This is a genomic window from Pseudomonas sp. 24 E 13 (assembly GCF_900004715.1).
Classification (GTDB): Bacteria; Pseudomonadota; Gammaproteobacteria; order Pseudomonadales; family Pseudomonadaceae; genus Aquipseudomonas; species Aquipseudomonas orientalis_A.
The window spans coordinates 1-57,671 of sequence record NZ_CVTO01000052.1; the positions used below are offsets into that span (position 1 = coordinate 1).

52 protein-coding genes and 1 pseudogene (1 of these 53 running past the window's edge) are annotated in these 57,671 nt (G+C 60.3%); 11 read left to right on the top strand and 42 right to left on the bottom strand.

The genetic code is table 11. The features are described from left to right. Together BFP90_RS01860 and nagE are read left to right on the top strand one after the other, a co-directional pair. A partial coding sequence (locus BFP90_RS01860) for a hypothetical protein (RefSeq protein WP_141688901.1) occupies positions 1-196 on the top strand: 196 nt, incomplete at its 5' end. Positions 197-222: 26 nt separating this feature from the next. Beyond that, positions 223-1,920, top strand: coding sequence for an N-acetylglucosamine-specific PTS transporter subunit IIBC (nagE, locus tag BFP90_RS01865; protein ID WP_065895818.1), 1,698 nt, complete (start codon positions 223-225; stop codon positions 1,918-1,920). A gap of 114 nt (positions 1,921-2,034) precedes the next feature. Here the strand turns inward: nagE and BFP90_RS01870 are convergent, their stop codons facing one another. The 4 genes from BFP90_RS01870 to purL all read right to left on the bottom strand — a co-directional run bounded on the left by BFP90_RS01870 (position 2,035) and on the right by purL (position 8,520). Continuing rightward, positions 2,035-2,304 (bottom strand): DUF6124 family protein, encoded by a 270-nt coding sequence (locus BFP90_RS01870; protein WP_065895819.1) that lies wholly within the window; start codon positions 2,302-2,304, stop codon positions 2,035-2,037. 485 nt (positions 2,305-2,789) lie between these two features. Beyond that, on the bottom strand, positions 2,790-3,728 hold the full coding sequence (locus tag BFP90_RS01875; RefSeq protein WP_065895820.1) for a pectate lyase family protein: 939 nt from the start codon (positions 3,726-3,728) through the stop codon (positions 2,790-2,792). A 579-nt stretch (positions 3,729-4,307) separates the two neighbouring features. Next, on the bottom strand, positions 4,308-4,619 hold the full coding sequence (locus BFP90_RS01880; protein WP_065891529.1) for an NGG1p interacting factor NIF3: 312 nt from the start codon (positions 4,617-4,619) through the stop codon (positions 4,308-4,310). A gap of 4 nt (positions 4,620-4,623) precedes the next feature. Continuing rightward, complete coding sequence (purL, locus tag BFP90_RS01885; RefSeq protein WP_065895821.1) at positions 4,624-8,520, bottom strand: phosphoribosylformylglycinamidine synthase; 3,897 nt, start codon at positions 8,518-8,520, stop codon at positions 4,624-4,626. A gap of 286 nt (positions 8,521-8,806) precedes the next feature. Between purL and mltF the strand changes: the two genes are divergently transcribed. Further along, a complete protein-coding gene (mltF, locus tag BFP90_RS01890; RefSeq protein WP_065891527.1) occupies positions 8,807-10,267 on the top strand; it encodes a membrane-bound lytic murein transglycosylase MltF in 1,461 nt (486 codons plus the stop codon). Positions 10,268-10,385: 118 nt separating this feature from the next. Here the strand turns inward: mltF and BFP90_RS01895 are convergent, their stop codons facing one another. The 5 genes from BFP90_RS01895 to treP form a co-directional block, all read right to left on the bottom strand. Further along, the gene (locus BFP90_RS01895) at positions 10,386-10,679 is read right to left on the bottom strand and encodes a PTS transporter subunit EIIB (protein ID WP_065895822.1); all 294 of its coding nucleotides are present in this window, start codon (positions 10,677-10,679) and stop codon (positions 10,386-10,388) included. Positions 10,680-10,681: 2 nt separating this feature from the next. Then, positions 10,682-13,213: a phosphoenolpyruvate--protein phosphotransferase gene (gene ptsP / locus BFP90_RS01900; RefSeq protein WP_065895823.1), complete on the bottom strand. Its 2,532-nt coding sequence runs from the start codon at positions 13,211-13,213 to the stop codon at positions 10,682-10,684. Positions 13,214-13,384: 171 nt separating this feature from the next. After that, positions 13,385-14,605 (bottom strand): maltoporin, encoded by a 1,221-nt coding sequence (locus BFP90_RS01905; RefSeq protein ID WP_065887501.1) that lies wholly within the window; start codon positions 14,603-14,605, stop codon positions 13,385-13,387. Between the two features lie 164 nt (positions 14,606-14,769). Beyond that, entirely contained in the window at positions 14,770-16,416 is a 1,647-nt protein-coding gene (treC, locus tag BFP90_RS01910; RefSeq protein ID WP_065895824.1) for an alpha,alpha-phosphotrehalase, read from the bottom strand. 118 nt (positions 16,417-16,534) lie between these two features. Next, on the bottom strand, positions 16,535-17,977 hold the full coding sequence (gene treP, locus BFP90_RS01915; RefSeq protein WP_065895825.1) for a PTS system trehalose-specific EIIBC component: 1,443 nt from the start codon (positions 17,975-17,977) through the stop codon (positions 16,535-16,537). 255 nt (positions 17,978-18,232) lie between these two features. Between treP and treR the strand changes: the two genes are divergently transcribed. Together treR and BFP90_RS01925 are read left to right on the top strand one after the other, a co-directional pair. After that, on the top strand, positions 18,233-18,937 hold the full coding sequence (treR, locus tag BFP90_RS01920; RefSeq protein ID WP_065887498.1) for a trehalose operon repressor: 705 nt from the start codon (positions 18,233-18,235) through the stop codon (positions 18,935-18,937). A gap of 176 nt (positions 18,938-19,113) precedes the next feature. Further along, positions 19,114-20,418 carry a hypothetical protein gene (locus tag BFP90_RS01925; RefSeq protein ID WP_065895826.1) on the top strand — a complete coding sequence of 435 codons (1,305 nt, stop codon included), beginning with the start codon at positions 19,114-19,116 and terminating at the stop codon, positions 20,416-20,418. 140 nt (positions 20,419-20,558) lie between these two features. Here BFP90_RS01925 and BFP90_RS01930 read toward each other — a convergent pair whose 3' ends face one another. From BFP90_RS01930 to BFP90_RS29465, 4 genes and pseudogenes are all read right to left on the bottom strand, one after another. Further along, entirely contained in the window at positions 20,559-21,191 is a 633-nt protein-coding gene (locus BFP90_RS01930; protein WP_065895827.1) for an NAD(P)H-dependent oxidoreductase, read from the bottom strand. Between the two features lie 80 nt (positions 21,192-21,271). Then, positions 21,272-22,252: a sterol desaturase family protein gene (locus BFP90_RS01935; protein WP_141688902.1), complete on the bottom strand. Its 981-nt coding sequence runs from the start codon at positions 22,250-22,252 to the stop codon at positions 21,272-21,274. A gap of 463 nt (positions 22,253-22,715) precedes the next feature. Next, complete coding sequence (locus BFP90_RS29460) at positions 22,716-23,483, bottom strand: methyl-accepting chemotaxis protein (RefSeq protein ID WP_370671680.1); 768 nt, start codon at positions 23,481-23,483, stop codon at positions 22,716-22,718. Between the two features lie 87 nt (positions 23,484-23,570). After that, positions 23,571-24,542, bottom strand: a pseudogene (locus tag BFP90_RS29465) (cache domain-containing protein); the annotation flags it as partial. Between BFP90_RS29465 and BFP90_RS28975 the strand changes: the two are divergent. Then, positions 24,471-24,680 (top strand): hypothetical protein, encoded by a 210-nt coding sequence (locus BFP90_RS28975; RefSeq protein WP_242522224.1) that lies wholly within the window; start codon positions 24,471-24,473, stop codon positions 24,678-24,680. The pseudogene BFP90_RS29465 and the gene BFP90_RS28975 sit on opposite strands and share 72 nt — an antisense overlap. A 298-nt stretch (positions 24,681-24,978) precedes the next feature. Then, the gene (locus tag BFP90_RS01945) at positions 24,979-25,290 is read left to right on the top strand and encodes a hypothetical protein (RefSeq protein ID WP_065891518.1); all 312 of its coding nucleotides are present in this window, start codon (positions 24,979-24,981) and stop codon (positions 25,288-25,290) included. Between the two features lie 142 nt (positions 25,291-25,432). Here BFP90_RS01945 and guaA read toward each other — a convergent pair whose 3' ends face one another. The 4 genes from guaA to BFP90_RS01965 form a co-directional block, all read right to left on the bottom strand. Continuing rightward, positions 25,433-27,010 (bottom strand): glutamine-hydrolyzing GMP synthase, encoded by a 1,578-nt coding sequence (guaA, locus tag BFP90_RS01950; protein WP_065887494.1) that lies wholly within the window; start codon positions 27,008-27,010, stop codon positions 25,433-25,435. Positions 27,011-27,091: 81 nt separating this feature from the next. After that, on the bottom strand, positions 27,092-28,561 hold the full coding sequence (guaB, locus tag BFP90_RS01955; RefSeq protein ID WP_015885726.1) for an IMP dehydrogenase: 1,470 nt from the start codon (positions 28,559-28,561) through the stop codon (positions 27,092-27,094). 161 nt (positions 28,562-28,722) lie between these two features. Further along, a complete protein-coding gene (locus BFP90_RS01960; RefSeq protein WP_065887493.1) occupies positions 28,723-29,271 on the bottom strand; it encodes a sugar ABC transporter ATPase in 549 nt (182 codons plus the stop codon). Positions 29,272-29,415: 144 nt separating this feature from the next. Then, positions 29,416-30,183, bottom strand: coding sequence for a sulfite exporter TauE/SafE family protein (locus BFP90_RS01965; protein ID WP_065895829.1), 768 nt, complete (start codon positions 30,181-30,183; stop codon positions 29,416-29,418). 123 nt (positions 30,184-30,306) lie between these two features. On the opposite strand from BFP90_RS01965, the gene xseA reads away from it, so the two are divergent. The 3 genes from xseA to leuA all read left to right on the top strand — a co-directional run bounded on the left by xseA (position 30,307) and on the right by leuA (position 34,511). After that, positions 30,307-31,686: an exodeoxyribonuclease VII large subunit gene (gene xseA / locus BFP90_RS01970; RefSeq protein ID WP_065891542.1), complete on the top strand. Its 1,380-nt coding sequence runs from the start codon at positions 30,307-30,309 to the stop codon at positions 31,684-31,686. Between the two features lie 3 nt (positions 31,687-31,689). Continuing rightward, complete coding sequence (locus tag BFP90_RS01975) at positions 31,690-32,511, top strand: M23 family metallopeptidase (RefSeq protein WP_065895830.1); 822 nt, start codon at positions 31,690-31,692, stop codon at positions 32,509-32,511. A 320-nt stretch (positions 32,512-32,831) separates the two neighbouring features. Then, a complete protein-coding gene (gene leuA / locus BFP90_RS01980) occupies positions 32,832-34,511 on the top strand; it encodes a 2-isopropylmalate synthase (protein WP_065891513.1) in 1,680 nt (559 codons plus the stop codon). A 167-nt stretch (positions 34,512-34,678) separates the two neighbouring features. Here the strand turns inward: leuA and BFP90_RS01985 are convergent, their stop codons facing one another. From BFP90_RS01985 to trmJ, 22 genes are all read right to left on the bottom strand, one after another. Continuing rightward, on the bottom strand, positions 34,679-35,470 hold the full coding sequence (locus tag BFP90_RS01985) for an amidohydrolase (RefSeq protein ID WP_065895831.1): 792 nt from the start codon (positions 35,468-35,470) through the stop codon (positions 34,679-34,681). Continuing rightward, positions 35,458-36,606, bottom strand: a complete 1,149-nt coding sequence (locus BFP90_RS01990) for a pyridoxal phosphate-dependent aminotransferase (protein ID WP_065895832.1) — start codon at positions 36,604-36,606, stop codon at positions 35,458-35,460. Before BFP90_RS01990 ends, BFP90_RS01985 begins: the two co-directional genes overlap by 13 nt. Before the next feature lie 135 nt (positions 36,607-36,741). Further along, entirely contained in the window at positions 36,742-38,211 is a 1,470-nt protein-coding gene (der, locus tag BFP90_RS01995; protein WP_057723953.1) for a ribosome biogenesis GTPase Der, read from the bottom strand. After that, complete coding sequence (locus tag BFP90_RS29470) at positions 38,199-38,405, bottom strand: hypothetical protein (protein ID WP_158254504.1); 207 nt, start codon at positions 38,403-38,405, stop codon at positions 38,199-38,201. Before BFP90_RS29470 ends, der begins: the two co-directional genes overlap by 13 nt. A 60-nt stretch (positions 38,406-38,465) precedes the next feature. Further along, positions 38,466-39,617 (bottom strand): outer membrane protein assembly factor BamB, encoded by a 1,152-nt coding sequence (bamB, locus tag BFP90_RS02005; RefSeq protein WP_065887486.1) that lies wholly within the window; start codon positions 39,615-39,617, stop codon positions 38,466-38,468. After that, on the bottom strand, positions 39,610-40,251 hold the full coding sequence (locus BFP90_RS02010; protein WP_065887485.1) for a YfgM family protein: 642 nt from the start codon (positions 40,249-40,251) through the stop codon (positions 39,610-39,612). The genes bamB and BFP90_RS02010 overlap by 8 nt, the downstream gene beginning before the upstream one ends. A 41-nt stretch (positions 40,252-40,292) precedes the next feature. Then, positions 40,293-41,582, bottom strand: coding sequence for a histidine--tRNA ligase (hisS, locus tag BFP90_RS02015; RefSeq protein WP_065895833.1), 1,290 nt, complete (start codon positions 41,580-41,582; stop codon positions 40,293-40,295). A gap of 23 nt (positions 41,583-41,605) precedes the next feature. Then, positions 41,606-42,715 carry a flavodoxin-dependent (E)-4-hydroxy-3-methylbut-2-enyl-diphosphate synthase gene (gene ispG, locus BFP90_RS02020; RefSeq protein ID WP_003175952.1) on the bottom strand — a complete coding sequence of 370 codons (1,110 nt, stop codon included), beginning with the start codon at positions 42,713-42,715 and terminating at the stop codon, positions 41,606-41,608. Between the two features lie 2 nt (positions 42,716-42,717). After that, entirely contained in the window at positions 42,718-43,698 is a 981-nt protein-coding gene (locus BFP90_RS02025; RefSeq protein WP_065895834.1) for a RodZ domain-containing protein, read from the bottom strand. Beyond that, positions 43,698-44,456 (bottom strand): type IV pilus biogenesis/stability protein PilW, encoded by a 759-nt coding sequence (gene pilW, locus BFP90_RS02030; protein ID WP_065892370.1) that lies wholly within the window; start codon positions 44,454-44,456, stop codon positions 43,698-43,700. Before pilW ends, BFP90_RS02025 begins: the two co-directional genes overlap by 1 nt. A 12-nt stretch (positions 44,457-44,468) precedes the next feature. Next, entirely contained in the window at positions 44,469-45,617 is a 1,149-nt protein-coding gene (gene rlmN / locus BFP90_RS02035) for a 23S rRNA (adenine(2503)-C(2))-methyltransferase RlmN (protein ID WP_065887481.1), read from the bottom strand. A 29-nt stretch (positions 45,618-45,646) separates the two neighbouring features. Beyond that, on the bottom strand, positions 45,647-46,072 hold the full coding sequence (gene ndk / locus BFP90_RS02040; protein WP_003175956.1) for a nucleoside-diphosphate kinase: 426 nt from the start codon (positions 46,070-46,072) through the stop codon (positions 45,647-45,649). A 92-nt stretch (positions 46,073-46,164) separates the two neighbouring features. Continuing rightward, positions 46,165-46,365, bottom strand: coding sequence for a Fe-S cluster assembly protein IscX (iscX, locus tag BFP90_RS02045; protein WP_003238461.1), 201 nt, complete (start codon positions 46,363-46,365; stop codon positions 46,165-46,167). A 14-nt stretch (positions 46,366-46,379) separates the two neighbouring features. Continuing rightward, positions 46,380-46,721, bottom strand: a complete 342-nt coding sequence (gene fdx / locus BFP90_RS02050) for an ISC system 2Fe-2S type ferredoxin (RefSeq protein ID WP_015885743.1) — start codon at positions 46,719-46,721, stop codon at positions 46,380-46,382. 3 nt (positions 46,722-46,724) lie between these two features. After that, positions 46,725-48,587, bottom strand: coding sequence for a Fe-S protein assembly chaperone HscA (gene hscA, locus BFP90_RS02055; protein ID WP_065895835.1), 1,863 nt, complete (start codon positions 48,585-48,587; stop codon positions 46,725-46,727). Between the two features lie 53 nt (positions 48,588-48,640). After that, complete coding sequence (hscB, locus tag BFP90_RS02060; RefSeq protein ID WP_065895836.1) at positions 48,641-49,162, bottom strand: co-chaperone HscB; 522 nt, start codon at positions 49,160-49,162, stop codon at positions 48,641-48,643. 8 nt (positions 49,163-49,170) lie between these two features. Next, positions 49,171-49,494 (bottom strand): iron-sulfur cluster assembly protein IscA, encoded by a 324-nt coding sequence (gene iscA / locus BFP90_RS02065; protein ID WP_003175963.1) that lies wholly within the window; start codon positions 49,492-49,494, stop codon positions 49,171-49,173. Between the two features lie 28 nt (positions 49,495-49,522). Continuing rightward, a complete protein-coding gene (iscU, locus tag BFP90_RS02070) occupies positions 49,523-49,909 on the bottom strand; it encodes a Fe-S cluster assembly scaffold IscU (protein WP_003175965.1) in 387 nt (128 codons plus the stop codon). A gap of 99 nt (positions 49,910-50,008) precedes the next feature. Continuing rightward, a complete protein-coding gene (locus BFP90_RS02075) occupies positions 50,009-51,223 on the bottom strand; it encodes an IscS subfamily cysteine desulfurase (protein WP_065887478.1) in 1,215 nt (404 codons plus the stop codon). A gap of 50 nt (positions 51,224-51,273) precedes the next feature. Continuing rightward, positions 51,274-51,765, bottom strand: coding sequence for a Fe-S cluster assembly transcriptional regulator IscR (gene iscR / locus BFP90_RS02080; protein ID WP_003194020.1), 492 nt, complete (start codon positions 51,763-51,765; stop codon positions 51,274-51,276). A gap of 300 nt (positions 51,766-52,065) precedes the next feature. Then, positions 52,066-52,848: a serine O-acetyltransferase gene (gene cysE, locus BFP90_RS02085; RefSeq protein WP_065895837.1), complete on the bottom strand. Its 783-nt coding sequence runs from the start codon at positions 52,846-52,848 to the stop codon at positions 52,066-52,068. Between the two features lie 2 nt (positions 52,849-52,850). Further along, a complete protein-coding gene (trmJ, locus tag BFP90_RS02090; protein WP_065887476.1) occupies positions 52,851-53,621 on the bottom strand; it encodes a tRNA (cytosine(32)/uridine(32)-2'-O)-methyltransferase TrmJ in 771 nt (256 codons plus the stop codon). A gap of 145 nt (positions 53,622-53,766) precedes the next feature. Between trmJ and suhB the strand changes: the two genes are divergently transcribed. Further along, on the top strand, positions 53,767-54,582 hold the full coding sequence (gene suhB, locus BFP90_RS02095) for a type III secretion system regulator SuhB (protein ID WP_003175971.1): 816 nt from the start codon (positions 53,767-53,769) through the stop codon (positions 54,580-54,582). Between the two features lie 222 nt (positions 54,583-54,804). On the opposite strand, the gene BFP90_RS02100 is transcribed toward suhB, so the two are convergent. The 3 genes from BFP90_RS02100 to secD all read right to left on the bottom strand — a co-directional run. Next, positions 54,805-55,347 (bottom strand): glycine zipper 2TM domain-containing protein, encoded by a 543-nt coding sequence (locus tag BFP90_RS02100; RefSeq protein ID WP_005791197.1) that lies wholly within the window; start codon positions 55,345-55,347, stop codon positions 54,805-54,807. A 123-nt stretch (positions 55,348-55,470) separates the two neighbouring features. Continuing rightward, positions 55,471-56,385, bottom strand: a complete 915-nt coding sequence (gene secF, locus BFP90_RS02105) for a protein translocase subunit SecF (protein ID WP_065892375.1) — start codon at positions 56,383-56,385, stop codon at positions 55,471-55,473. A 9-nt stretch (positions 56,386-56,394) separates the two neighbouring features. Then, positions 56,395-57,671, bottom strand: partial view of a protein translocase subunit SecD gene (gene secD, locus BFP90_RS02110; protein ID WP_065892376.1) — the 3' portion only. Its footprint extends 592 nt past the window's final position; 1,277 of the gene's 1,869 nt are visible here — the last part of the coding sequence; its start codon lies off the right edge, out of view; its stop codon occupies positions 56,395-56,397.

Below are 57,671 nucleotides of genomic sequence, written 5' to 3' on the forward strand. Positions count from 1 at the left end.
CCCGCTGGCCACGCCGGTGCTGGTCGGCCTGGGGGTCAGCGAGCTGTCGGTAAGCCCGCCGCAGATCGGAGAAATCAAGGACCGCGTCCGCCACCTGGACGCGGCGCAATGCCGGCAACTGAGCCTTGAGCTGCTCGACCTGAGCAGTGCCAAGGCCGTTCGCCACGCCTGTCAACACCACTGGCCGCTGAGCTGAAAACAACAAGAATAGGGAGACACGCCATGTACCAACACTTTATCGAAGGCCTGCAACGCCTGGGCCGCGCCCTGATGCTGCCGATTGCGATCCTGCCAATCGCCGGCCTGCTGCTGCGCCTGGGCGACACGGACTTGCTCAACATCGCGGTGATGCATGATGCCGGGCAGGCGATCTTCGCCAACCTGGCGCTGATCTTCGCCATCGGCATCGCCGTCGGTTTTGCCCGCGACAACAACGGCACGGCCGGCCTGGCGGGGGCGATCGGCTATCTGGTGATGATCTCCACGCTCAAGGTGATGGACACCTCCATCAACATGGGCATGCTCGCCGGTATTGCCAGTGGCCTGATGGCGGGCGCGTTGTACAACCGCTTCAAGGACATCAAGTTGCCGGAGTACCTGGCGTTCTTTGGCGGGCGACGGTTTGTGCCGATTGTCACCGGCTTTTCGGCGGTGGGCCTGGGCGTGATCTTCGGCCTGATCTGGCCGCCGATCCAGCACGGCATCAACAGCTTCGGCGTATTGCTGATGGAAAGCGGCAGCCTGGGTGCGTTCGTGTTTGGCGTGTTCAACCGCCTGCTGATCGTCACCGGCCTGCACCACATCCTCAACAATATGGCGTGGTTCGTGTTCGGCACCTTCACCGACCCGGCAACCGGCGCGGTGGTGACCGGCGACCTGACCCGCTACTTCGCCGGCGACCCCAAAGGCGGCCAATTCATGACCGGCATGTTCCCGGTGATGCTGTTCGGCCTGCCCGCCGCGTGCCTGGCGATGTACCGCAACGCGCTGCCGGAGCGCCGTAAAGTGATGGGCGGGATTTTCCTGTCGATGGCGCTGACCTCGTTCCTGACCGGGGTGACCGAGCCGATTGAATTTGCCTTCATGTTCCTGGCGCCGTTCCTCTACTTGCTGCATGCACTGCTCACCGGCCTGTCGATGGCCGTGACCAACCTGCTCAATATCCACCTCGGCTTTACCTTCTCCGGTGGCTTTATCGACATGGTGCTGGGCTGGGGCAAGTCCACCAACGGCTGGCTGGTGGTACCGGTAGGCCTGGCCTACTCGGTGATCTACTACACGGTGTTCAACTACTGCATTCGCCGCTTCAACCTCAAGACACCGGGCCGGGAAGATATCCAGGTGGTGCAGGCCGAAGCGATGAGTGATAACCAGCGTGCGACGGCTTATATCCAGGCGCTGGGTGGTGCAGAGAATTTGCTGAGTGTGGGTGCATGCACCACGCGGCTGCGGTTGGACATGGTTGATCGCAACAAGGCGGTGGATGCTGAACTGAAAGCACTGGGCGCCATGGCTGTAGTGCGGCCGGGGAATGGGGGAAGTTTGCAGGTGGTGGTTGGGCCGATGGCCGATAGCATTGCTGATGAAATTCGCTTGGCGATGCCGGGGTTTGTTGCCGCAGCGCCTGTAGCGGTTGCGCCTGTGGATAAGCCGGTTGCAGTGAATGTGCAAGAAGCCGAGCAATGGCTGAATGCGCTGGGTGGCCGGGGGAATGTGCGCCAGCTGGAAGCGGTAGCGATGACCCGGCTGCGGGTGGAACTGAGGGATGATTCGGGCTTGTCTGAAGCAGATCTCACTGCACTGGGTTGCCAGGGTATGAGCCAGTTGGAAAGCGGTGTCTGGCATCTGCTGATGGGTGACAAGGCCACCGGGTTGGGTGAGGCGCTGGAGCGGTTGGTTGCCCGCCCAATCAACGCCTGATCGATCGTTCCCACGCTCCGCGTGGGAATGCCGCCCCGGACGCTCCGCGTCCCGCCGTGCGCAAGGGTGACGCAGAGCGTCACAGGATGCATTCCCACGCGGAGCGTGGAACGATCAGTTGGCGGTGGCTGTTGACACTTCGTGAAGATCCAGCACTCGATCCACCATCAGCTGGATCCCTTCCACCATACGATGAATCCCCAGCACTGCATCACGCTGGGGGCCGTCAACATCAAAAGCCAGATTACCCGCCAGTGCCTGCACGGATGCCAGGTCTTGAGAGGCGTTGGCGAGCAGGGTTTCGCTGTTCAGGTGGGTCAGGACGGTGAAGATTTGGTCGGTGGGCGGAGAATCAGATGGGGGGTTTGGGCTGTCTTTGATCATGGTAAACCTCCTGAAAAATAGGAGCTGCCAGCATCACTTGCAGATGATGGGTGGCAGCTGTGCGCGGGCCTGCAAGACCGAGTCAGAAGCACCTCGGCAGACCCAAAGGTCTCCCGCGCACAGCCACCAGAAAACGATGACCATGAAAAGCGCCACGATTATAGCGGCGCTTCCGAGCTTCTAATATTATTTCGGCGGGCTTGCAGTCCCGGTCACTGAATTGGCAGCGACTCGAGAAGGTTAGTTGTGCGAGTTCCGACAGACAACCTGAAAGGCTTGTCGGAAATGTCTGAGGCGCCTGGGCGGACGCCATCGGGGGCAAGCCCCCTCCCACAGTGGACCGAGTTTCATCGTTGGAATGCAGTTGAATGTGGGAGGGGGCTTGCCCCCGATGAGGCCCTTGCAGCCAACAAAAAACCCGCCGGCCAAACTGGCCCGGCGGATTTCTTGTTTATGCAGTCAGCCGATCAAGAATCCGCCAGGCTTTAGCCACCGAACACCAGGCTTACCGACTGGGCCCCCGCATTCTTGACGGTGAAATCCTTTGCCTGCGCGGCGGTCCTCAACGTGTAGGTGTAATTGGACGAAGCGGTCCACTGTGCTTTGGGCGACTTCTGATTCGTGATAGCAGGCACGCTGCCAATATCGGTAAACGTACCGTTGCCTTTATCATCCAACATGCCGTTGCTTGCGCTGCCTTCGCCAAAGTTGTTGCTCTCGGAAAGAATGTTGGCGTTTTGCGCCAGTGTAAAACCGAGATGAAACTTGTTGATGTAGTTGTTATAGACATGGAAGTAGCCATAACGCATCAACCCCGGTGCGCGCACTTCCATATTCTCGAAACGATTATGGCAAATAGTCAGCCGTGGGAAGCCATTGAAGGCTGTGTTGTTGTCATCGCTCGGATGGCCCAGGATCAGGCCATACTTGTGATTGCCGAAAAAACAGTTACTGATGGTCGCGTAGTCGGCCTTGTCGCCGATGTATAACAGCTTGTCGAGGCTGCCATCGTTGGCGGACCAGTCATGGCCGACAAAGGAGCAGTGATCGATCCAGTACTTGCTGCCGTAGTTGAGGTACAGCTGGATATCATCATTGGCCTTGATACCCGCCGAGTGCTGGAAAACGATGTTCTGAAAAATGATGTTTTGCGACTCAGGTGTCGCACGCAAGTGAATGTTGTTGAGCGTGCGGTTCTGGAACGAGCCGACCAGGGTTTTATTTGAACCCATGGAGACCTTGGTCAAACTGGACGCCGAGATATTGCTGTTGATCACCAGCACGCGGGGTGTGGCATCGGCAATATTGGTTTTGAGCTGATCCAGGTTGGTAATGCTGACAACCGGACCGGACCAGCCGCCAGTGACCTTAGCGGCTTTGGCGAAGCCGGTCATGCCGGTGAGTTTACTTTCTGGATAAGACATAGGAGTTCCCTCTCTTTCAACATGGGACCCGATGATCGGGTCAAGAATGAAACATGACCGTCCTGGTCATGTGCACAGTGGGATGAGCGGCGGCGCAACCTACCGAACGTGGCAAGTTACCGCGGCCCCACAAACTGTACATTTATACAGTGTCATGTGAAAGAAATGGCGTCAAGCGTGGATTGATCGTTGCCATGTTCCGCGCGGGAATGATCAGTTGGCGGGGGCTGCTGACACTTCGTGAAGATCCGGCACTCGATCCCCCATCAACTGAATGCCCTCCACCATCCGATGAATCCCCAGCACTGCATCACGCTGGGGGCCGTCGACAATCGAGATAGTCGCAGGGAGGCTATTGAGACAGGTTCCGACGGGCAACCTGAAAGGCTTGTCGGAAAGGTCTGAGGCGCCTGGGCAGACGCCATCGGGGGCAAGCCCCCTCCCACAGTGGAGCGAGTTTCATCGTTGGAATGCAGTTGAATGTGGGAGGGGGCTTGCCCCCGATGAGGCCTTGAAAGGCAACAAAAAACCCGCTGACCAAACTGGCCCAGCGGGTTTCTTGTTTATGCAGCGTGCGAATCAAAACTCCGCCAACTGCCACACCTCATACGCCGGTGTCTCATACGGATGGCTCAGTTTCAACGCAGCCACAACCGCCACGATCAACGCATCCGCCACCACCAGCTCAACCTTCCACTCCTCAACCACTTCAACCTGGCCCACTTGCCCGATGAACGGCTGACTGCCGTCCAACGCGCGGAATTGGCCCTGGCCCAGCACTTGCCAGGCGCAGCTGTCGTAGTCGCCGATGCGCCCGCCGCCGGCTGCGAAGACGGCGGTTTTCACCGTCTCCACGTGGCTGTCGGGTACGAAGAAGGCGAGCTTGTACACCGCCTTAGTTCACCCACACACGGGCGTTGCGGAACATGCGCATCCAGGCGCCGTCTTCGTTCCACTCTTCCGGGCGCCACGAGTTTTGCACGGCGCGGAATACGCGCTCCGGGTGCGGCATCATGATGGTGACGCGACCGTCGCGGCTGGTGAGGCCGGTGATGCCGCGCGGCGAGCCGTTCGGGTTGGCCGGGTAGCTTTCGGTGACCTTGCCGTGGTTGTCGACGAAACGCAGGGCCACGGTGCCGGACAGGTCGGCTTCGAGCAGGGCTTCTTCGCTGGCGAACTCGGCATGGCCTTCACCGTGGGCGATGGCGATCGGCATACGCGAACCGGCCATGCCCTGCAGGAAGATCGAGTTGGATTCCTGCACCTGCACCATGGCGACACGGGCTTCGAACTGCTCGGAACGGTTACGCACAAAGTGCGGCCAGAACTCGCTGCCCGGGATCAGTTCGCTGAGGTTGGACATCATCTGGCAACCGTTGCACACGCCCAGGGTGAAGCTGTCGTTACGCTCGAAGAACCCCTGGAACGCGTCGCGGGCGCGGCTGTTGAACAGCGCCGACTTGGCCCAGCCTTCACCGGCACCCAGCACGTCGCCGTAGGAGAAACCACCGCAAGCTACGAGACCTTTGAACTCATTGAGGTCAACGCGACCGGCGAGGATGTCGCTCATGTGCACGTCGATCGCATTGAACCCGGCACGGTCGAACGCCGCCGCCATTTCCACCTGGCCGTTGACGCCCTGCTCACGCAGCACGGCAACCTGTGGGCGAATACCCTTCCTGATGTAGGGCGCGGCGATGTCCTGGTTGACGTCGAAGCTGAGCATGGTGCTCAGGCCCGGGTTGTCTTCTTCCAGGATCGCGTCGAATTCCTGCTCGGCGCAGTCGACGTTGTCGCGCAGGCGCTGGACCTGGTAGCTGGTCTCGGCCCACTGGCGCTGCAGCAAGCGGCGCTGACCGGTAAAGACCGTGTCACCGTTGAACGAGATAGTGACTTCGCCGTTGTTGATCGGCTGGCCAATCACCGCCACGCACTCGGCAAGACCGGCAGCGCTGAACTGTGCGAGCACGTCCGGGGTAGCGTCCTGGCGCACTTGAATCACCGCACCCAACTCTTCGTTGAACAGGATGCCGTTGATCTCGGCGGCATCCTCGGCAACGCTGTCGAGCACGATGTTCAGGCCGCAGTGACCGGCGAAGGCCATTTCTACGACGCTGGTCAGCAAACCACCGTCGGAACGGTCGTGGTAAGCCAGCAGGTGACCGTCGGCATTCAGGCCCTGGATCACGGCGAAGAAGGCCTTGAGGTCTTCGGCGTCGTCGACATCCGGGGCGTGTTTGCCGAGCTTGCCGTGAGTCTGCGCCAGGATCGAGGCGCCCATGCGGTTCTGGCCACGGCCCAGGTCGATCAGGATCAGATCGGTGGTGCCCTTGTCCATGCGCAGTTGCGGGGTCAGGGTCTGGCGGATGTCGGTGACCGGCGCAAAACCGGTCACGATCAACGACAGTGGCGAGGTGACGCTCTTGTCGGTGCCGTCTTCGTTCCAGCGGGTGGCCATGGACATGGAGTCCTTGCCCACCGGAATGGTAATACCCAGCTCAGGGCACAGCTCCATGCCGACCGCTTTAACCGTGTCGTACAGGCGTGCATCTTCACCCGGGTGACCGGCAGCGGACATCCAGTTGGCCGACAGTTTGATGTCGGACAGCTTGCCGATACGCGAGGCCGCGATGTTGGTGAGGGTTTCACCAATGGCCATGCGGCCCGACGCCGGAGCGTCCAGCAGGGCCAGCGGCGTGCGCTCGCCCATGGCCATGGCTTCACCGGTGTACACGTCGAAGCTGGTGGCGGTGACGGCAACGTCAGCCACCGGAACCTGCCACGGGCCGACCATTTGGTCACGGGCCACGAGGCCGGTGATGGTGCGGTCGCCGATGGTGATCAAAAAGCTTTTGCTCGCCACGGCGGGGTGGTGCAGCACGCGCTCGATACTGTCGGCCAGTTCCAGCGTGCTTGGGTCGAAGTCATCGCCCAGCTCGGCTTCACGCACGGCGGAGCGGTGCATACGCGGGGCTTTGCCCAGCAGTACTTCCAGCGGCATGTCCACCGGGCTGTTGCCGAAGTGGCTATCTGTAACAGTAAGCTGCGGCTCGGCCGTGGCTTCGCCGACCACGGCAAACGGGCAGCGCTCACGTTCGCAGATGGCCTGGAAGCGCGCAAAATCTTCAGGGCCGACGGCCAGCACGTAGCGTTCCTGGGATTCATTGCTCCAGATTTCGTGCGGGGCCATGCCCGGCTCGTCGTTTGGAATATTGCGCAGTTCGAAACGGCCACCACGCTCGCCATCGTTGACCAGTTCCGGGAAGGCGTTGGACAAACCGCCAGCACCGACGTCGTGGATGAAGCTGATCGGGTTCTTGTCGCCCAACTGCCAGCAACGGTCGATGACTTCCTGGCAGCGGCGTTCCATCTCGGGGTTTTCGCGCTGGACGGAAGCGAAGTCGAGGTCCGCCGAGCTGGTACCAGTGGCCATGGAGGACGCTGCGCCGCCGCCCAGGCCGATCAGCATGGCCGGGCCGCCGAGTACGATCAGCTTGGAACCGACCAGAATCTCGCCCTTCTTGACGTGTTCTTCACGGATGTTGCCCATGCCGCCGGCCAACATGATCGGCTTGTGGTAGCCGCGCACTTCATCGCCACGGGGGGTGGTGATGGATTGTTCGAAGGTACGGAAATAACCGGTCAGCGCCGGGCGCCCGAATTCGTTGTTGAACGCGGCGCCGCCCAGCGGGCCTTCGATCATGATGTCCAGCGCGGTGACGATGCGCTCAGGCTTGCCGTACGGCACTTCCCACGGCTGTTCGAAGCCCGGGATCTGCAGGTTCGATACGGTGAAACCGGTGAGGCCCGCCTTGGGCTTGGCGCCACGGCCGGTGGCGCCTTCATCGCGAATTTCGCCGCCCGAACCGGTGGCTGCGCCAGGGAACGGGGCAATCGCGGTCGGGTGGTTGTGGGTTTCAACCTTCATCAGGATGTGCACCGGCTCCTGCACCGCGCCGTATTGGCGGGTTTCCGGGTCCGGGAAGAAGCGCCCGGCGACGGAGCCGACGATCACCGAGGCGTTGTCCTTATAGGCCGACAGAACACCTTCGCTGTGCATCACGTAGGTGTTCTTGATCATGCCGAACAGGCTTTTTTCCTGGCTCTGGCCGTCGATGTCCCAACTGGCGTTGAAGATCTTGTGACGGCAGTGCTCGGAGTTGGCCTGGGCGAACATCATCAGTTCGATGTCGTGGGGGTTGCGCTTCAAGCCGTTGAAGGCGTTGACCAGGTAGTCGATCTCGTCTTCGGCCAGGGCCAGGCCCAGTTCGGTGTTGGCCTTCTCGAGTGCGGCGCGGCCACCGCCAAGCACGTCAATCGCAGTGAGCGGCTTGGGCTCGGCGTGGCTGAACAGGCCGGCAGCCTGTTCCAGCTGGCTGACGATGATCTGGGTCATGCGGTCGTGCAGGCTGCTGGCGATCAGCTCGGCGTCGGCGTCGCTGAACTGGCCGGCCACGTAGAACGCGATACCACGCTCCAGGCGCTGGATTTTATCCAGGCCGCAGTTGCGGGCGATGTCGCTGGCCTTGCTCGACCACGGCGAGATGGTGCCGAACCGCGGCAGAACCAGAAACAAGCGGCCGGTCGGCTCTTGGACGGGAACGCTTGGGCCGTACTTCAGAAGGCGTGCGAGCACTTGCTGTTCGTCGGCGGTCAAGACGCCGGTTACGTCGGCGAAGTGAGCAAATTCAGCATACAGGCCTGTAACAGCTGGAACCTTCTGGCTCAGTTGCTCAAGGAGTTTGCTGTGGCGAAAGGCAGAAAGGGCAGGAGCGCCGCGCAGGATCAACATCTTCGGGACAGCCTCGGGAAGGGGTGTGCTTTGAGGCCGTGCATTCTAGCGTAAACCTTCGCCCACGGCACCCGAAACGCTACCGCTGGCCGCTGCCGAACGTCAGTTGGCACGGTTTGCGCGGTGCCCAGGGACAATCCATGGCCTCGGGCGCAGATATTTTAACCGTCACAATTACGCGCCAGGCCACGTTTCTGCGGGATACAGCACAGTTTTGCAGCGACTAGCAGACAAGTGTGCCGCTGTCGAGATATGGCGCCGTGGGCCGTTTGCGTATACTGCGCAGATGTTCTCCCCAACTGCTTTGCGCCCGCGATGCGCCAAATGGCTCATTGCAACCGGACTCTTCCTGATGCTCAGCGCCTGTGTTGATAAACCCAGCACGCTCGAGCGAATCAAGGAGGATGGCGTATTGCGGGTGGTTACCCGGAACAGTCCTGCCACGTATTTCCAGGATCGCAACGGTGAAACCGGTTTCGAATACGAACTGGTCAAGCGCTTTGCCGATGACCTGGGCGTCAAGCTGGAAATCGAAACCGCCGATAACCTCGATGACCTGTTCGGCCAGTTGGGCAAGCCCAACGGCCCGGTGCTCGCCGCTGCCGGCCTGGTCAGCAGCGAACAGCGCCAGCAGCAGGTGCGTTTTTCCCACCCGTACCTCGAAGTGACGCCGCAGATCATCTACCGCAACGGCCAGTCACGGCCGACGAATGCGGCGGACCTGGTCGGCAAGAAGATCATGGTGCTCAAGGGCAGCACCCACGCCGAGCAGTTGGCGGCGCTTAAAAAGCAGAATCCTGCCATCGAATACGAAGAGTCCGACGCCGTTGAAGTAGTCGACTTGCTACGCATGGTGGACGAAGGGCAAATCGACCTGACCCTGGTGGACTCCAATGAAGTCGCCATGAACCAGGTGTACTTCCCCAACGTGCGGGTCGCATTCGACCTCGGCAATGCCAGCAACCAAAGCTGGGCCGTGGCCGCCGGCGTTGACAACAGCCTGCTCAACGAGATCAACAGCTACCTGGACAAGGTCGAGAAGAACGGCACCCTCCAGCGTCTGAAAGATCGCTATTACGGGCACGTCGATGTACTGGGCTATGTCGGCGCCTATACTTTCGCCCAGCATTTGCAACAGCGCCTGCCCAAGTACGAAAAGCACTTTCGCGCCTACGCCAAGGAAGAAAAGGTCGACTGGCGACTGTTGGCGGCCATCGGCTACCAGGAATCGCTGTGGCAGCCGGCGGTGACGTCCAAGACCGGCGTGCGCGGCCTGATGATGCTGACCCAGAACACCGCCCAGGCGATGGGCGTGTCCAATCGCCTGGACGCCAAACAAAGCATCATGGGCGGCGCCAAGTACCTGGCCAAGATCAAGGACGAGCTGGACGACAAGATCGCCGAGCCCGACCGTACCTGGTTTGCCCTCGCCGCCTACAACGTCGGCACCGGTCACCTGGACGACGCGCGCCTTCTGGCCAAGAAGGAAGGCCTGAACCCGAATAAATGGCTGGATGTGAAGAAAATGCTGCCGCGCCTGTCGCAGAAGCAGTGGTACAGCAAGACCCGCTACGGTTATGCCCGGGGCGGCGAGCCGGTGCATTTTGTGGCGAACATCCGACGCTACTACGACATTCTGACCTGGGTGACCCAGCCGCAGCTGGAAGGTAACCAGGTGGTGGAAGGCAACCTGCATGTGCCGGGTGTGGACAAGACCAAGCCGCCGGAAGAGACCCCGCAGTTATAAGAACGCCGTGAATCAATGTGGGAGGGGGCTTGCCCCCGATGGCGGTGGATCAGTCACCTTATGTAGTGACTGACACTCTGCTATCGGGGGCAAGCCCCCTCCCACATTTGGATCTGCGCTAGGATTCGGCTTGGAGACCGGTCAGCAGATGGACCACCCCACCCGTCAATACCATCACCGCAGGTACACCGGCTGCCTTCAACGCCTGTTCATCCAACCGCCCCGCCTCTTTCAACTGCACCCGCACCCGCGTCAACGCCACGCGTTGTTGCGACGTGAGGTTGGCCTCGCCGCCCAATGCACTCAACACATCGACCGGTAACAGGTTCTCCCCCGCCGGCGCCGCGACCGTTTCCGCAATCAGATCCGGCGTCAGGGCTTTCCAGAACGCCTGCTGCAATTTCTCGAACATGCTCAATGCTCCACGACAGATGAGGTTTCAACGGTGGCGGCGTGGTACAGGCGCAAGGCCTCACGCACCTGGCCGGCTTCTTCCAGGCCCAGCACCTGACGGGCGATGATCTGGCAGTCGGCCAGGTCCAGTTCACGCACGGTGGCCTTGATGCTCGGGATCAACGGCACGCTGACCGACAGTTCATCCACACCCAGCCCGATCAGCACCGGCACCGCCAGGGTTTCGGAGGCCAGTGCACCGCAGACGCCCACCCACTTGCCATGGGCATGGGCGGCCTTGACCGTGGCCGCGATCAGGCGCAGCACCGCCGGGTGAAAACTGTCGGCCTGGCTCGCCAGGCGGGGGTGGTCGCGGTCCATGGCCAGGGTGTATTGGGTCAGGTCATTGGTACCGATGGAAAAGAAATCCACATGGGGCGCGAACACATCCGCCATCAACGCGGCGGACGGCACTTCAATCATGATGCCCAGCTTTGGCAACTCGCTGAGCCCGAGTGCCCGCGCTTCCTCCTCGAGCACCTTGCGCGCCAGGTGCAGTTCCGAGAGCAGGCTGACCATCGGCAACATGATGTGCAGCCGCGCCAGCCCGGCGCAGGCAAGGATTGCGCGAAACTGTTCGCGCAACAGTTCCGGCCGCTCCAGGCACAGGCGAATGCCGCGCAAGCCCAGGAACGGGTTGGTTTCGGCTTCCATCGGTACATAGGCCAGCGGTTTGTCGCCGCCGACATCCAGGGTGCGCACCACCAGATTGCGCTCGGTGCCCAGGGCACGGGCAATCGCACGATAGGTGCCGGCCTGCTCGGCGGGGCTGGGCGCGCGGTTGCGGTCCAGGTAGAGGAATTCCGAACGCAGCAGACCGACGCCCTCGCCGCCCAGGGCCAGGGACTGCTCCACTTCCTGCAACGAGGCGACGTTGGCCGTGACGTCGACGTGACGGCCGTCGCGGGTGACGGCAGCCTGGGCGGCCTCGGCCACTTCGCGCTGACGTCGCAACCCCTGCCGCGCACGGGCCGCCTGCAAGTGGTCAATGTCGACCTGATCCGGCGCCAGGTGCAGTTCGCCCTTGTCGGCGTCAAGCAGCACGTGCGTACCCTCGGCCAACGTCAATATGTCAGCAGGCGCACCGCAGAGGGCGGGTATGCCCAGCGCACGGGCGAGGATTGCGACGTGACTGGTAGCCCCGCCGCCCACCGTGACAAATCCCATCACCTTGCGGGTATCGAGATTCGCCGTTTGCGAGGGGGTCAGTTGCTCGGCGATCAGGATCGCCTGCTCCGGCAGCGCCCAGGCACGATCCTCGACACCCAGGATCAGTTTAAGCACGCGCCGGCCGACGTCGGACAGGTCTGCCGCTCGCTCGGCGAGCAACGTATTGCCCAGGCCCTGGAACAATTTAGCCGTGGCGGCGGTGGCGCTGTTCCAGGCGAATGCTGCGCTCTTGCCCTTGGCCAGCAACAGGTGGGCCTGCTCAAGCAGCGTCGGGTCTTCAAGCAGCTCCTGATGGGCGCGGAAGATATCCGCCTGGGCACTGCCGGCGGCGCCGGCCTGCAAGCGTTGCAACGCCTCATTGGCCGCCAGCAGGCCACGCGTCAATGCATCGCGCTCGGTGGCTTCGCCTGCGCCGACTTCATTGACTACCAACTCAGGTTCAGCCACTTGGACCACCTGGCCGAACGCCGAGCCCGGTGATGCACATACGCCGCGCAGCAGCGTGGCCGACGACACCGGCGCGACAGGCTCGACCGGCTCGGTCGTAGCCACCACCGTTTCGCCACACCCCTCGGCCAACAACGCCGTCAACGCCCGGATCGCGGCCTGCGCGTCCTCCCCCGCCGCGCTCACCTGCAAGGTGTCGCCCTGCACGGTTTGCAGCGCCATGATCGCCACCAACGACTTGGCGTTGGCGCTCTGGGTCTGCTTGTGCAGGTAGAGGCTCGAACTGAAGCCTTTGGCCGCCTGGGCCAGCACCGCCGCAGGGCGAGCGTGCAAGCCGTGGGCATTGAGCAAGGTCAGCGGTTTGGAGAACAGCGCCGAGCCCTGCTGCTCATTCGCGTCTGCCGCTGCCTCGCCGGGCGACAGTCGCAGCACCGGTCGGCCCTCTTCAACCATGTCGGCCTGCGCCGCCAGCACCACAAACGGCTCGCCACTGACCACCAGCATCAAGGTCAACAGACTGCGCGCATTGAGCGCCACATAGTCGGCGTCGAACTCGATCAACGGCTGGCCGGCCGTCACCCGCTGGCCCTCTTCGACCAGGCGGGTAAAGCCCTTGCCTGCCAGGCTCACGGTGTCCAGGCCGATATGCATCAGCACCTGTACGCCGTTGTCGTCGGTGACGCTGACCGCATGGCCGCTGTCCTGGATATTGCTGATCACTCCGGCGAGCGGTGCACAGAGGGTCTGCGAGGTGGGATCGATGCACACACCATCACCGATCATGCGGCTGGAAAATACCGGGTCCGGCACCTGATCCAGCGCCAGCAGCATTCCGGACAGGGGTGCCAGCAGTTCCAGGGGTTGAGAGGGGTTCATGGCTTCACCTGTAGTGTTGTCTTTAACATTCATTGAGTGGATACGAATCCTGGGATTGCGCAGATCAAATGTGGGAGGGGGCTTGCCCCCGATGACGGCGGACCAGTCAATGCATGCGTTGACGGTGACACCGCATCACGGGCAAGCCTGCTTCCACATTAAAGTCGCGGGTCATTTCCACCAGTATTCAACTTGCACCCCCATGTTCGACCCATGCCGCGCCGTGCCGTAGGCACCGGTGTCGGACAACGCCGAACCTGCCGCCAGCTCATTCGCCGCGCGCTTGGCCGCCTGGTTCCAAGTGGCATAGGTGTAGTACAAGCGCACTTCCGGCCGTGCCCAGAATTCCGGGCCCTTGGGCGACCAGGTCGGCGCGAAGGTGAATTTGCTCAGCTTGCGCGTACCGCCCGTGGCCTCGACCTGATCGTGCCCCAGCTCGGTGACCAGTTTGAATTGCTCGCTGATGGCATACGCCGGGCGCACGCCGAGCGACAGCCAGTTCAGGTCCTGACGCCCGGGCCGCACATCCTTCTGGTACACCGCCTGCACCTGCCCGCCAAAACGCGGGGTCAGTTGCCAGTCGAAAAACTCCACGGCACGGTAGCTTTTGCTGCTGTTGTCCAACCGCGTATTGCCGGTGTAGCCCAGGCCGGTGCCAGGACCTTCGCCATACTGCAACGCGAATTTGTTCTTGCCGCCCAGGAACGCGCTTTGCACATGCTGCGCGGTCAACGCCCAGCCGCTGTTGGTGTCACGCCCGCCAGCCTTTTGGATGTAGCTCAAACCAAGCTCCAGTTCGCCGCCAGGGTTGGTGTTGAAACCGGCCACGTTGAAGTCATGCCGGGTGGCGTATTCCTTCTGGTAGAGGTTGTCTTTGCGTGACAGCGCGTAGCTGTATTTCAAGCCGCCGATCAACACATCCTCGATCCCGCCACCGGTGGCGCTCTGGTTCCAGTAGTAGAAGTCGGAGATATGGATGTCGTTACGCTTGTAGTAACGCCGCCCGGCCCACAGCGAACCGCCATTGAGGCTGGGCAGGTTGGACCATTGCGCATACATCTGCGGCATACGCGCAGAGCCGTTGTCCTCGCCCTGGAATTTGAGGGCGCGGTCGTACTTGTTATAGAGCGACGCCATGGCATCGACGCTGAGCACCGAGCCATCGTCGAAGGTCAGCAGGTCCTGGCGCAACTCAAGTTCGCCGTACTGCTCGCATTCGTTGCCCAGGCGGTATTTGGTTTGCGCGCCCGGCAATTGGAAGCACTGCTGCTTGCCGCTGCCGGTAGAGGTGCCGGCGCCGCTGCGCAGGTAACCGCCAAACTCCAGGGCTTGAGCACCAAAGGGCAGGCTCAGGCAGGATGCAACGAGGCCCAGCTTTATTGTTGTTTTCATAAAGCACTCCGATATTTTTATTGTTTTTCTTACTGTCTTGCGTGACGCGATCGCCTGTAGGAGCGGGCTTGCTTGCGAAGCACTTCCAGGCTCCGCGCTGCACCTGGAAGGGCGCGTTATCGTTGACGATCTTCGCGAGCAAGCTCGCTCCTACAGGCGGCATTTCAACCAGTCAGGTGCAGCACAAACGATTCGTAAGGGCGCAGCGCCACCGCGCGGGTGCGCACCGGGCAGTCGGGGTAGTTGCTGATCAGCAGGCGTTGCTCGCTCGCGGCGTTGATGAGCTGATCGGGCAACTGGATTTCACATGGCGTGCCGTAGAAGTTGTTGACCACCAGCAAGCGCTCGCCCCGGCCTTCGCGCAGGTACGCCCAGACCTGGGGATGGCCTTGCAGCAGTTCGCGGTAAATGCCTTCCTGGATCAGGGGTTCACGGCGACGCAAGGCGATCAGCGCGCGGTAGTGATGCAGCACCGAGTCAGGATCATCCCGTTGGCGCTCGACGTTGATCTGCGCCGCATTGGCCGGGATGCCGATCCACGGCTCGCCGCTGCTGAAACCGGCGCCGGGCTGACTGTTCCACTGCATCGGCGTGCGGCCGTTGTCGCGAGACTTCTGCATGATCGCGGCCATGCTCGAAGCCTCGGATTCACCGGCATTGCGCTTGAGGCGAAAGATATTCAGGGTCTCCACATCACGGTATTGGTCGATCCTGTCGAAGCCCGGATTGGTCATGCCCAGTTCCTCACCCTGGTACACATAAGGCGTGCCCTGGAGCAAGTGCAGTGCGGTGGCGAGCATCTTGGCCGACACCACGCGATGGACGCCGTCATCACCAAACCGCGAGACCACCCGGGGCTGGTCGTGGTTACACCAGAACAGCGCGTTCCAGCCGCCACCGGCCTGCATGCCCGACTGCCAGTCGGAGAAGATCTGCTTGAGTTGCAGGAAATCGAACTCGGCCTCCACCCACTTCTGCAGGTTCGGGTAATCGACTTTCAGGTGATGAAAGTTGAAGGTCATCGACAGCTCTTTCGACGCCGGATTGGAGTAGCGAATGCAGTGCTCCAGGCTGGTGGAGGACATTTCGCCGACATTGATCAGGTCATGGCCCTCGAAGACTTCGCGGTGCATTTGCTGCAGGTAGTCGTGCACGTTGGGGCCGTCGGTGTAGAAGCGCCGGCCATCGGTGTGGTCGTCGGGGAAATCCGCGGGTTTGGAGATCAGGTTGATCACATCCAGGCGAAAGCCGCCCACGCCCTTGTCACGCCAGAAGCGCATCATCTTGAAGACTTCGGCGCGCACCTTGGGGTTGTCCCAGTTGAGGTCGGCCTGGGTGTGGTCGAACAGGTGCAGGTAGTACTGGCCGGTTTGCGCCTCGTATTCCCAGGCCGAGCCGCCGAACTTGGATTCCCAGCTGTTGGGCTGGTCGCGCCAGATGTAGAAGTCGCGGTAGGGATTGTCGAGGCTGCTGCGCGCCTGCCGAAACCACTCATGCTCGACGGAGGTGTGGTTGACCACGATATCGAGCATCAACCTGATACCGCGCTTGGCCGCTTCGCTGATCAACAGGTCGCAATCGGCCATGGTCCCGTAGCTGGGATCGATGGCGTAGTAGTCGCTGATGTCGTAGCCGTTGTCGCGCTGCGGTGAGCGCAGGAACGGGGTGACCCACAGGCAATCGATGCCCAGCCATTGCAGGTAGTCGAGCTTGTCGACGATGCCCAGCAGGTCACCGGTGGCGTTACCCGCGTGGCTGTGGAAGCTTTTGGGGTAGATCTGGTAGATCACCGAGTGTTGCCAGGTTTGCATGGTGGGTTCCTTCAGTAGAATTGGGTGCTGGCCGTGCGGGCCTCATCGGGGGCAAGCCCCCTCCCACAGTGGAATGTATTTCAAATGTGGGAGGGGGCTTGCCCCCGATGGCGATTGATCAGGCGACCCTGTATCCAGGCCGAACAATCTTCATGCTCAACACACAGGTCACAACAAAGGGCACGACAATCGCCACGACCATGCCGATCACAAACATCGCAATGGCGCTCGGCACGATCGAGATAAATCCAGGCAGGCCACCGACGCCGATGGCCGACGCCTGCACCTTGTTCAGCGACAGGAAAATGCTGCCCAGCGCCGAGCCCAGCAGCGCGGCATAGAATGGAAACTTGAAACGCAGGTTCACGCCGAACATCGCCGGCTCAGTGATACCGAAGTAGGCGGAAATCGCCGACGTCGACGCCATGCTCTTGTCCCGCGCATTGCGGCTCATGTAGAACACAGCCAGTGCGGCGCTGCCCTGGGCCAGGTTGGACATGACGATCATCGGCCAGATAAAGGTGCCGCCCTGGGTCGAGATCAACTGCAGGTCCACGGCGAGGAACATGTGGTGCATGCCGGTGATGACCAGTGGGGCATAGAGCAGGCCGAAAATCGCGCCGCCGACCATCGGTGCCAGGTCGAACAATGTCACCACACCCTCGGTAATCAGGATGCCCAGGTGCCGGGTGACCGGGCCAATAATGGCCAAGGCCAGCACGCCGGTCACAACGATGGTGGTGATAGGCACCACGAGCAGCTGGATGGCGTTGGGCACCCGTGCCCGCAGCCATTTTTCGATCACGCTCATGACGTAGGCCGCCATCAGGATTGGCAGGATCTGCCCCTGGTAGCCCACTTTCTCGATCTGGAACCAGCCAAGAATATCGAAGTACGGCAGGCTCTGGCCGTCGAGGCCGGCGACTGCCTTGCCGTAGTTCCAGGCGTTGAGCAGGTCCGGGTGAACCAGCATCAGGCCCAGCACGATGCCGAGGATTTCACTGCCGCCAAAACGCTTGGCCGCCGACCAACCCACCAGTGCCGGCAGGAACACAAACGAGGTGTTGGCCATCAGGTTGATCAGGCTCCACAGGCCATCCAGGTTCGGATACGCCTCCAGCAGCGTCTGGCCCTCGATGAACATGCCCTTGGCGCCCATCAGGTTGTTGATGCCCATGAGCAGGCCGGCAATGATCAGCGCCGGCAGGATCGGCATGAACACATCGGAGAACACCCGCACCAGGCGCTGCATCGGGTTGGTCTTGTCGGCGCCCTTGCGCTTCACATCGGCGATGGTCGATGCCGCCAGCCCCGTGACGTCGCGCAAGGCGGCGTAGACCTTTTCCACTTCGCCGGGGCCGATCACCACCTGGAACAAACCGCCGGTGAAGAACGATCCCTTGACCAGGTCGACCTGGTTCAACGCACTGCTGTTGACCAGGCTGGGGTCCTTGAGCGCCAGGCGCAGGCGCGTCACGCAGTGGGCAGCTTGCTCAAGGTTGTCGCGCCCCCCGAGGTTCTCGAGAATCTCGCGGGCAATCATCGAATAGTCGTGGCTCATGCTCGTTTTCCACTGTGATTGTTTTTATGGGTGGCAGTCATTGGCAGCACGCCGAGAGGGCAAATTACTCGTCTGTACGAGTGAAATCAACAACTCGTCTATACGAGTTACAATTTTGTTTAACTTTTGCAAATGGTCCGTCAGACATTTCCACCCCCTGCGCCAGTGGCGAATGGACAAACCCCACAGGTGCCACTAAGGTTCCTGCCTTGAAAGCGCCGTTCACCTTCATAGAGCCGGGCATCGAGCCATCCCATGAGCAAATACAACCAGATCTATACCGATCTGCTTGCCAGCATCACCACCGAACGCCTGCAGCGCGGCACGCGCCTTCCCTCCGAAACCGAACTGATGGACAGCTACCAGGCCAGCCGGGGCACGGTGCGTCGAGCGATCGAGCAGTTGCAGGAGCGCGGTTTCGCGCAGAAGATCCACGGCAAAGGCACCTTTGTGTTGTCGCCGAACCCGATCGAGTTTCAACTGGGTGGCATCGTGAGCTTCCATGAAACCCACGCCGACCTGGGCGATGACATACGCACCGAAGTGGTCGAGTTCACCCAAGTGCCGCTGGAAGGCTCATTGCAACAGCACATCGAGGCTGAACCCGGCACACTGATCACCCGGATCAAGCGGGTACGGCGCATTGGCGGCAAACGGGTGATCCTGGACATCAACCACTTCGTCGCCGACCTGATCCCCGGCCTGGACCGCTCGATTGCCGAGCAGTCGATCTACGCGTTTATCGAGCAGACGCTGCAGCTGCAGATCAGCTATGCCCAACGCACCATCGAAGCCCTGCCGCGCAGCAAGGACGACCAGGCGCACCTGGACCTTGACGGGCAAAGCCATGTGATCGTGGTGAGTAACCAGACGTTTTTGCAGGACGGGCGGCAGTTCGAGTACACCGAGTCGCGGCATACGCTGGACAAGTTCTACTTTTCGGATATTGCGCGGCGGTAAGCGCAAGCCGGGAAACCCGCTGACCCAGTGTGCGCCGACCTCTTTTTCGCAACGCCAATGGTTGTGCGCTTGGCTAAGTGCCAATTTGGGATACGGATGCGGACGACCTGCCGCCTATGCTTAGGTCGAGCTCATCGCCTTATCCTCAATGGCGACGAGCGCAGTCAGGGTGTGAAATGGACAAGTCGCAGGAAGTTGACCAGGTAGATCGGCTCACAGCGCACGCGCACAGACTCTTGAAGAGTGGTGCGCTCGGTAAATCGCAACAGATCATTCGTCTTTTCGAGTTTCTCCTCGAACGATCGCTGACGGCGACCGCAACCAAAGAAATCGAGATTGCACTCGTCGTGTTTGGTCGATCCGCCAGCGTGGATCTCGCGGCTGATGCAACGGTTCGCGTGCATATTCATCGGTTGCGAAAAAAACTCGATGCGGCGCCCGTCGATGAGCGTGGCGAGCGGCTTATCCTTCCACGTGGTGAATATCGTCTGGTCGTCGTTGTGCCCGAAGAGCAAGACAACTACGCCGACCCTGTGCGCCGACGTTTCCTTGATTGGCGGTATTTAGCCGTCGCGGCGCTTTTCCTCACGCTCAATGCACTGTGCTGGCTCTGGTTGGCAGGCAAATCACCCAGTGATTCGCGGATCGACAGCACGCTCTGGAGTGGTATCGCGAAGAATCTGGCACCGCTACTCATCGTTTCCGGTGATTTTTATGTATTCGGTGAACAAGGCGCTGACGGCTCCATTGTTCGTATGGTCGCTGATTCCACCATCGCTTCCAGCGAGGACCTCAATAAGTACAAACAGCGGATGCCTGTGCCCGGCCAAAAGTATGTCGACATGAATGCCTATCACTTGCCGAGTGGGCTCGCATCAGCGCTGGTTTCGGTGATGCCCGTCATGGTCGCAATCAGGTCGGGAAATTCGAGCCTGATCAAGCATGTGACAACCTCACGTTTCACCAATGAGATGCTGAGTGATCACGATATTGTCTATGTGGGTTTACTCGACACGCTCGGTGATCTGCAGGAGCCGTTTTTTGATCTCTCCGGATTTTCGCTGTCGGCCAGCGGCGATACCCTTGTGGATCTAGCGACCGGGGATAAATTTCAATCTGATTGGGCCGAACCCTCCACTGACAGAATCATGCGTCGTGATTATGCGTACCTTGCTCGCTTTCCGGGACCCGCAGGCAATCACATCGTCGTCGTTGCCGGCATTATGGATCCGGCACTGATTGAGGCCGCGAAAATTGCATCGGACAGTGCCGAGCTGAGTCGCTTGAAGACCGTGCTAGGCAATAGCGACGCCTTCGAAGCGATGTATGAAGTGCGCACATTTGGTCCGTCGAGTGTATCGGCAGAGCTGCTGATCGCACGCCCGCTGGACGTCGGTCAGATGTGGCGTACGAGACGGGCGTCGCCTGCCAGTGACAAGGCCATACCAAGCCCCGGCAAGGCAGACGAGGCCGTTCAATAGAAGCTGAGTGTGGGAATGCCTTGCGCAACGTGCATGGCCTGCATGGGGTCTCGGCAACGGCGCCTGAACCGGCATGCAGGCACATTTTATCTGCCCTGCTGATTACACCCTGTGTTGTTTGAAATTATCCGGAGTAGACCCTACGCAATCTCGACGAACATATGCGCCTTGTCGCGCCGGACCTTTTCGAGCTTTACCAGCCAATCGCTTTCAGTATCCCGGTAGCCCAGGGCCAAGAGAACGGAACTGTTCAACCCCTGCTCGGGAAGCTTCAGCAGCGCGTTCACTGCCTGGTTGTCGAACCCTTCCATGGGTGTTGCATCCACGCCCAGTTCGGCTGCCGCTACCAACGCGAATCCCAAGCCGATGTAGCACTGTTTGGACGCATGAACATACTGCTGCTCCTTGCTCATGCTGCCAAAAGAATCGAGCAGCGATAACCGGTAATCATCGGTGACACTGGCAGGCAAGTTACGTATCCCGTTGCTGTATTCAAAAAATGCATTGATCCGCTCAGGTGTGTACTCATCCCAGGCTGCAAAAATCAACAAGTGTGACGATGTGGAGATTTGCTGTTGATTGGCGCAAATCGGCTGCAATTGCGCCTTCAACTCAGGGTTAGTGATGATTAACACCTTGAAAGGCTGCAGGCCCGAACTGCTGGGGGCCAGGCGTATGGCCTCCAGGATCGAATCAATTTTTTCTTGCGCGACCTTGTCGTCGTTGTAGCTTTTAGTTGCATAGCGCCAATGAAGCGTGTCTTTCAATGCCATGATGATTCCCTTAACGCAATTGAGCCTGCGATTGCCTGGTGTGCTTAAACCCTGGGTGCTTCCCGAGTGCTCCGAAACCATCACGGATTCGGGCTTTGTCCGTCCTTCACGTGACGCCAGAGGGTTTTGAAAGGATCGATATAGAAGCCCTTCAGGGTATTGTGCGGATTGTTGGCACCGTACTCTTCGTCGTTACACCCCCAACGCCAGCTTTCGCCCTTCTTGGGCAAGTAGAGTGTTCCGAACATCCAGTCCCAGAGTGTCAGTACGACTGCATTGTTCTTGTCCCAGTGATGGGGTTCCATGCTGTGGTGGAGGTTGTGCATGACAGGCGCCAAAACGATGCGGTTCATCCACCCGTAGGAGATCGGTAGATGGACGTGAGAAAACACATCGATAACAAAGAAGCAGATGTAGGCCATTGTGGTAACGGCAACCACCATGCCTGGGTGGATTTGGCTGCCCGTCGCATAAAGCACCAGACCGGTGAAGGCCCCGCCGACCACCGCCGGGATGATATTGAGGCCAAAGAACTCGATGGGGTGCTGACGAAATAGCGTCCAGGGCGTCAGTGTCTCGGCGGTATGGTGAGGTTTGTGAAGATGCCACATCAGTGCGTTGGTATGGCACCAGCGATGTATCCAGTACCCGACGAAGTCGACACTGAGGAAATAGGTCAGAAACTGAACGGAGATGATCAGCCAGGTTGACGTCATCAAGGGGGTTCGGACGCCGAATTCAGCGTTGAAATACGCGCCGACATTGTCAGCAATGGCGATGCCATTGACGGCGAAGACGCCTACCAGGGGAAAACCGAGCATCAACAGGATGATACCGTTCCACATATCCACGCGAGATGAGGGGTTGTCGTATTGCTCCTTGGGAAAGGCTGCATTGGCCAGAGAGCGGAGGGTCAGGGGGCTCTGCCACTTTTGCGAGATGATGAACATCACCGCAAGCACTGAGACGAACAGAGGAAGACCCCAGGCCCACAAGCTCATTATTTCCAGAGTCGGTTCATAGAACGCGACAATTGATTCCCAAATGTCATGCATCGTCATCGTAAGTACCTCGCCATTTATTCTTTTGTTATTGTTTTGAGGCCATGGATAGCCTCGCTTTGTCTTTACTCTCCGTGCAGGCCCGGTCGGATTTTCTGTTGCACCGGGCTATATGGATACTGCCCATGACTTAATGCCCAAGATAAGTTGGTTAACGGTTAATTAACGGTACGTAACAGGTTATTTTCAGCGCAGGTTTCGCTAAAAACGTATTTGAATCAGTTAGATAGTCTTAGGGCATGCTGGCGGACTGATTTCCCCGTGGCCAGGCGTGTCAGCCGCACGGGGTACGTTCGGGCACTGATTGGAACGTCGTTTATTGAAAACGACGGCTCTTGCTTCGCAGATTTCTATCCAAAAAAATGCCAGTCAGTGATAACTGACTGGCATTGGTTAAACGACTTCCGGCGCAACTGCGAATCTAGAGCTGCACGCTAGTCAGTGCCTCCCGGCCCTCACGTACTTACGACTTGAAGCGCCCTACCAGCCCGTTCAGCTCATTGGACAGATGCGAAAGCCGACCCGAGTCTTCCTGCGCAGAACTGGCGAGGCTCTCGACCAGTTGCGCCTCGTCGTAGATCTGCTGGATATGCTTGTTGATGTCTTCGGCCACGCTATGTTGCTCTTCGGCGGCGGCGGATATCTGCAGGTTCTGATCCCGGATTTCATTCACCGACAGCTGGATGCCTTCAAAGCTTTCACGTGCGTTTCCAATGGAGGAAACGCTGGCGCGTGACAGCTCCAGGCAACTTTCCATCTTCTGCGACACTTCCTGAGTCTTGCTACCGAGCGCGCTGAGCAACTGATCGATTTCCCCAGTGGAATCCGAGGTACGCTTGGCCAGCGCTCGAACTTCATCCGCGACCACCGCAAACCCTCGCCCCTGGTCACCGGCCCGTGCCGCTTCGATTGCCGCGTTCAGTGCCAGCAAGTTGGTCTGCTCGGCGATGGCGCGGATGGTGCCCAGAATCTGGTTGATACTGCGACTACCCTCCTCCAGCTCCACCATGGCCTGTGAAGATTCGGTCAAGCGGCGCCCCAGGCGATTGACGTTGTCGGTGGTCAACTCAATCTGCTCTTTACCTTCGGCGACACGATGATGACCACTCTCGGCGGAATTGGCCGCAGCGCTGCACGAGCGCGCCACTTCATTAGCAGTGGCGACCATTTCATTGAACGCCGTGGACACCAACTCCACCGCCTCACGCTGGCGTCCAGCCGCCTGGTTCATGTTAGTGGCCACTTCGCTGTTCACACGCGAAGCATCCTGCAGGTTGGTCGATGCCGCGCCGATGCTCTGGATCAACTGGCGTATTGCGGCGAGAAACTTGTTGAACCAGCCTGCCAGCTCGGCGGTTTCGTCTTTGCCCTGCACATCAAGATCACGGCGCAGGTCGCCCTCACCTTCAGCAATTGACTGAAGCCCGGTGCTGACCTGGCCGATGGGCTTGACGATAACCTTGGCGAAAGCCGCCGCCAGCAGTGCAAAAAGCAGCACCAGCACCACCACGATCGCAACCGTCACGTAGGTCATGCGTGTGGCCTCGGCCATGACTTCGCTGTACTCAATCAACCCCACGTAACGCCAGCCCAGACCCGGCGATGTCCACACGTTTGCCATGTACCGGACGCCGTTGATTTCCACTTCGGTTGAACCTTGCGCAGTGGCGGCCAGTTTGGCGTAAGGCTCACCCAGATCCTTGAGCTGCTTGAAGCTGTGCCCGGCATCACGCGGATCGACCAGTACTGTGCCGTCTTCGATGAGCATCACATAGCCGCTTTCGCCGAGCTTGATGCTTTTGACCAGTTCGGTGAGGTTGGTCAGCGATACGCTTACCACAAACACGCCCTTGGCCTTGCCTGCTTCATCGAGCATGGCCCTGGCGCTACCAACCAGCGCTACCGCATCCTTTTCGTAGTAATACGCCGCGGTCCTTACCGCTTTACCGGGGCTGGCCATGGCGGCCTTGTACCACGGGCGCGTACGCGGGTCGTATTTCGACAACTGAGGGTCATCCGGCCATTTCGCGTAACTGCCGTCTTCCAGGCCAATGGACAGGATTGCCGCAGCCGGATGCGTCGCGCCATACCGGGCAAACGCATCGATGACTTGCCGGGCTGCCGCAGGCAGCGGCTGACTGGCTGCATCAGCAGCCTCGTAGTGCTTTAGGCTGGCGACCGATGTGTAGAAAGGGTCTGTAGCCATTTGATCGACGTTTTGCTGCGTACCATCAAAAAACTGCCGGATATTACCGTCGATCTGGCGTATTTCTCGGGTGCTGCCATCCATGAACTGGTTGACCGCTTCGGACCGGGTATTGAGTACAGAGATCACGGCCACCAGACTTACGGGGATGAATGCGACGAGTACAAAAGCCAGGACGAGCTTGTTTTTTATTTTCATTTTGCAGATCACTACCTGAAATAAGTGAGATAACGCACCCGGAGCAAACCTGCTGGACGCGAGTCGCCGCAAAAGCGATATCGGCCTGCGTCGCGCAATCTTTACAGTCATCTACGCGAATGCCGTTTGGAACGTAGCGCCTGATAAAAGTGGCTGTGAGCCCTGCAGATGTCGCTGCCCTCAAATAATTACGAGGACAAACGACTGCATTCCGGCGGCGATAAACAGTGAATAACGACCAGGGCGTGTGCAGGCCTTTCTAGAAAGAGTCAGACGACGGCGTATCATATGCTTTGCGAGTCATACCATCAGGGAAGACGACATGGTTACCAGGAATCTGCTGTTGAGTTTTTGCGCGTTATTATTGATCGGCTGCACGGGTAGAGGCTTTCAACCGCCGCCGCCGGAATTTACCAATTGGAAAAAAAGCGGGGTCTCGCAAGAGGGTGTCAAGCACGCCATGACCGCATGCGGCTATACCAACCTTACAGGGACGGGAGACACGACGCCTATTGACGAGGTACTCACGCAGTTTTATTGCATGAAAGACTCCGGTTTCAAGCGCACAGATAACATTGACCTGTGCAAGGAAGGCCGCATCGGCGAATCACCGGTGTGCGAAGGCCGCCGGTAATCCATCGGCAACAGGACACAAGGGATTTGGCGATGCGCAGAGCTGCCAGAATTTTTCCAGTCCCAAAAAGCCAAAAGCCCGCAATTAAGCGGGCTCCAGGGCATTTCTTGCTAGATAGTGCCGGACAATGCCGGACGTCCAATCATTCCCACTCAATCGTCGCCGGCGGCTTGCTCGACACGTCGTAAGTAACGCGCGAAATACCTTCGATTTCATTGATGATACGGCCGCTGACCGTTTCCAGCAGTTCGTACGGCAGGTGTGCCCAACGCGCCGTCATGAAGTCGATAGTCTCCACCGCACGCAACGCCACAACCCACGCGTAACGACGGCCATCGCCTACGACGCCTACAGACTTGACCGGCTGGAATACCACGAATGCCTGGCTGACCTTGTGGTACCAGTCGGCCTTGCGCAGTTCTTCGATGAAGATGTGGTCGGCGCGGCGCAGCAGGTCGGCGTATTCCTTTTTCACTTCGCCGAGGATGCGCACGCCCAGGCCCGGGCCCGGGAAGGGGTGGCGGTAGACCATGTCGTACGGCAGGCCGAGTTCCAGGCCCAAACGGCGGACTTCGTCCTTGAACAGTTCGCGCAGCGGCTCGACCAGCTTGAGGTTCATTTCCTCAGGCAGGCCACCCACGTTGTGGTGGGACTTGATCACGTGGGCCTTGCCGCTCTTGGCGCCGGCCGACTCGATCACGTCGGGGTAGATGGTGCCCTGGGCGAGGTATTTGATGTTGTCCAGTTTGTTGGACTGGGCATCGAAGACGTCGATGAAGGTGCGGCCGATGATCTTGCGCTTCTTCTCCGGGTCGGACTCGCCGGCCAGGTTGTTGAGGAACTGGTCCTCGGCGTTGGCGCGGATCACCTTGACGCCCATGTTCTCGGCGAACATGGCCATCACCTGCTCGCCTTCGTGCAGGCGCAGCAGGCCGTTGTCGACGAAGACGCAGGTCAACTGGTCGCCGATGGCTTTGTGCAGCAGCGCGGCGACCACGGAGGAGTCGACGCCGCCGGACAGGCCGAGCAACACGTTGTCGGTGCCAACCTGGGCGCGGACGTTGGCGATGGCGTCTTCAGCAATTTTCGACGGGGTCCACAGGGCTTCACACTCGCAGATGTCGAGGATGAAGCGCGACAGGATGCGCCCGCCTTGCTTGGTGTGGGTCACTTCCGGGTGGAACTGCACGCCGTAGTAACGACGCTCGTCGCTGAACATGCCGGCGATCGGGCAGCTCGGGGTGCTGGCCAGGATGTGGAAGTCCTGCGGCATTTTGGTGACCTTGTCACCGTGGCTCATCCACACGTCGAGGCCGAACAGGCCGTCGGCGTCGATGTGGTCTTCGATACCGTCCAGCAGGCGGCTCTTGCCGACCACGTCGACGCGCGCATAACCGAATTCACGCAGCTCGGAACCTTCAACCTTGCCGCCCAGTTGCTCGGCCATGGTCTGCATGCCGTAGCAGATGCCGAACACCGGCACGCCCAGGTCGAAGACCGCTTGCGGGCAGCGCGGGCTGTTGGCTTCGTGCACGGACTCGGGGCCACCGGCGAGGATGACGCCTTTCGGTGCGAATTCGCGGATCGCTTCGTCATCCATGTCGAACGGGTGCAGTTCGCAGTACACGCCGATTTCACGCACGCGGCGGGCGATCAGTTGGGTGTATTGGGAACCGAAGTCGAGGATCAGGATGCGGTGGGCGTGAATGTCGAGGGCCATGAAGTCAGTCTCGTCTAATGAATCAGAAACAACTCGGGGCTGAAAGAACAGCCCCGGTTACTTAACGTTTTGCTGGAAGCCTCAACCTACGCGGTAGTTTGGCGCTTCCTTGGTGATCTGCACGTCGTGGACATGGGATTCAGCCATGCCGGCGCCGGTGATCCGTACGAACTCTGGCTTGGTGCGCATTTCTTCGATGTCGGCGCTGCCGGTGTAGCCCATCGAGGAACGCAGGCCGCCCATCAGTTGATGGATGATCGCGCTCAGGGTGCCCTTGTATGGCACACGGCCTTCGATGCCTTCCGGGACGAGCTTCTCGGCGCCTGCCGAGGAGTCCTGGAAGTAACGGTCGGAAGAACCTTGCGCCTGGGACATGGCGCCCAGCGAACCCATGCCGCGGTAAGCCTTGTAGGAGCGGCCCTGGAACAGTTCGATCTCGCCTGGTGCTTCTTCAGTACCGGCGAACATCGAGCCCATCATCACGCAGGAAGCACCGGCCACGATGGCCTTGGACAGGTCACCGGAGAACCGGATGCCGCCGTCGGCGATCAACGGTACGCCGGTGCCTTCAAGGGCAGCGGCGACATTGGCGATGGCGCTGATTTGCGGCACGCCCACACCGGCAACGATACGCGTGGTGCAGATCGAGCCAGGGCCGATACCGACCTTGACCGCGTCAGCGCCCGCTTCGGCCAGGGCCTTGGCGGCAGCGCCGGTGGCGATGTTGCCGCCGATCACCTGGACGTCAGGGAAGTTCTGCTTGACCCAGCGCACGCGGTCGATCACGCCTTTGGAGTGACCGTGAGCGGTGTCGACCACCACCACGTCAACACCGGCGGCGACCAGCGCCGAAACGCGGTCACCGGTGTCTTTACCGGTGCCGACCGCAGCGCCGACGCGCAGACGACCCTGGTCATCCTTGCTGGCCAGCGGGTAAGCCTTGGCTTTTTCGATGTCGTTGACGGTCATCATGCCTTTGAGGGCGAATTTGTCGTCGACGATCAGCACGCGCTCGATGCGGTGCTTGTGCAGCAGTTCGCGCACATCGTTCTTGTCGGCGCCTTCCTTGACCGTGACCAGGCGCTCTTTAGGCGTCATCACTTCGCGGACGGTGACTTCAAGACGGTTCTCGAAACGCACGTCACGGGAAGTGACGATGCCGACCAGGTCGCCATCGTGCAGCACCGGAACGCCGGAGATGTTGTGCAGGCGGGTCAGCTCGAACAGATCACGTACGGTGGCGTCGGCTTCGATGGTGATGGGATCTTTCACCACACCCGCTTCGTAACGCTTGACCTTGCGCACTTCGGCAGCTTGCTGCTCGATGGTCATGTTCTTGTGGATGATGCCGATGCCGCCTTCCTGAGCCATGGCGATGGCCAGACGGGCTTCGGTGACGGTGTCCATGGCAGCGGAAACCAGGGGAATATTCAGCTCGATGCCACGGGTTAGGCGGGTCTTGAGACTGACTTCGTTAGGGAGCACCTCGGAATAACCGGGCACTAGGAGAATGTCGTCGAATGTCAGAGCTTCTTGGCTGATACGCAGCATCGCGGGGGCTCCCGAGCGGGAAAATGGAAGCGCGCCATTATACTCAGACACCCCTCAGGTCTCAATGTAAAACTCTGACATATTTGGGAATAGTGATAGATGGAAAAATTTCGCCACCCTGATCGTTCCCACGCTCTGCGTGGGAACGATCAGGTCGGGGGTTAAAGCTCGACTTTGACCCAACTCATTTTTTGATCGAGCCAATCGGCAAACTCATCGATAAAGCTTTGCTTGAACCCCGCCTCCGCCCAATTGTTGAAAATAAATCCCAGGTTGGAAAACCCGCATTCCTGCAGGAACAGAAAGCCATTGATGTCGTCTTCATGCCCACACAGCGGGCAGGTGAAGTTATCGGTGTGGCCGGGCATCCAGTCTTCCAGGCTTTCGAACAGCGCTTCGCCGACTTCCTTCAGGCACTCCGGGCAGCCGGCTTCTTCGAGAAAACCCTTGGCCGGCGTGTAGATGCAGCGCTTGTAGATGATTTCCAGGCCATTGACCGGCTCGTTGAACGGCAGCGCTTGCGGGTGCAGCACCACCGCGCGGGCGCCGTCGGCCAGGGCGTAGGCCATGCGGTTGCCGGTGCGCCCGCAGGTGGTCAGTTCCTCCTTGATGATGTTCTTGCGCACCAGCCAGCGCACGATTGCCCGGGCGCGGGGTTCGTGGACGGGCAAGGTGGAGATTTTCGGGACAAGGATGCTTTGGGAATTCATGGGAGTCCTGCGGTGTGGCTGCTGACGCCATAGGGGGGCAAGCCCCCTCCCACATTTTGAATTGTGAACACAGCCAACTGTGGGAGGGGGCTTGCCCCCGATGGCGCTCTAAAGGCTGGCAGCTTAATCCCTGCCCCACACAGGTCAAGTACTCAAATACCGCCCAATCAACGCAATCCCACTGGCCAGCACCAACCACGTCACCAACCGCACAAACGCCTCGCGGGACATGCGCATCGTCAGCCTGCGCCCGCACCACAAGCCCAGCGCCATCGCCGGCAACAGGCACAGTGCCAACATCAGCAGCGGCAAATCGGCATACACCCCGGCAATCAGAAACAGGCTCAGGCGCACCACCGTGCTGCAACTGATCAACGCACTTTGCGTGGCCCGCGCCGCCTCCTTGGACAGACGGCTGTTCAGGTAGATTGCATATAAAAAGCCGCCACTGCCAAACAGCGCGCCAAACAAGCCGCCGACCGCGCCCATGGGAATCGACCAACCCGCCGCCAACTGCGTGGGCCGCGCCTTCACTGCCAGGCTGTAGACCGCATAGGCACTGATAAACAGCCCCATCAACAACAGCAAAAGATCCGAATGCAGATTGAGCAAAAACACCACACCCAAGGTGCAACCGATGGCCATGCACGGCAGCAGCCGCAGCAATTCCGGCTTGCTGACATCCCGACGTGTCTGCAGCAGGCCACCAAAGGCGGCGACAAAATCCAGCAACACCAACAGCGGAATGATCTTCGACAGCGGCATGAACAGAATAAGCACAGGCCCTGCCACCAGCGCCGTCCCAAAGCCGGCAATACCGAAAACGATATAGGCCACAACGATACCGAGACCGATCACCAGCCACTCAACTGCGCCGAACGACCACTGGCTCATCAGCTCAACCGCACTCATGGGTAATTCCTTGAAAGAGAATGCCGACACTTTAGTCATCCGTGAGCATTGCGCCAGCACGAAGACGCACGCGGGTGGAGCAGTTCTGTCAAACCTGGCACGAATGCCTATAAACTGCCGCCCATGATTAAAGATCCTTTTGCCCGACTGGGCCTGGACCGCGAAGTCCTGACTGTCAGCCAGCTCAACGGCCGCGCGCGGGTGTTGCTGGAAGACGTGTTCACCAATATCTGGGTGGAAGGCGAGATCTCCAACCTCGCCCGCCCGGCTTCGGGCCACGTGTATTTCACCCTCAAGGACAGCGGCGCCCAGGTGCGTTGCGCGCTGTTTCGCAACAACGCCGCGCGGGTACGCCAGGCGTTGAAGGACGGCCTGGCGGTGAAGGTGCGCGGCAAGGTCTCGCTGTTCGAGGGCCGTGGCGACTACCAGTTGATCCTCGACACCGTGGAGCCTGCCGGTGATGGCGCGTTGCGCCTGGCCTTCGATGCCTTGAAGGAAAAGCTCAGCGCCGAAGGCCTGTTCAGTGCCGAGCGCAAGGTACCCTTGCCGGCGCATCCTCGGCGCATCGGCATCATCAGTTCGCCAACCGGCGCGGTGATTCGCGACATCATCAGCGTTTTCCGCCGCCGCGCGCCGAACATTGAATTGACCTTGATCCCGACCGCCGTACAGGGCCGCGAAGCCATCGCACAGATTGTGCGTGCGCTGAAGCTGGCCGACGCACGCGGCTTCGACGCGCTGATCCTGGCCCGTGGCGGCGGCTCGCTGGAAGACCTCTGGTGCTTCAACGAAGAAGCCGTGGCCCGGGCGGTGGACGCCTGCGTCACGCCCATCGTCAGCGCGGTCGGCCATGAAACCGATGTATCGATCAGCGACTTCGTGGCGGACGTGCGCGCCCCTACCCCCTCCGCTGCCGCTGAACTGCTGGCACCGGACGCCAGTCACCTGGTGCGCCAGGTCGAAAACCTGCAGCGCCGCCTGGTGCTGTTGATGCACAACCGCCTGCGCCATGATCGCCTGCGCCTGGAGGGCATGGCCCGACGCCTGCGACACCCTGGCGAACGCCTGCGCCAGCAGGCCCAGCGCCTGGATGACCTGGACATGCGCCTGCGCCGCGCGTTCGAGCGCAGCCTCAATACCCGTCGCGAACGCCTGATTCGCCTGGAAACCCGCCTCGCCGGCCAACATCCGGGGCGTCAACTGGCCTTGCTGCGCCAGCGCCTGGACAGCCTCGCCGAGCGCCTGCCCCGCGCCATGCGCGAAGGCCTCAAGGCGCGGCGCCTGCAACTGCAAAGCCAGGTGCAGACGCTGCACGTGGTCAGCCCGCTGGCCACCCTGGGCCGTGGCTACAGCATCCTGCTCGACGAGCGCGGCCAAGCGATTCGCAATGCCGCGCAAACCCACACCGGCCAGCGCCTGACCGCACGCCTCGGTGAAGGCCAACTGCAGGTGCGGGTGGAAGACAACCACCTGACCCCCGTTACCCTTTCTCTCCTGGATTGACCGATGCCACGCTTTCTCAGCTTGTTGATGCTTGTTTGCCTGACCTTCAATGCCCACGCCGACAGCTACATCACCCGCCTGCTGAACAAGCCGGTGCCCGGTGGCGTCGCTGTCGTGGACCTGGGCACGGCGGCGACCGCACCCAAGGCCACCTACCTGAACAGACCGGTGCTGGTGGTGAAGGAACAAAACACCTGGCTGGCGATTGTGGGTATCCCGTTGACGGTCAAGCCGGGCACCGAACGCATCACCAGTGGCGGGCGCCAGCTGCCGTTCGTGGTGGGCTTCAAGAAATACCCCGAGCAACGCATCACCTTGAAGAACAAAAGCCAGGTCAACCCGGAACCGGCGCAACTCAAGCGCATCGAGGGCGAACTGGCCGTGCAGCTCAAGGCCTACCGCAGTTTCAGCCCGAACACACCGAGCAATCTGCTGCTGGACAAGCCGGTCAACGGGCCGCTGTCGAGCAAGTTTGGGGTAAGACGTTTCTTCAATGGCGAGGAGCGCAATCCCCATTCGGGCCTGGACTTTGCCGTGGGTGCAGGCACACCGATCAAGACGCCGGCGGCTGGCAAGGTGATCCTGACCGGTAACTACTTCTTCAACGGCAACACCGTGTTCGTCGACCATGGCCAGGGCTTTATCAGCATGTTCTGCCATATGTCGAAGATTGACGTGAAAGTCGGTGACCAACTGGCGCGCGGCGCGGTCGTGGGCAAGGTTGGCTCGACCGGCCGGGCAACCGGGCCGCATATGCACTGGAACGTCAGCCTGAACGACGCGCGGGTCGACCCGGCGATCTTCATCGGTGCTTTCCAACCCTGATCATTCGATTGCGCACCCGATAAAGGTCGCGCAATTAAATTTAGATATAGTTGTTTATCCAGCCATAAAATCGCTATTCACACGCAAATAGCAGAACTTATCTCAATTTTTTTCGACTGCTTGCCATCTTTCACCCCGGCGGTTAGGGTTGAGCTTATGAAAACCTCTCACACCCTCATTCAGCGCCGCCAGCACCGCAGTCTGTGCCTCGTCAGCGCACGACTGCCAGGCTGAATCGATCTGTCTCGCCCAAGCGTCGTCCCCAATAATAGTGATTCGGCAGGCCGCCTCTTCTCGGCCCTACAACAAAGGATTTTGCGATGAGCATGCTCAAAGACCCGTCTTCGAAGTACCGCGCGTTCCCGACCATCGATATCCCGGACCGCACCTGGCCGTCGAAAACCATCACCAGCGCGCCGATCTGGTGCAGCTCCGACCTGCGTGATGGCAACCAGTCGCTGATCGAACCGATGGACGCGGCGAAAAAGCTGCGCTTCTGGAAGACTCTGGTTGCCGTTGGTGTGAAGGAAATCGAAGCCTCCTTCCCGGCCGCATCGCAAACCGATTTTGATTTCGTGCGCACCCTGATCGAAGACAACCACATCCCCGAGGACACCACCATCCAGGTGCTGACCCAGGGCCGTGAAGACTTGATCGCGCGCACCTTCGAATCCCTGCGCGGCGCCAAAAAGGCCATCGTGCATTTGTACAATGCCACGTCGCCGTCGTTCCGCCGCATTGTGTTCAACCAGGACAAGGACGGCATCAAGGCCATCGCGGTCAACGCCGCCAAGCTGTTCGTCAAATACGCCGCGCAGCAGCCCGAGACCCAGTGGACCTTCGAATATTCGCCGGAAACCTTCAGCGCTACGGAGCTGGAGTTCGCCAAGGAAGTCTGTGACGCAGTGATCGAGGTGTGGAACCCGACGCCCGAGCACAAGATGATCCTCAACCTGCCGGCCACCGTGGAATGTGCCACGCCGAATATCTACGCCGACCAGATCGAGTGGTTCGGTCGCCATATCAACCGCCGTGACAGCGTGATCATCAGCCTGCACACCCACAACGACCGTGGCACCGGCGTGGCCGCCACCGAACTGGGCCTGATGGCCGGCGCCGACCGTGTCGAAGGCTGCCTGTTCGGCAACGGCGAGCGCACCGGTAACGTCGACCTGGTCACCGTGGCACTGAACATGTACACCCAGGGCCTCGACCCGCAGCTGGACTTCTCCGACATCGACGGCGTGCGCAAAGTCGTCGAGGAGTGCAACCAGATCCAGGTGCACCCGCGTCATCCGTATGTCGGCGACCTGGTGCACACCGCGTTCTCCGGCTCGCACCAGGACGCGATCCGCAAGGGCTTCTCCCAGCAGAAAGACGATGCACTGTGGGAAGTACCGTACTTGCCGATCGACCCGGCCGACATCGGTCGCAGCTACGAAGCGGTGATCCGGGTGAACAGCCAGTCGGGCAAGGGCGGCATCGCCTACCTGCTGGAACAGGAATACGACATCAGCTTGCCGCGCCGCATGCAGATCGAATTCAGCCAGGTGGTACAGGCCGAGACCGACCGCGTGGGCCTGGAGATGACCGCACCGCAGATCTACGCGTTGCTGCAGCGTGAATACCTGCAAGCCAACACTCCGTATGCGCTGGTCAGCCACCGTCTGCAGGAAGAAAACGGCAACAGCTATGTGGAAGTGGAAGTCTCCGGCAAGGGCCAGGGCGAAACCAACCTGCACTGGAAAGGCAAAGGTAACGGCGCATTGGAAGCACTGGTGGCCGGCTTGCCGATCGGTGTGGAGATCATGGATTACAACGAACACGCGATTGGCGCGGGCACCAACGCCAAGGCGGCGGCCTACATCGAACTGCGCGTGAACGGCGAGCGTCCGGTGCATGGCGTGGGGATTGATGAAAACATCACCACGGCAAGCTTCAAGGCGCTGTTCAGTGCGCTGAACCGCTCGTTGAGCCAGCAGGAAGCGAAGGCGGCGTAAGCGTTATCGGCGCCATGCAAAAGGCCCCTGGGTGAGAATCCAGGGGCGTTTTTGCTTTGGGTTAGGGTGGTGCTGCTGATGGCCTCATCGGGGGCAAGCCCCCTCCCACTTTTTGACTTGTGAATACCTTCAAATGTGGGAGGGGGCTTGCCCCCGATAGCGGCCTGTCAGACAAACTGAAAACTATCGGCATCCAGATTCGCCGGGAATTTGGTGCGATACGCCGCCAACTCCGCTGCATCCAGAATCACCTGGAATACCCCATCCGCCTCCCCCGCGCTCAGCAATGTCTCGCCCTGGAAGTCCAGCACCTGGCTATCGCCGGTGTAGGCAAAGCCCTTGCCGTCCGTGCCGACTCGATTCACCGCCGCCACATAACACAAATTCTCGATGGCCCGGGCCGGCAACAAGCGGTTCCAGTGCTGGCGCCGCGCGCCCGGCCAGTTGGCGGTGTACAACAGCAAGTCGGTGTCCTGGGCATCGCGACTCCACACCGGGAAGCGCAGGTCGTAGCAAATCAGCGGGCGGATACGCCAGCCCTTCAACTCGAACTGCACCTGGCGCTCGCCGGGCGTGTAGTGGTCGTGTTCGCCGGCCATGCGGAACAGGTGGCGTTTATCGTAATGCAACACTTCACCGTCGGGGCGCGCCCAGAGCAGGCGGTTACGGTGGCTGCCGTCGGCCGCCTGAATGATCACACTGCCGGTGATCACGGCGTTGTATTTCGCCGCCTGGGTTTGAAGCCAGCGCTGAGTCGGGCCGTTTTCCCGCTCGGCCAGGGCGGCCGATTCCATGGAGAAACCCGTGGTGAACATCTCCGGCAATACGATCAGGTCGGTGCCGCTGGCCTGCTCCAGCAGCAGCTCGAAATGCTCAAGATTGGCCTGGCGGTCGTGCCAGACCAGGGTGGTCTGGATCAGGGCAATGTTCAGATTCGGCAAGGCGCTCAAATCACGCATAGTTTTTCCGCCGCTTGTTGCAGCGTCTCCTCGCGTTTGGCAAAGCACAGGCGCACCAGGCGCTGGCCTTGGGGTGGGTCGCGGTAAAACACCGAGATCGGAATCGACGCCACGCCGTGTTCGCGCGTCATCCATTCGGACATGGCGACATCATCCAGGTCCGGGCGGATCCGGGAATAATCCACCAATTGAAAGTAAGTCCCCGCCGATGGGCTGAAGCTGAACCGCGACGGCGCCAGCAACTGGCAGAACAGATCGCGCTTGGCTTGATAGAACGCCGGCAGCGCATCCACGTGCTCCGGGTGCTCAGCCATGAAATCGGCCAGCGCGTACTGCAACGGCGTCACGCCACAGAAGCTGACGTATTGATGCACTTTGCGCAGCTCGGCAGTGAGGGCCGGCGGTGCAACCACATAGCCGGTCTTCCAGCCCGTGACGTGATACGTCTTGCCGAACGAGCTGACCACAAAGGCGCGCGAGTACAGCTCCTCATGGGCGAGCACGCTGACGTGGGGCACATCGTCGAACACCAGGTGTTCGTACACTTCATCGCTGAGCAGATAGATATCACGGCTGCGAATCAGCTCGGCCAACTGGTCCAGTTCCGCACGGCTGACCAGCGCGCCACTGGGGTTGTGCGGGGTATTGAGCACAATCATGCGCGTGCGCGGCGAAAGCGCGGCCTTGATACGCTCAAAATCCAGGCTGAAATCCTGCAAGCCCAACTGCAGATGCACGCAGCGCCCGCCGGCCAGCTCTACCGAGGGTGCGTAGCTGTCGTAGCAAGGGTCGAAGATGATCACTTCGTCGCCGTTGCGGATGACCGCCTGGATCGCGCAGAAAATGCCTTGGGTGGCGCCGGGCGTGATGGTGACTTCACGGTCGGCATCGACGCTGACAGCGTAGCTGCGGGCGATTTTTGCCGCCACCTGCTGACGCAGCACGGGCAAGCCGGTCATCGGTGCGTATTGGTTATGACCGCTGGCGACGTGCCGACCCACGGCGTCGAGCAAATCCTGAGGGCCGTTGAAGTCGGGAAAACCCTGGGACAGGTTGATTGCGCCGGTGTCGGCCGCCAACTGCGACATGCTGGTGAAAATGGTCGTGCCGACGTTCGGCAGCTTGCTGGTGATCATGGGAGCCCCCTTCGGGTGAGCTGCAAGTTTTAAGCTGCAAGCTGCAAGCGGGTCAAGGGGCAAACCGCCGCGCACAAAAAAGGGCGCCAACGGCGCCCTCTCTTGCAGCTTGCAGCTTACAACGTGACGCTGCGGTTATTTCTTGTCGCGGCGCTTCTTGTCGGCCTTCTTGTGGTGAGTCATCAAACGACGCTTCTTGTTCACCTGACGGTCGGTCAATGTGTTCTTGTTGCCTTCGTATGGGTTCTCGCCACCCTTGAACTCGATACGGATCGGCGTGCCGACCAGCTTCAAGACACGGCGATAGGTGTTTTCCAGGTAACGCACATAGGACTTGGGCACCTTCTCGATCTGGTTACCGTGAATCACGATAATCGGCGGGTTGGCACCACCCAGGTGGGCGTAACGCAGTTTGATGCGGCGGTTGTTGACCATCGGCGGCGCGTGCTCGCCCACCGCGTCTTCCAGGATCTGGGTAAGGCGGTTGGTCGGCCAGCGCGTGACCGCAGACTTGAACGAGTTCTGTACCGAGGCGTAGAGGTTGCCCACGCCGGTGCCGTGCAGGGCCGAGATAAAGTGGATATCGGCAAACTCAACGAAGAACAGGCGACGCTGCAGCTCGATCTTGACGAAATCGCGCTCGCTCGGCGTCATGCCGTCCCACTTGTTGATCGCGATCACCAGGGCGCGACCGGCTTCCAGGGCAAAGCCCAGCAGGTTCAGGTCGTGGTCCACCACGCCTTCGCGAGCGTCCATCACAAAGATCACCACGTTGGCGTCTTTGATCGCTTGCAGGGTTTTGACCACGGAGAATTTTTCAACTTCTTCGTGGATCTTGCCACGCTTGCGCACACCGGCGGTGTCGATCAGCGTGTACTTTTCTTCGTTGCGCTCGAACGGGATGTAGATGCTGTCGCGGGTGGTGCCGGGTTCGTCATAGACGATTACCCGGTCTTCACCGAGCATGCGGTTGACCAGGGTCGACTTGCCGACGTTAGGGCGGCCGATGATGGCGATCTTGATACCGTCTTTTTCGCTCGGGCCAGGAATGCGCTTGGCTTCCTCGCCTTCGGCGACGATCTCCTCCTCACCCTCTTCTTCCTCATCGTCATCCTTGGGAAAGGTGCTGAGGGCAATTTCGAGCATCTGCGTGATGCCGCGACCGTGGGCGCCGGCAACCGGGATCGCGTCGCCCAGGCCCATCGGGCTGAATTCGGCGCGGGCCGCTTCAGGATCGATGTTATCGATCTTGTTCGCAACCAGATAGGAACGCTTGTTGCGCTTGCGCAGGTGCTCGCCAATCATCTGGTCGGCAGCGGTGTAGCCCGCGCGGGCGTCCACCAGGAACAACACGACATCGGCTTCTTCAATGGCCAGCAGCGACTGCTCGGCCATTTTTTCGTCCATGCCATGTTCGTCACCGGAGATACCACCGGTGTCGACAATAATGTAGGAGCGCCCTTGCCACTTTGCCTCACCGTATTGGCGATCACGGGTCAGACCGGACAAGTCGCCGACGATGGCGTCGCGAGTCCTGGTCAGGCGGTTGAACAAGGTGGACTTGCCGACGTTAGGTCGGCCCACCAGGGCGATTACGGGAACCATGCGGCTCTCCACTTCGTTATTTCAGAAAATACAAAAGCCGCTGCAGGGCAGCGGCTGGTGCTCGGGGCGGCATTTGAATGCCACATGCCCTGCTCGACACTGAATACTGCAGGAGCGAGCTTGCTCGCGAAAAACCAGAGGACGCCGCGTTTATCCAGAAAACCCGCGTTAGCGTTGACGTCCTTCGCGAGCAAGCTCGCTCCTACAAACAGCATTGAGGCAAGGCCGCCTGGGGGTTACCCCAAGCATGATTCTTACTTGATGGTCAGGGCTTCCAGCTTGCCGCTGTTGCCATACACATACAGCATGTTACCCACCACCAGCGGACGCGCACGCAGGCCGTCGCTGTCGATACGCTCGCGACCCACGAAGCGACCGTCCACCTGGCTCAGCAGGTGCAGGTAGCCTTCGAAGTCACCGACCGCTACGTAGCTGGAGAAGACTTCCGGCGCCGACAGTTGGCGGCGAGCCAGGGAGTCGTTGCTCCACAGCGCAGTGGTGGAACGCTCGTCGACACTTTCAACGGTGCCGGACGCCAGGCTTACGTAGACGCTGCCAAACCCTTGGGCGACACCGGCGTAGCTGGACGCATCACGCTGCCAGTTGACCCGGCCGCTCTGCAGGTCCAGTGCCGCGACACGGCCCTGGTAAGTAGCGACGTAGAGGGTCTCGCCGGACAGCAACAAGCCACCGTCGATGTCCACGACGCGATCCAACTCGGAACGACCTTGCGGGATAGCCACACGGGTTTCCCAGGCCGGCACGCCGTTCTGGGTATTCAGGGCCACCACTTTACCGGTGGACAGCCCGGCAACGGCCAGATTGTTGGTCACAATCGGACCACTGGTACCGCGCAGGGTCAACACCGCCGGGGTGCTGTCGTACAACCAGCGCTGTTCGCCGGTGCTGGCGTCCAGACCGATCACGCGATCATCCTGGGTCTGCACCACGACGATATCGCCGTTGGTGGCAGGCGGTGCGAGCACTTCACTGGTCACGCGGGCGCGCCATTTCTCTTCACCGGTGCTGGAGTCCAGCGCCACGACTTCGCCTTTGAGCGTGCCGAGCATGACCATGCCGTAACCCACGCCAACGGCGCCGGAGACAGGCAGTTCAAGGTCTTTCTTCCACTTCACGTCGCCGGTCATGCGATCCAGGGAGGTCACGATGCCGGTTACATCAGCGGCCACAATGTTGTCACCGTCGATTGCCGGTACCAGCATGTTGTAGGTTTCGCCCTGACCGTCACCGATGGAGCGGCTCCACTGCTTTTGCAGGACCACTTCTTCCTTGAAGCTGGTCAGCTCCGCAGGCGGCAGTTCTTTTTTACTGTTGCTGCTGCAACCCGCGGCCAGAACGGCCAGAGCCAGCAATGCTGCATGTTTCCAACGGATCACGTCACGCATCCCCTTTGGCCAAGTCGTCCAGCTTGATTTGTAAGCCACCGACCGCCGCTTCATCAGACAGCGCCGCCTTGGCTTTTTGGTACGCAGCATTGGCTTCGTCGGTACGACCCAATTGGACCAACAGGTCGCCCTTGAGCTCTTCGCGAGTGGCTACAAATGCCTTGTCAGCATCGCCGTCGAGCAGTTTGAGTGCTTCGTCAGCCTTGTTCTGTGCCGCCAATACCTGTGCCAGGCGTTGACGTGCGATTTCACCCAGAGTCGGGTTGGTCGGTTTGTCGGCGATGGCCTTGAGCTCAGTGGCTGCCTCATCCAGCTTGCCGGTGTCGACCGCGACTTTCGCGACGAACAGGCTACCGTACTGGGCGTAGGTCGTACCGCCAAACTCGTTCTTCAGCTTACCGGCCAGGTCTGCCACTCGTGCAGGGTCCGGCTTGCCGTCCGGCGTCAGGGTGGTTTCCAGCAATTGCTGGTAAACGATCGAGGCGCCCTGGGACTGGTTGGCCTGATATTTGGTCCAGGCTTGCCAGCCGAACACCACCACTAAAGCCAGCAGACCGCCAGTTACCAGGGGCTTGCCGTTACGCTGCCACCAGTCCTTGAAGTCGGCCAGTTGCTCATCATCAGTACTCGACACCCCAATACTCCTTAATCGCTAAATTCGGCTGTTCGACAGCTTCAACCCTGCACGACGCAGGTGGCCAGGTGCGCAGCGAGCGCATCAAAGGCAATGTTCTGTTGTTCGCCCTGGCCACGCAGGGGTTTGAAACCTACCACTTGCTGGGCCAACTCGTCATCGCCGAGGATCAGCGCATACAACGCGCCGCTCTTGTCAGCCTTCTTGAACTGGCTCTTGAAGCTACCGGCGCCGGCATTGATTTGCAGACGCAGGTTCGGCAGTTGGTCGCGCACCTGTTCGCTCAAGGCCAGGGCAGCCAGTTCGGCAGCCTCGCCAAAAGCGCAAAGATACACGTCCACCTGGCGGGAAATCTCTTGTGGCACTTGCTCAAGGGTCTCGAGCAACAGGATCAGCCGCTCGATGCCCATGGCGAAACCTACGCCCGTGGTCGGCTTGCCACCCATTTGCTCGACCAGGCCGTCGTAACGACCACCGGCACACACCGTGCCCTGGGCGCCGAGTTTGTCGGTGACCCACTCGAACACGGTCTTGCTGTAGTAATCGAGGCCGCGCACCAGCTTGGGGTTGATCACATAGGGAATACCCGCCGCATCCAGGCGAGCCTTGAGGCCCTCGAAGTGCGTGCGCGATTCGTCGTCCAGGTAATCGGCCATTTTCGGCGCGCCGACCAGTACGGCCTGGGTGTCGGCGTTCTTGGTATCAAGCACGCGCAACGGGTTGGTCTTCAGGCGGCGCTGGCTGTCTTCGTCCAGCTTGTCGAGGTGGGCAGACAGGTACTCGACCAGGGCTTCGCGATAGCGTCCGCGGGACTCACTGGTGCCCAGGCTGTTGAGTTCGAGCTTGACCGCGTCGCGGATGCCCAACTGGCCCCACAGGCGCCAGGTCAGGACGATCAACTCGGCGTCGATGTCCGGACCGTCCAGGTTGAAGACTTCGCAACCGATCTGGTGAAACTGGCGATAGCGACCTTTCTGCGGACGCTCGTGGCGGAACATCGGGCCGATGTACCACAGTTTCTGGGTCTGGCCGCCACCGGTGATGCCATGCTCCAGCACAGCGCGAACGCAGGCCGCAGTGCCTTCCGGACGCAGCGTCAGGGAGTCGCCGTTACGGTCTTCAAAGGTGTACATCTCTTTTTCGACGATGTCGGTCACTTCACCGATGGAGCGTTTGAACAGCTCGGTGAACTCGACGATCGGCATACGGATCTGCTTGTAACCGTAGTTATCCAGCAGACGCGCGACCGTGCTCTCGAAATAGCGCCACAGTGGCGTCTGCTCCGGCAGGATGTCGTTCATGCCACGAATGGCTTGCAGAGACTTGCTCACATCAAATCCTTAAATTCGTTCAATCAGCCGCGAGCGATCAGCGCTGCGTCAGCGGCGACCTTCTCGGCCGCTTTCTCGCGGATCAGCTTTTCCAGCTCATCCACCAGATTGTCATTCGTCAATTTCTGCGACGGTTTGCCGTCAATGTAAATCAGGTTCGGTGTACCGCCGGTCAAGCCCACGTGTGCCTCCTTGGCCTCGCCCGGTCCGTTGACCACGCAACCGATCACCGCGACATCCAGCGGCACCAGCAGGTCTTCGAGACGCAACTCCAGGTCGTTCATGGTTTTCACCACGTCGAAGTTCTGCCGCGAGCAGCTCGGGCAGGCAATGAAGTTGATGCCACGGGAACGCAAACGCAGGGATTTGAGAATGTCGTAGCCGACCTTCACTTCCTCTACGGGGTCTGCCGCCAGGGAGATGCGGATAGTATCGCCAATCCCTTCGGCGAGCAGCATACCGAGACCCACCGCAGATTTCACTGTGCCTGAGCGTAAACCGCCCGCTTCAGTGATGCCCAGGTGCAGCGGCTGCACGATTTCCTTGGCCAGCAGGCGGTAGGCTTCTACGGCCATGAACACGTCGGAAGCCTTTACGCTGACCTTGAAGTCCTGGAAATTCAGGCGCTCCAGGTGTTCAACGTGGCGCAATGCCGACTCCACCAGCGCCGCCGGGGTAGGCTCGCCGTATTTCTTTTGCAGGTCTTTTTCCAGCGAACCGGCGTTGACCCCGATGCGGATGGGAATACCACGATCACGGGCCGCATCGACCACGGCGCGCACACGGTCTTCACGACCGATGTTGCCCGGGTTGATCCGCAGGCAGTCCACACCCAGTTCGGCTACGCGCAACGCGATCTTGTAGTCGAAGTGGATGTCGGCAACCAGCGGCACCTTGACCAATTGCTTGATACGGCCGAAGGCTTCGGCAGCGTCCATGTCCGGTACGGACACCCGCACGATGTCCACGCCGGCCGCTTCCAGACGATTGATCTGGGCGACGGTGGCGGCCACGTCATTGGTGTCGCTGTTGGTCATGCTCTGCACCGCGATGGGGGCATCGCCGCCCACCGGCACCGAGCCGACCCAGATCTTGCGCGATACGCGACGTTTGATTGGAGATTCGCCGTGCATGACTATTGTCCCAACTTGAGGCGAGCGGTCTCGCCACTGGTGAACGGCGCTACGTCCACAGGCTGGCCGTTGTAGGCCACTTGCGCGCCACGGGCATAGCCCAGACGCAGCGTCAAAGGAGGCTTGCCGCCCTGGTCAAGAGTATCTCCCTTACGCTTCAGACCGCTAAACAGCACTTTGCCATTACCGTCGGTGACTTGCGTCCAGCAGTCAGCGACGAAGGTGATCTGTACGCGCCCGTCACCGGCGATCAACGCGGGGGTGGTGGGCGGCGAAATGGCAGGCGCAGCCGGTGCCGCAGGCGCTGGAGCCTGGGCCGGAGCGGCTGTTGCGGGAGCCTGGGCCACGGGCGCTACGGGAGCCGGCGCGGGTACGGCTGCAGTCGCTGCAGGTGCGCTGTCGGCTTGCGGAGCGGGTTGTTCAGCGGTGGCAGGCGCTTCCGGCGTGACTTGCCCTTCGACGACCGCCTGGTCTTCCGGCTCATCCAGCGGATGAATCTGGGTGGTGCCGTCGGCGCTTTCGACTTCGACGTGCTCCAGCGCGTTGCTGGTCAGGTCTTTATTGCGCTGGGAAGTCTGGTCCTGCCACCAGACGAAACCACCCCCGATCACGGCAATCAGCAGCAACAGGCTGACAATGCGCAGGATCGTGTGGGAAACCCGGGTCGGCTCTTCAATACGACCGAGGCCATGCACATTGCTGCCCTGGGAGTCGGTGCCGGTGAACTGGTCGAATTGCTGGACCAGTGCGGTCTGGTCGATACCCAGCAACTTGGCATAAGCGCGGATATAGCCGCGGGCAAACGTGTGCCCGGGCAGCTTGTCGAATGCGCCAGCTTCCAGGTTGGCCAGGGAGGTGCTGGTCAAATTGAGCTTGAGGGCCACTTGCGCCAGCGACCAACCATTGCTTTCGCGGGCCTCACGCAAGGTGTCGCCTGGGTTTACGCGATTAGCTGCTACAACTTCCGGGTGCGCGGCTTTCATCATTGCTCCGACAGGTATTGCTGATATTCCGGCGTACCGGGATAGAGTCGTTCGAGTTGCTGGCCAAAACGTGCGGCCGTGTCGCGTTCTTCATGAACCGTCGCCAGGCGCACACCGAGCAATAGACTACGTGCATTGTGCCCGCTGAGCAGGCTAAAACGCTCGTAATAGTCACGTGCCGGCACATAATGCCTGTCTTCGTAGGACAACTCAGCCATTTCAAGCAAAGCGCGTGGTTGGCGAGCGTTCAGGTGCAGGGCTTTTTCCAGTTGCTGGCGCGCCAGTTCGCGCTGTCCCAGGTGTATCGACGTCACCCCAAGGTTCTCGAAGATGCGCGAACGCTGGGAATAAAGGGTGTCGGTGCTGGCCTGGCGGAAATAAGCGGCCGCCTGTTCATACCGTTTCTGCTCGAACAGGAAACTGCCGTAGTTGTTCAGCAACCGCGCGTCGCCAGGACGGGAAGCCAGTGCCGTGGTGAAATACCGATCAGCCAACTCGGGCTCGGCCTGAGCCTGGAAGACCAGCGCCAGCGCGGCATTGGCATCCGCATCATCGGCATCCAGCTCCAGGGCCTTCTTCAATGGCACCTTGGCCTGCTCGCTCATGCCTTGTTGCAGATAGCCCAGCCCCAGTTGCACATACGCCACTCGCGCCGCTTCACGACCCTTGTCGGTTTGCAAAGGGCTGTCGTAGCCCGATGAAACACAACCGGCCACGAGACCGGTAACAAGTAAAAGCAGCGCAAGGCGCAAGGGCATAGAGATCCTCTCTCAGATTCGATTTACAGCAATCAGCGGCAAATCGTCGGCGGCGTTCAGTTCGCGTCCGGCGATATAACGCTCGCTGCGGCGGGTGCGGTCCATCACCTGCCCTACCAATTGGCCACAGGCGGCGTCGATGTCTTCACCACGAGTGGTGCGCACGGTGACGTTGTAGCCGGCCTGGTGCAGTTGATCCTGGAAACGGCGGATAGCGTTGTTGCTCGGCCGCTCGTAGCCAGAATGGGGAAACGGGTTGAACGGAATCAGGTTGATCTTGCACGGGGTGTTCTTGAGCAGCTCGATCATCTCGACCGCGTGCTCGACCTTGTCGTTGACGTCCTTGAGCATGGTGTACTCAATGGTCAAGACACGCTTTTCGCCCAAGGTCGCCATATAACGCTGGCAGGATTCGAGCAGCATCTTAAGCGGATACTTCTTGTTGATCGGCACCAATTGGTTACGCAATGCGTCATTGGGTGCGTGCAGCGACAACGCCAGGGAAACGTCGATGTGCTTGGCCAGCTCATCGATCATCGGTACCACGCCGGAGGTCGACAGGGTCACACGGCGCTTGGAGATGCCGTAGCCCAGGTCGTCCATCATCAGGTGCATGGCCGCAACCACGTTGTCGAAGTTCAGCAGCGGCTCACCCATGCCCATCATCACCACGTTGGTGATGGCACGGTCGACGGTCGCCGGGACGCTGCCAAAGGATTTGTTGGCAATCCACACCTGGCCGATGACTTCGGCGGCGGTGAGGTTGCTGTTGAAGCCTTGCTTGCCGGTGGAGCAGAAACTGCAGTCCAGGGCACAGCCTGCCTGGGACGAAACGCACAAGGTGCCGCGCTTGCCCTGGGGAATGTAGACGGTCTCGACGCAGCTGCCGGACGCCACGCGCACCACCCACTTACGGGTGCCGTCGCTGGAGATGTCCTCGCTGACCACTTCGGGACCACGAACTTCGGCAATGGCCTTGAGCTTGTCGCGCAGGGCCTTGCTGACGTTCGTCATGGCGTCGAAATCGTCGACGCCAAAGTGGTGAATCCACTTCATTACCTGACCGGCACGGAAACGCTTCTCCCCGATTGAGTCGAAGAATTTCTCCATTTCCGGCTGAGTCAGACCCAGCAGGTTGGTTTTAACAGTCGATGTAGTCATGGATTCACCCTCACTCTTTAAGCCGATGCTTAGCGAGCGGTTACTTCAGTAGCAGCGAAAAAGTACGAGATTTCGCGAGCAGCAGCGGCTTCGGAGTCCGAACCGTGAACAGCGTTGGCGTCGATGGACTCGGCGAAGTCAGCACGGATGGTGCCGGCAGCCGCTTCTTTAGGGTTGGTAGCGCCCATCAGCTCACGGTTCAGAGCGATAGCGTTCTCGCCTTCCAGCACCTGAACAACAACAGGACCGGAGATCATGAAGGCAACCAGGTCGCCGAAGAAGCCACGAGCGCTGTGCTCAGCGTAGAAGCCTTCAGCTTCAGCCTTGGACAGTTGCTTGAGTTTCGAAGCTACAACCTTCAGGCCGGCTTTTTCGAAACGAGTGGTGATCTCGCCGATGACGTTTTTTGCAACAGCGTCAGGCTTGATGATGGAGAAAGTACGTTGAACAGCCATGGTGTAACTCCAGAAACGGTAATTTACGAAAAATTAAACCCGCGAATTATACGCGGGTTATCAGGTATTGCCTAACTGCGTAATAAGGCGGCTCAGTCTGCTTCTTCGATCCACAGGCCTTGAATCGCCTCCAGGACCTTTTCGCCACCCCGATCAGGGATGTCGTCAAAATCCGGCAGTTCCATTACGAGGTTACGCAGCTTGACGAAGTTCACCGTAAGAGGATTGACCTCAGGATGAGCTTCAGCAAGTTGTATAGCGATTTCTTGTACATCAACCCATTTCAGGCTCATGACAGTTCCTTGAATCAATGCGGCGCTTCGGCCGCATGGTTGAGCGAATATTTCGGGATTTCGACCGTGATGTCCTCAGTGCCGACCTTTGCCTGACAGCTTAGACGCGAAGTCGCTTCCAGGCCCCAGGCGCGATCGAGGAAGTCTTCTTCCAGCTCATCGGCTTCCTCGAGCGAGTTGAACCCCTCGCGAATGACGCAGTGGCACGTGGTGCAAGCGCACACACCGCCACAGGCACTTTCGATCTCGATGTGGTTGTCGTGGGCGACCTCAAGGATGGACTTGCCGGTCTCAGCCTCCACGACCATACCATCCGGGCAATGCTCGGCGTGTGGCAGAAAAATGACCTGCGGCATCAGTTATTCCTCAATTTCATTCAGGTTGCGACCCGCCAGGGCGGCTTTTACCGTCTGGTCCATACGGCGGGCGGCAAAGGCATCGGTTACTTGTGACAGGCGCTTGGTCTGCTGCTCGATGGCGTAACCATCGTTGCCTTTCATCAGTTCGGCCAGCTCCTGCATCTGCAGGTCGATGACCATGCGCTCCTCGGCATCCAGCAAGCGCTCGCCATCGGCATCCAGGGCGCCCTGCACCGCTTCGAGCAGGCGCTGGGCATCGACTTGCTGCTCACGCAGCACACGAGCGACCTTGTCATCGCCGGCATACTGGAACGAGTCCTTGAGCATCTTGGCGATTTCACCGTCAGTCAGCCCGTAGGACGGCTTGACCTGGATACTGGCCTCGACGCCCGAGCCCAGTTCACGGGCCGCCACGCTGAGCAGGCCGTCGGCGTCGACCTGGAAGGTCACACGAATCTTCGCCGCGCCCGCCACCATCGCCGGGATACCGCGCAATTCAAAACGCGCCAGGGAGCGGCAGTCGCTGATCAGCTCGCGCTCGCCTTGCAGCACATGAATCATCATGGCCGTCTGGCCATCTTTGTAGGTGGTGAAGTCCTGGGCGCGGGCGACGGGAATGGTGGTGTTGCGCGGAATCACTTTCTCCATCAGGCCGCCCATGGTTTCCAGGCCCAGAGACAACGGAATCACATCGAGCAGCAGCAGTTCGCCACCATCGCGCTTGTTGCCGGCGAGGGTATCGGCCTGGATCGCAGCCCCAATGGCCACCACTTGATCCGGGTCGATTTCGGTCAGCGGCTGGCGGCCAAAGGCTTCGGCAACGGCCTCGCGAACCCTTGGAACACGGGTGGAGCCGCCTACCATGACCACCGCGCCGACCTCTTCGAACTCGATACCGGAATCACGCACCGCGCGGCGGCAGGCCTTGAGGCTGCGGGCAACCATCGGTTCGATCAACGCATCGAAGGCTTCGCGGGTCAGCTGGGCCGACCAGCTACCGTAGGAAACTTCAACGGAAGCAGCGTCCGTCAGCGCTTCCTTGGCAGCGCAGGCGGCTTGCAGCAGGTTGCGCTGAGCGCCCGGATCCAGGTCGGCAGACAAGCCGGCACTGCTGATGATCCAGCCCGCGATGGCATGGTCGAAGTCATCGCCACCCAGGGCGCTGTCGCCACCGGTGGCCAGCACTTCGAACACGCCGCCGGTCAGTCGCAGGATCGAAATATCAAAGGTGCCGCCGCCCAGATCATAAATGGCGACCAGGCCTTCGGCGTGCTGGTCCAGGCCGTAAGCCACGGCGGCAGCGGTCGGCTCATTGAGCAAACGCAGCACGTTCAGGCCGGCGAGCTTCGCCGCATCCTTGGTGGCTTGGCGTTGCGCGTCATCGAAATACGCCGGAACCGTGATCACCGCACCAACCAGCTCGCCGCCCAGGGTGATTTCCGCGCGCTGGCGCAGCACCTTGAGGATATCGGCCGACACTTCCACCGGGCTTTTCGGGCCCTGGACGGTGTCGATGAACGGCATATGGGATTCACCGCCGACAAAGCGGTACGGCAGCTGGTCGCCCAATTGCTTGACGTCGGACAGACCACGACCCATCAAGCGCTTGACCGACAGCACGGTATTGAGGGGGTCGGAGGACGCTGCCAGCTTGGCCGACTCGCCGACTTCGATACGGTCGGCGTGATAGCGCACGGCGGACGGCAGGATGACCTGGCCATCGGCATCGGGCAACGGCTCGGACAGGCCGCTGCGCACGGCAGCAACCAGGGAATTGGTGGTGCCCAGGTCAATCCCGACCGCCAGGCGACGCTGGTGCGGTTGAGGGCTTTGACCGGGTTCGGCGATTTGCAGTAGAGCCATGGTAATCAGGTCTTATCTGTCTATCAGGCGTGCATCACGGGCAGCACACTGGGTTAATCGTCGAGGCGCTCTTCTATCTGGCGCACTTCGTAGGTGAGCTTGTCGAGAAACTGCATGCGCCGCATCAGGCGTTCGGCCTGTTCGCGTTGCGCAGCATCATCCCAACAGGCTGCGAAGCTTTCGTTGAGCTCATCCTGGGCCGCCTTCAGACGACGCTTGAAGACCGCGACGCCAGCCACATCGGCTTCGTCCTGCAAGTCTTCGAGCTCTTCGCGCCATTGCATCTGCTGCATCAGGAAGTCCGGGTCATGCACGGTGACTTCCATCGGCAACTCGCCGCCCTTCATAGCCAGTAAATAACGGGCGCGTTTCGGGGGGCTTTTGAGCGTCTGATAGGCTTCGTTGAGGCTGGCCGATTGCTCCAGCGCCAGGCGTTGCTCACGCTCGGAAGCGTCAGCGAAGCGGTCCGGATGCACGCCACGCGCCAATTCTCGATAGCGCGTGGCAAGTTGCTCAAGATCCAGCCGAAAGCTCGGCTGCAGCTCGAATAAAGCGAAATGACAAGGAGTACCCACAAGAAGCCTCAGATGTTGAAGCTTTCGCCGCAGCCACATTCACCGCGTACGTTGGGGTTGTTGAACTTGAAGCCTTCGTTCAACCCTTCCTTGACGAAATCGAGCTCGGTGCCGTCCAGGTAGGTCAGGCTTTTGGGGTCGATGATCACTTTCTCGCCGTGACTTTCGAACACCTGGTCTTCCGCAACCACCTCGTCGACAAACTCCAGCACGTAGGCAAGGCCGGAACAGCCCGTGGTGCGAACACCCAGACGAATCCCCTCACCTTTACCGCGCCCATTCAGGGAGCGGCGAATGTGCTGCGCAGCCGCTTCTGTCATGCTGATAGCCATCGTTGACTCCTTACTCGTCGCCAAATACTTAGATCAAGCCTTTCTTCTGCTTGTAGTCGCGAACGGCCGCCTTGATGGCGTCCTCGGCGAGTACCGAGCAGTGAATTTTCACCGGCGGCAGGGCCAGTTCTTCGGCCAGCTGGGTGTTGCTGATGGTGACAGCTTCATCCAGGGTCTTGCCTTTCATCCATTCGGTCGCCAGGGAGCTGGAGGCGATGGCCGAACCGCAGCCGTAGGTCTTGAACTTGGCGTCTTCGATAACGCCAGCGTCGTTGACTTTGATCTGCAGGCGCATCACATCGCCGCACGCCGGAGCGCCGACCATGCCAGTGCCGACATCAGGATCTTCCGCGTTCATCTTGCCGACGTTGCGCGGGTTTTCGTAGTGGTCGATGACCTTTTCGCTGTAAGCCATGGTACTGAATCCTCACTCATCAGGGCCGCTCTGGAACCCTGTAGAAACGCCTGCGTTTTCCGCCACGTTGCTACAGAACTGGGGTGGCGGCTTCTATATTTAGTGTGCCGCCCACTCGATCTTGGAAATGTCGACACCGTCTTTGTACATGTCCCACAGCGGCGACAGAACGCGCAGCTTGTTGACGGCTTCGCAGACTTTCTGCGCGGCGTAGTCGACTTGCTCTTCAGTGGTGAAGCGGCCGAAGGTAAAGCGGATCGAGCTGTGTGCCAGTTCGTCGTTGCGGCCCAGGGCGCGCAGTACGTACGAAGGCTCAAGGGACGCCGAGGTGCAGGCCGAACCGGACGAAACCGCCAGGTCCTTGAGTGCCATGATCAGCGACTCGCCTTCGACGTAGTTGAAGCTCAAATTCAGGTTGTGCGGTACACGGGCGGTCATGCTGCCATTGATGTACAGCTCTTCAAGGTTCTCGACCTGCTTGTAGAAGCGGTCACTCAAGGCCTTGATGCGCACGTTTTCGGCAGCCATGTCTTCCTTGGCTACGCGGAAGGCTTCGCCCATGCCGACGATCTGGTGGGTCGCCAGGGTGCCCGAACGCATGCCGCGCTCGTGACCGCCGCCGTGCATGGTGGCTTCGATACGTACGCGCGGCTTGCGGCTTACGTACAGGGCGCCGATGCCTTTGGGGCCGTAGGTCTTGTGGGCGGAGAACGACATCAGGTCGACTTTCAGCTTGGACAGGTCGATCTCGACCTTGCCGGTGGACTGAGCGGCGTCGACGTGCAGCAGGATGCCCTTGGAACGGGTCAGCTCGCCAATCGCTTCGATGTCGTTGATGGTGCCGATTTCGTTGTTCACGTGGATCACGGAAACCAGGATGGTGTCGTCACGCAGCGCGGCCTCGATCATGGCCGGGGTGACGATGCCGTCGGTGGTGGGCTCGAGGTAGGTGACCTCAAAACCTTCACGCTCCAGTTGGCGCATGGTGTCCAGAACAGCCTTGTGCTCAATCTTGGTGGTGATCAGGTGCTTGCCCTTGGTCGCGTAGAAATGCGCCGCGCCCTTGATCGCCAGGTTGTCGGACTCGGTGGCACCGGAGGTCCAGACGATTTCGCGCGGATCAGCGCCAACCAGGTCGGCGACCTGGCGACGAGCGTTCTCGACCGCTTCCTCGGCTTTCCAGCCGAATACGTGGGAACGGGAGGCCGGGTTGCCGAAGTTTCCGTCAACCAGCAGGCATTCGCTCATCTTTTGCGCGACACGCGGATCAACCGGGGTGGTCGCTGAGTAATCAAGGTAAATCGGCAATTTCATGGACTTTCTCCTAAATCAGGCTGGCTGGCGCGCCGTTAGCTCTGCGGCTGTCACTCGACGGCGGACGCTTCGATCTTGTCCAGACGCGGCGCCTTGGTGTTGCAACGGCGCTGGTCCTGACGCTGGGCTACTTCTTGCACCTCACGGCGAGTCACAAGATCAGCCAAGCTGATACCACTCAAAAACTCATGGATCTGCAGGCTCAAGTCACACCACAAGTGGTGCGTCAGGCAGGTGTCACCGGCATGGCAATCACCCAGCCCCTGGCATTTGGTCGCATCGACGGATTCGTTGACCGCGTCGATCACCTGGGCTACCTGGATGCCCTGCATATCGCGGGACAATTGATAGCCGCCACCTGGGCCTCGCACGCTGGAAACCAGATTGCTGCGGCGCAATTTGGCGAACAGTTGCTCGAGGTAGGACAGGGAAATGCCTTGGCGCTCGGAGATATCGGCCAGGGACACCGGCCCAGTTTGCGCGTGCAAAGCCAGGTCGAGCATGGCAGTCACCGCGTATCGGCCTTTTGTAGTCAGTCTCATGGACAAGTACCAAGGTGTTTCAGAATGGGAGCAAGTATGCGATTCCCGAGTATTTAAGTCAACTATAAGACCTAGTACTTTAGTCAGGATTACCCGTAAAAAGGGCGCGCGAATCATAGCAGGCTGGGGTGGGGACGAACAGCGTCACCGGATAACCAGCGATGCCAGACACAACGAAGGTCAAATGTGGGAGGGGGCTTGCCCCCGATGGCGGTGGATCAGCCAGCACATAGGGCAACTGACCTACCGCTATCGGGGGCAAGCCCCCTCCCACAGGGGATCTCTGGCGATGCCGGGATCTTAGCTTACCTTAGTGGCGGTTTCGTCCTTGATCTCGGCGAAATCTTCTTCGCGCAGCTCAGGCAGATCCTTCGCACAGTAAGGGCTGCCCAAGTCCTTCAGGGCGCCACACATGCCCTCCAGCTTGCCATCCACCGCTTGCAGGTGGTCGAGCAACTGGCCAATGGCACGCGCCACCGGGTCTGGCATGTCTTCGCTGACGCCATAGGCATCAAAGCCAATCTTCTCGGCCATGGCCTTGCGCTTGGCCTCCTGTTCGTCGCCGACTTCCGGCTTGACGATGATCCGGCCCGGAATACCCACCACCGTCGCACCGGGCGGCACGGCCTTGGTGACCACGGCATTGGAGCCCACCTTGGCACCCGCGCCGACCGTGAACGGGCCAAGCACCTTGGCACCCGCGCCCACCACCACACCGTCGCCCAGCGTCGGGTGGCGCTTGCCTTTATTCCAGGTGGTCCCGCCCAGGGTGACCCCCTGATAGAGCGTCACGTCATCGCCAATCTCGGCGGTCTCGCCAATCACGATGCCCATGCCATGGTCGATGAAGAAGCGACGGCCGACCTTGGCGCCGGGGTGAATTTCGATCCCGGTCAGCCAGCGCCCGAAGTTCGACACCAGCCGCGCCAGCCATTTCCAACCCATGCCCCACAGGGCGCCGGACAGGCGGTGAAGCCAGATCGCGTGCATGCCGGGGTAGCAGGTCAGCACTTCAAAGGCGTTGCGCGCCGCCGGGTCACGGTGGAAAACACTCTGGATATCTTCTCGCAAACGCTCGAACATCTTTAATCCTTCCGCTTAAGGAGCTCGCCACGGGCCGCTTTCTGGGTTTCCGTGAGGATGCCACGCAATATATTCATTTCCGCCCGACTGACCGAGCTGCGCCCGTAAAGGCGGCGCAGGCGCGCCATCAAGTGCCGTGGTTTTTCAGGGTCGAGGAACTCGATGGCCACCAGGGTTTGCTCCAGGTGCTCATAGAATCGCTCCAGCTCGTCCATCGTGGCCAGCTCGCCACTTTTGGTCGACGCCACTTCGTCCTTCTCCATCTTGCTCGGCTGGCCCTCAGCCGCCAACCAGGCCATGCGCACTTCGTACGTCAGCACCTGCACCGCCGCACCCAGGTTCAGCGAACTGAACTCAGGGTCTGATGGAATGTGCACGTGGTAATGACATCGCTGCAGCTCTTCATTGGTCAGGCCGGAGTCTTCACGGCCAAACACCAGGGCGATTTCTGCGCCACCGGCCGCCTCTTCCACCACTTTGGTACCGCACTCACGCGGGTCCAGCAATGGCCAGGGAATGCGGCGGTCGCGGGCGCTGGTGCCGAGCACCAGGTTGCAGCCGACCAAGGCGTCTTCCAGGGTGGCGACAACCTGGGCGTTTTCCAGGATGTCATTGGCGCCGGATGCGCGGGCATCGGCCTCATGGTGCGGAAACACACGTGGCTCGACCAGCACCAGCCGCGTCAGCCCCATGTTTTTCATGGCTCGCGCCACCCCACCGATGTTGCCGGGATGACTGGTATTGACCAAAACGACACGGATGTTTTGCAGCAAGGGAGGCGCTCTCGGACACGGGAAAGGGGAGCAAATCTTACAGAAGCGCTTAGGGTTATGCCACGAAAGCTAACGTCGCCCTTCACCTGAAGAAAGTTTCTGCTAAACTGCCCGGCTTTCTTTAACAACCTTAGGTGACCTATCCATGCAGCCCATGCTGAATATCGCGCTGCGCGCCGCCCGCAGCGCCAGTGAATTGATCTTCCGCTCCATCGAGCGCCTGGATACCATCAAGGTCGACGAAAAAGACGCCAAGGATTATGTATCCGAGGTGGATCGCGCCGCCGAACAGAAAATCATCGACGCCCTGCGCAAGGCCTACCCGACCCACGGCATCCTCGGTGAAGAAACCGGCCTGCACAAAGGCAGCGGCGAAGGCGAAGACTACCTGTGGATCATCGACCCACTGGATGGCACCACCAACTTCCTGCGTGGCATCCCGCACTTTGCCGTAAGCATTGCGTGCAAATACCGCGGCCGCCTGGAACACGCCGTGGTGCTGGACCCGGTTCGCCAGGAAGAATTCACCGCCAGCCGTGGCCGTGGCGCCCAGCTCAATGGTCGCCGCCTGCGTGTCAGCGGCCGCACCAGCCTGGACGGCGCCCTGCTGGGCACCGGCTTCCCGTTCCGTGACGACCAGATGGACAACCTGGAAAACTACCTGGGCATGTTCCGCGCCCTGGTCGGCCAGACTGCCGGCATCCGTCGCGCTGGCGCAGCGAGCCTGGACCTGGCCTACGTGGCCGCCGGTCGTTTTGATGCGTTCTGGGAGTCGGGCCTGTCCGAGTGGGACATGGCTGCGGGCGCCCTGCTGATTCAAGAAGCGGGCGGCCTGGTGAGCGACTTCACCGGCGGTCACGACTTTCTGGAGAAAGGCCACGTGGTTGCCGGCAACACCAAATGCTTCAAGGCAGTGCTGACGGCGATCCAGCCGCACCTGCCGGCTTCGCTGAAGCGCTAAGCGAGCGCGCACAAAAAAGCACCCCGAGGGGTGCTTTTTTTATGCCTGGGATTTGAGCCAGGCCCATCCATCAGCAGCAATACAGATCAAATGTGGGAGGGGGCTTGCCCCCGATTGCAGAGTGTCAGTCAACCAAGCATCAACTGACCCACCGCTATCGGGGGCAAGCCCCCTCCCACATGTTGAATTGCACAGTTTTTTGAATCTGTGCCTGGCCCTGGATTACTGCTGGTTCTGACCCAGGATCAGACGCCCTTCCTTGTCCACCGGAATCTGGCCGCCTGGATCACGCTCCATACGCACAGTACCTTCCTTGCCATCCAGGTTGTAACGCACGTCATAGCCCACAACCTTGTCGCTGATGTCATTCACGGTGTTACAGCGAGTCTGGGTAGTGGTGTAGGTATCGCGGTTCTGCATACCTTCCTGAACCTTGTTACCCGCGTAACCGCCACCGACCGCACCGGCGACCGTTGCCAGCTTCTTGCCGTTACCACCACCAATCTGGTTGCCGAGCAGGCCGCCTGCCAGGGCGCCTACGACGGTACCGGCGATTTGATGCTGATCCTGCACCGGACGCTGCCGGGTCACGGTGACATCCTTGCAGACCTCACGCGGGGTTTTAATCTGGGTTTTTACCGGCTGTACCGCCAGCACTTGCGCATACTCAGGGCCGCTTTTTACCAGGCTGTAGGTGGCAACAGCGCCCCCGGCAGTCACACCGACAGCACCCAATACCGCACCAACCAGCAACGACTTGTTCACGTTGAACCTCCTGACCATCACAAGCGGACCGAAAGATCCGCGCTATACCCAGCCTTGGAGCAAAAAAAAAGGCACGAGTTCAATCTCGTGCCTTTCTTTGTACCGCCGATCAACAAACGCCCATCAAGGACGGTCGTCGACCTCCTTGCCAGTGCTGGCCGGAGGGATCAGGTCTTCGCTGTTGAGGTTCAGCCAGATCAGTACCACGTTGGCGATGTAGATCGACGAATAGGTACCGGCCAGAACACCGATGAACAGCGCCAGGGAGAAGCCCCACAGGTTGTCGCCACCGAAGATCATCAGCGCAGCAATCGCCAGCAAGGTGGAGATCGACGTCGCCATGGTCCGCAGCAGGGTCTGGGTGGTGGAGATGTTGATGTTCTCGATCAACGTGGCCTTGCGCAGTACACGGAAGTTCTCGCGAACCCGGTCGAATACCACGATGGTGTCGTTGAGCGAGTAACCAATGATCGCCAGCACGGCGGCCAATACGGTCAGGTCGAAGGTGATCTGGAAGTACGCCAGGATACCCACGGTCACGATCACGTCGTGGATCAGCGACACGATGGCGCCGACCCCGAACTTCCACTGAAAGCGGAAGGCCAGGTAGATCATGATGCCGACCAGCGCCATCAGCATGCCGAGGCCGCCCTGGTCGCGCAGCTCTTCACCCACCTGCGGGCCGACGAACTCGACGCGCTTGACCGAGGCCGGGTTGTCGCCGCCGACCTTCTGCAAGGCCTCGGCAACCTGGTGACCCAGTTGCGGATCTTCGCCAGGCATGCGCACCAGCAGGTCGGTAGTGGCGCCGAAGCTCTGCACCACCGCCTCGTGATAGCCGGCCTTGACCAGCTCATCGCGCACCAGGGTGACGTCGGCCGGCTTCTCGTAGGTCAGCTCGATGAGCGTACCGCCGGTAAAGTCCAGACCGTAGTTCAGGCCCTTATGGAACCAGCTGAACAACGCCAGAACGGTAAGGAGCACGGTGACGCCGAACGCAACGTTGCGAACGCCCATGAAGTTGATTGTACGTAACATGGCAGCCCCTTAAATCCACAACTTCTTGAAGTCACGCCCGCCAAAGATCAGGTTGACCATTGCGCGGGTCACCATGATGGCCGTGAACATCGAGGTAAAGATACCCAGGGACATGGTCACCGCAAAACCTTTGACGGGGCCGGTGCCCATGGCAAAGAGAATCCCGCCGACCAGCAGAGTGGTCAGGTTGGAGTCGAGAATCGCGGTAAATGCCCGGCCGAAGCCTTCGTTGATTGCACGTTGTACGGTCATGCCCGCCGCGATCTCTTCACGGATTCGCGAGAAGATCAGCACGTTGGCGTCCACCGCCATACCCATGGTGAGGACGATACCGGCGATACCCGGCAGGGTCAGCGTGGCGCCCAGCAGCGACATCAGCGCCAGCAGCATCACCATGTTGCCCGCCAGGGCCACGGTGGCAATGATGCCGAAGAAGCGGTAGATGGCGATGATGAACAGCGACACGAACAACATGCCCCACAGCGCCGCATCGACACCCTTGGTGATGTTGTCGGCACCCAGGCTCGGGCCGATGGTGCGTTCTTCAGCGAAGTACATCGGCGCCGCCAGGCCACCGGCACGCAGCAGCAGGGCCAGCTCGGAAGATTCGCCCTGGCCGTTCAGGCCAGTGATGCGGAATTGCGCACCCAGCGGCGACTGGATGGTCGCCAGGCTGATGATCTTCTTCTCTTCCTTGAAGGTCTGTACCGGCACGTCTTTCTCAACGCCGTTGACCATCTGCTTGGTATAGGTGGTAACCGGACGCTGCTCGATGAAGATTACCGCCATGCTGCGACCGACGTTGCTGCGCGTGGCGCGGCTCATCAGCTCGCCGCCGTGGCCATCCAGGCGGATGTTCACTTCAGGCGTGCCGTGCTCGCCGAAACCGGCCTTGGCATCGGTCACCTGGTCACCGGTGATGATCAAGCCACGCTCGATCAACGCTGGAGGACGGTTGCCTTCGCGGAACTCGAACTCTTCGGAAGTCGCGCGGGTAGCACCCGGCTCAGCCGCGAGGCGGAACTCCAGGTTGGCGGTTTTACCCAGGATACGCTTGGCTTCAGCGGTGTCCTGCACGCCCGGCAGTTCAACCACGATGCGGTTGGCGCCCTGGCGCTGCACGATCGGCTCAGCCACACCCAGCTCGTTGACGCGGTTACGCACCGTGGTCAAGTTCTGCTTGATGGAGTATTCGCGGATTTCCGCGATCTTGGCCGGGCTCATTGCCAGACGCAGCACCGCCTGACCATTGAGGTCGGCCGGTACGATGTCAAAGTCGTTGAAGT

Bases quoted from the DNA above. Each gene is read 5' to 3' on its own strand.
- nagE (WP_065895818.1), top strand. From the start codon at position 223: ATGTACCAACACTTTATCGAAGGCCTGCAACGCCTGGGCCGCGCCCTG.
- BFP90_RS01870 (WP_065895819.1), bottom strand. From the start codon at position 2,304: ATGATCAAAGACAGCCCAAACCCCCCATCTGATTCTCCGCCCACCGAC.
- BFP90_RS01875 (WP_065895820.1), bottom strand. From the start codon at position 3,728: ATGTCTTATCCAGAAAGTAAACTCACCGGCATGACCGGCTTCGCCAAA.
- purL (WP_065895821.1), bottom strand. From the start codon at position 8,520: ATGTTGATCCTGCGCGGCGCTCCTGCCCTTTCTGCCTTTCGCCACAGC.
- mltF (WP_065891527.1), top strand. From the start codon at position 8,807: ATGTTCTCCCCAACTGCTTTGCGCCCGCGATGCGCCAAATGGCTCATT.
- BFP90_RS01895 (WP_065895822.1), bottom strand. From the start codon at position 10,679: ATGTTCGAGAAATTGCAGCAGGCGTTCTGGAAAGCCCTGACGCCGGAT.
- ptsP (WP_065895823.1), bottom strand. From the start codon at position 13,213: ATGAACCCCTCTCAACCCCTGGAACTGCTGGCACCCCTGTCCGGAATG.
- BFP90_RS01905 (WP_065887501.1), bottom strand. From the start codon at position 14,605: ATGAAAACAACAATAAAGCTGGGCCTCGTTGCATCCTGCCTGAGCCTG.
- treC (WP_065895824.1), bottom strand. From the start codon at position 16,416: ATGCAAACCTGGCAACACTCGGTGATCTACCAGATCTACCCCAAAAGC.
- treP (WP_065895825.1), bottom strand. From the start codon at position 17,977: ATGAGCCACGACTATTCGATGATTGCCCGCGAGATTCTCGAGAACCTC.
- treR (WP_065887498.1), top strand. From the start codon at position 18,233: ATGAGCAAATACAACCAGATCTATACCGATCTGCTTGCCAGCATCACC.
- BFP90_RS01925 (WP_065895826.1), top strand. From the start codon at position 19,114: ATGGACAAGTCGCAGGAAGTTGACCAGGTAGATCGGCTCACAGCGCAC.
- BFP90_RS01930 (WP_065895827.1), bottom strand. From the start codon at position 21,191: ATGGCATTGAAAGACACGCTTCATTGGCGCTATGCAACTAAAAGCTAC.
- BFP90_RS01935 (WP_141688902.1), bottom strand. From the start codon at position 22,252: ATGACGATGCATGACATTTGGGAATCAATTGTCGCGTTCTATGAACCG.
- BFP90_RS29460 (WP_370671680.1), bottom strand. From the start codon at position 23,483: ATGAACCAGGCGGCTGGACGCCAGCGTGAGGCGGTGGAGTTGGTGTCC.
- BFP90_RS01945 (WP_065891518.1), top strand. From the start codon at position 24,979: ATGGTTACCAGGAATCTGCTGTTGAGTTTTTGCGCGTTATTATTGATC.
- guaA (WP_065887494.1), bottom strand. From the start codon at position 27,010: ATGGCCCTCGACATTCACGCCCACCGCATCCTGATCCTCGACTTCGGT.
- guaB (WP_015885726.1), bottom strand. From the start codon at position 28,561: ATGCTGCGTATCAGCCAAGAAGCTCTGACATTCGACGACATTCTCCTA.
- BFP90_RS01960 (WP_065887493.1), bottom strand. From the start codon at position 29,271: ATGAATTCCCAAAGCATCCTTGTCCCGAAAATCTCCACCTTGCCCGTC.
- BFP90_RS01965 (WP_065895829.1), bottom strand. From the start codon at position 30,183: ATGAGTGCGGTTGAGCTGATGAGCCAGTGGTCGTTCGGCGCAGTTGAG.
- xseA (WP_065891542.1), top strand. From the start codon at position 30,307: ATGATTAAAGATCCTTTTGCCCGACTGGGCCTGGACCGCGAAGTCCTG.
- BFP90_RS01975 (WP_065895830.1), top strand. From the start codon at position 31,690: ATGCCACGCTTTCTCAGCTTGTTGATGCTTGTTTGCCTGACCTTCAAT.
- leuA (WP_065891513.1), top strand. From the start codon at position 32,832: ATGAGCATGCTCAAAGACCCGTCTTCGAAGTACCGCGCGTTCCCGACC.
- BFP90_RS01985 (WP_065895831.1), bottom strand. From the start codon at position 35,470: ATGCGTGATTTGAGCGCCTTGCCGAATCTGAACATTGCCCTGATCCAG.
- BFP90_RS01990 (WP_065895832.1), bottom strand. From the start codon at position 36,606: ATGATCACCAGCAAGCTGCCGAACGTCGGCACGACCATTTTCACCAGC.
- der (WP_057723953.1), bottom strand. From the start codon at position 38,211: ATGGTTCCCGTAATCGCCCTGGTGGGCCGACCTAACGTCGGCAAGTCC.
- bamB (WP_065887486.1), bottom strand. From the start codon at position 39,617: ATGCGTGACGTGATCCGTTGGAAACATGCAGCATTGCTGGCTCTGGCC.
- ispG (WP_003175952.1), bottom strand. From the start codon at position 42,715: ATGCACGGCGAATCTCCAATCAAACGTCGCGTATCGCGCAAGATCTGG.
- BFP90_RS02025 (WP_065895834.1), bottom strand. From the start codon at position 43,698: ATGAAAGCCGCGCACCCGGAAGTTGTAGCAGCTAATCGCGTAAACCCA.
- pilW (WP_065892370.1), bottom strand. From the start codon at position 44,456: ATGCCCTTGCGCCTTGCGCTGCTTTTACTTGTTACCGGTCTCGTGGCC.
- rlmN (WP_065887481.1), bottom strand. From the start codon at position 45,617: ATGACTACATCGACTGTTAAAACCAACCTGCTGGGTCTGACTCAGCCG.
- ndk (WP_003175956.1), bottom strand. From the start codon at position 46,072: ATGGCTGTTCAACGTACTTTCTCCATCATCAAGCCTGACGCTGTTGCA.
- iscX (WP_003238461.1), bottom strand. From the start codon at position 46,365: ATGAGCCTGAAATGGGTTGATGTACAAGAAATCGCTATACAACTTGCT.
- fdx (WP_015885743.1), bottom strand. From the start codon at position 46,721: ATGCCGCAGGTCATTTTTCTGCCACACGCCGAGCATTGCCCGGATGGT.
- hscA (WP_065895835.1), bottom strand. From the start codon at position 48,587: ATGGCTCTACTGCAAATCGCCGAACCCGGTCAAAGCCCTCAACCGCAC.
- iscA (WP_003175963.1), bottom strand. From the start codon at position 49,494: ATGGCTATCAGCATGACAGAAGCGGCTGCGCAGCACATTCGCCGCTCC.
- iscU (WP_003175965.1), bottom strand. From the start codon at position 49,909: ATGGCTTACAGCGAAAAGGTCATCGACCACTACGAAAACCCGCGCAAC.
- BFP90_RS02075 (WP_065887478.1), bottom strand. From the start codon at position 51,223: ATGAAATTGCCGATTTACCTTGATTACTCAGCGACCACCCCGGTTGAT.
- iscR (WP_003194020.1), bottom strand. From the start codon at position 51,765: ATGAGACTGACTACAAAAGGCCGATACGCGGTGACTGCCATGCTCGAC.
- cysE (WP_065895837.1), bottom strand. From the start codon at position 52,848: ATGTTCGAGCGTTTGCGAGAAGATATCCAGAGTGTTTTCCACCGTGAC.
- suhB (WP_003175971.1), top strand. From the start codon at position 53,767: ATGCAGCCCATGCTGAATATCGCGCTGCGCGCCGCCCGCAGCGCCAGT.
- secF (WP_065892375.1), bottom strand. From the start codon at position 56,385: ATGTTACGTACAATCAACTTCATGGGCGTTCGCAACGTTGCGTTCGGC.